This window comes from Mesorhizobium sp. WSM4307, assembly GCF_007003945.1.
GTDB lineage: Bacteria > Pseudomonadota > Alphaproteobacteria > Rhizobiales > Rhizobiaceae > Mesorhizobium.
Genome location: NZ_VFTB01000007.1, coordinates 115,343 through 173,013, shown reverse-complemented (window position 1 = coordinate 173,013; position 57,671 = coordinate 115,343). Strand labels below are relative to the sequence as shown.

Here is a 57,671-nt window from a genome sequence, read left to right as displayed (position 1 = left end):
CGCTCATCCAATTGCGTATTGTCGAGGCAATGACGGGGTTTTTCCTCGACTGGCTCCTGCAAGGCCGTGTCGATCTCGCAGTTCTCTATAACGACCCTGACGACAAAAAACTGGCCTCGAAACATGTTCAGGCTGATGAGCTTTGCCTCTTCGGCCCGACCGACGGAGCACATGGACGTGGCCAGCATCTTCACTTCGATGCAAGCGTCGTACCGTATTGCGATATCGCGACGCTCCCACTCCTATTGCCCAGCAGGACCCACGGCTTGCGGCGGATTCTTGAGGAGGAGGCGACACGCCAGCAAATTGCCTTCATCAATGTTGTCGAGGTGGATTCATACACCAGCATAATACGCATGATGGAAGCAGGCATGGGCTATGCGATACTCCCGATCAACGCCTTCGATCAGCACGCGCACCGTGAGGGAGTGCGCATGTGGAGAATAGAGAATCCTGCGTTGACCCGATCATTGTACCTCGTTCGCAGTATCAGCGGTTCGCGAGCTGTCACTGCCGTGGAGCGCGTCTGCAAGGAAACGTTCTTTAATCTTGCCCAAACAGCCCGTTGCGACACATTCCCGTTCACCGAACCAGATTTGCAGACCTTCATTCGCCCATCGGCGGGGCCCCAGGCTTTGTGAGATTTCAATCTCTCCAGTTGTGCGAAGTTCGCTATCGGCGCCAACAACAAGGCGATCGGTGGACCATTTGAATCCACCGATCTAAAACAATGATACGACTGGAGCGTGCCCTATCACCTTGGCATGTGCAGTCCTTCTACATTGCCAGGTCGATCAGAGAGCTTTTATGAACTCAGCTGGTAAATTCAGAAATTCCGCTGGAATCGGACAATGCCGCCAATGGCGTGGTCATGACCGTTACCGCGGTCACCGCCAAACGACGTATATTCGATTTCCGGCGTGATCACGAAACCAGGAACGATTTCGTAGGCAAGGTTCAAGGCAGCGGCGAAAGTACCCTCTTGTTCGTAGGCAACCTGTCCGCTCACGGTTGCCTTGCTAGAAATCTTGGCAGATAGACCACCCCAGAGCGCGTAATCCCCGTTCCAGGCTCCGTAGTAATTGGGTTTGTCTGGATCGGACTGGTAGCCGGCCATGACAAAAGCGGTTACAGGGCCGGTGAACTTCACATCCAGACGAACTTTGCCTGCAAATTCTTCGCTGGCCACGTCATAACCGCCCACCGCCGAAACGGCACCCCAGCCCTGTTGGAACTTCGCACCGGCAACGACGTGCGGCATGTAGCCGTTGATCATGTGCAAGCTGTCGCCCTGTTCTGCGCCGATCATTGCTGAAAACCCCTTGCCACCGACAAAAGTGTAGCTAATCTGGTTGGTGGCATCACCGGCATAGTCGACAATATCATCAGCAACGACATTTCCAGCTGAGCCCGTCCATGTATTGAAGCGGGAATCGGTCTCACCAATCCGAAAGCCACCGAGTTCAATATATGCATGGGACAGGCCTGTGCTCTGCACGGCATTTGCGAACACAGAACGCGTTTCAGCATAGGAACGCAATGTGCCAAGTTCGGTTTCCGAACGAGCATCAAATCGCATCGTGGCACGTGACGTTTTCTGCCAGGTGCCGAACTCATCCCCCTTGTAGACGTTATCACCTCCGCGGGCGTCGTAACGCACGTAACCGCTGACCTTCAGGCAGGTCTCAGTTCCCGGAATGTAGAAAAACCCTGCACCGTAAGCTTCGCATACGCGGACGTACTCGACGGGTTCCGGCTCGGCGACAGGGACAGCATCTGCAGCCTGAGCGCCCGTGATGGCGCCGATGGCAGGGCCAGCACTGAGTAAAAAACTTCTGATGTTCATGTGGATTGCCCTCTGTGAATAGAGCGCCCCTAGTACGGAACGATCAAATGGAGGTCCAATCCTTTTCGACGTGTTTCGGCGTTATTGATAGATGTGTGCTGAATATATTACCATATTAATGGGTTATATGAGTATATATTGTAGTGATATCAACTGATTGACCCCCATTCTGCCGGGTATATATTATTTGTATACCTGCGATAACGCCTTGCTTATTTTTTGGCAGCGCCTTGGCGGCGAGAAAGAGGGCGGCCGTCGCAGCTCGATCAAACCGGGGTCTCAAGGGGCAAATACACGGTCTGCCGCCTGCGGACAGATGATGTTCTTGAGGGGGCTGTCGTTGCGAAATGTTTGATTTAGGCTCTAACAGCGCTGCCACGCGCTGGGTGGTACCCAACTGATCTCTGGGTCGGTTCCTGCGTGAAGATTGCCACCCACCAGAGGCTGGACGAATGGGCTGTCGCGACAGTTGCTGGCGCAGTGCATCGCCGCGCCGCCGCGCTGCGTCTCCATGACCGAAAGTGGCATGGATCCAAGTATGGCTTGTCTGCGCCCAAGAAGCAGACGCCATCGAGCCACACTCGTGGCGCCCCAGCGTTCCCTCACGCCAGCCAACTGTCGCATTTGGCATAGATTTGTGCAGTTGCGGAGGGCAAAGACTATGAGGTGATCGATTGCGTCGTCCTGGGGAGCGTTGACGAGCGGAGGGCTGCAGGTCACCTTGCGCCCGGCTTGCCCAGACCGGGTTCCTCATTATTCGGAAATCAGTCAAAGCCTATGGAAGTCAAATCAACACAGGCCAAGAGATCAGCTGGTCGCAACGGCCAACGCCACGTTGTCGATGCCGACCTGATCGCCGTCGTGATAGCCGTGACCGACGGCGAGCCGCGCATCCTTACCATCGGGGAGGCCCAAGCCTTGCCGTCCGGTCCCTTTGAACTTGGTCATCGATCACTACAGTCCGGTCTGAGGGCGTGGATAACCCTGACGACGGCGCCGGCCGTGGCTGCGACAGGCGTTGATCTGATTTCCATCGGCTGGTTGACCCATAGCGCACCAATCCTTGATATAGGGCTCGACTGTCGTGAGCCTTCCGAAAACGAGAGAAGTTCGCCTCGGCGGGGTCACACCGCGGCCGTCAGCCAGCATCGGTCTATGAGCTAGGAACCTGAAAACCATCATGCCTGAAAATATCAGACTGACTTCGAGAGACGTTCCCCTCATTTAGCTAGGCGTCTATCAGTGCCGCTTCCCGGTGAGCGAAGACACATCCGTACCCGGCGGTTACCGTTTTTGTGATGGGCCAACTTCGCCGGATCGCGTCTACTGCGATCACCACCACAGCATTGTGACGGCCGTCGACCCTCGTCGAGCCCGTTCGGGTCTCCAGTTGGCTCAACGACGCGCCGCGTAGGTTGCGTTTTGGTGTGTTGAGCCGTCCGCGCGCTGCGGTGGACGTTGCTTCGTCGTCGATGGTATCGGCCCTTCAAATATCTTTTGCAATTCGGCGACCTCATGGCGCAACCGCAACCTCCGGCGAGGTCGCCGGTAATGTCCGTTTCAAGGCAGTGGCCGAGCTATCTTCAACGGCCGAGATGAGGCGCTTCTCGCACATTGCTTTTGGGCCGCAAGCGGCCTGACAGCTCACAGGAAGAGGTCATGGTCATTCCGCTTTAGACCAGTAGCCATCCTTTTCCCGCTAGTCGTGGTAGAGCTTGTCTCGGAGACGCACAAAAATACCAGTGAAAGTGCCAATTACCGTGCTGCGGCCATTGTCTGCACGATAGTTGTCCGAACAGATGACCATGGCGATTTGGCTGAATGGCTCAGTAAAAAGACGGTGTCCTTGTCCAGCGCCCACAAATGTGTCGGCACTCAAACCCGACCAGTGGAATAGCCGAGCCAGATTCTCGACATCTGGCCTTTGTCCCTGCGCCATGAGGATCAGTGTTGAAGCGCTTACTCCCGAAAGGTCAGCGACTTGCTTCCAGTTCAGTTTTCTATCTGACTTCTTTCGATCCAGGGCGTTCAAAAACGCCTGTGTGTTGAACTCAGATCGCGTCATCCAGTCAACTCTTTCAATCAAGGTATTAATCTATATCGACACTCGACCCCAACGCACGAAGACGAGCCGTATTGAAGAAAAAGCACACCCATACCGACCTAGGTCTCCCGTTCGGCCGTTCAACGTCGAGTAGTGGACCGCGCTACATCCTCACCCTTTCCGACTTCGGATCGTACATCGGTTTCAGCGATGCTTCGGCCGCAAAGCGCTCGCCGGCGATCTCGATTTCGTAGGATGAGCCCAGCACATCCGCCTCGCTCTCGCCTTCGCAGGGCACATAGCCCAGCCCGACGGCTCCGCCGAGGTGATGGCCGTAATTGCCTGACGTGATCGGACCAACGATCTTGCTGTCGCGCAGGATCGCCTCGTTGTGGAAGAGCAGGGGTTCTGGGTCTTTCAGCCGGAACTGAACGAGTCGGCGGTTCAATCCGGTCTCCTTCTTGCGCAGCACCGCATCACGGCCGATGAAGTCGCCTTTCGCCGTCTTCACCGCGAAGCCAAGGCCGGCTTCCAGCACGTTGTCCTCGTCGGTGATGTCGTGGCCGAAATGCCGGAACGCCTTCTCGATGCGGCAGGAATCCAGCGTGTGCAGGCCGCATAGCTTCAGGCCGACATCGGTGCCGGCTTCCGCGATTGCCTCGAAAACATGGGCAGCCTGGTCGGTCGAGACATAAAGCTCCCAGCCGAGCTCGCCGACATAAGTGACGCGGTGGGCGCGGGCCAGGCCCATGCCGATCTCGATCTCCTGAAACGTTCCGAACGGATTGTTGTCATTGGAGAAATCATTCGGGCTGACCTTTTGGATCAGCTTCCTCGAATCCGGCCCCATCAGGCAAAGCACGGCTTCGGCAGCGGTCACATCGGTGACGACGACGAACTCGTCGGCAAGGTGTTTTCTCAGCCAGGCCAGATCGCGCTGCAGCGTCGCGCCGGGCACGACGAGAAAGAAGGCGGTTTCGGACAGCCGCGAGACAGTGAGGTCGCTCTCGATGCCGCCGCGCTGGTTGAGCATCTGGGTGTAGACGATCTTGCCCGGCGCCACGTCCACATCGTTGGCGCAGAGCTTTTGCAGGAAGGCGCAGGCGTCGCGGCCTTCGATGCGGATCTTGCCGAAGGAGGTCATGTCGAACAGGCCGACGCCGTTTCGGACCGCCAGATGCTCGTCGCGCTGGTTGTCGAACCAGTTCTGCCGTTTCCAGGAATAGCGGTATTCGCGCTCCTGGCCGGGCCTAGCGAACCAGTTGGCGCGCTCCCAGCCGGCGACCTCGCCGAACACCGCGCCGCGCGCCTTCAGGTGTTCGTGCAACGGCGAACGGCGCACGTTTCGTGAGGTTGCCATCTGCCGGTAGGGAAAATGGTCGGCATAGAGCAGGCCGAGCGTTTCGGAGACGCGCTCCTTGAGATAGCGGCGGTTCTTCTGGAACGGCTGGGCGCGGCGGATGTCGACCTCCCACAGGTCGAACGGCGCCTCGCCATCATTGATCCATTGCGCCAGCGCCATGCCGGCGCCGCCGGAGGAGACGATACCGATCGAATTGTAGCCGGTCGCCATCCAGTAGCCGGAAAGCTCCGGCGCCTCGCCGAGATAGTAGCGGTCATCGGGGGTAAAACTCTCGGGGCCGTTGAAGAAGGTGTGGATGCCGGCGGTGGCGAGCATCGGCATGCGATTGACGCCCATTTCTAGGATCGGCTCGAAATGGTCCATGTCCTGCGGCAACTGGTCGAAGCAAAACTCCTCGCTTATGCCATTCATGCCCCAGGGCTTGGCCACCGGCTCGAAAGCGCCGAGCATCATCTTGCCGGCATCTTCCTTGTAGTAGGCGCACTCGTCCGGCACACGCAGCACTGGCAACCGGGAAAGCCCGGGGATCGGCTCGGTGACGAGATAGAAATGTTCGCAGGCGTGCAGCGGAATGGTGACGCCGTTCTGGGCGCCAAGTTCGCGTGCCCACATGCCGGCGCAGTTGACGACGACATCGGCTTCAATCGTGCCTTGCTCGTCGCCTTGCGCCCAGGAAACGCCGGTGACGCGGCCGGCCCTGGTATGCACCCTGGTGACTTTGACGTTCTCGACGATCGTCGCACCGCGCTGGCGCGCGCCCTTGGCCAAGGCCATGGCGATGTTGGCCGGGTCGCACTGGCCGTCGAGCGGCAGGTGCACGGCGCCGACCACGTCTGACACATTGAGATGTGGGTACATCTGCTTGACTTCGTTGGGCGAAATCTCGCGTACGTCGACATCGAAGGCGCGGGCGAGAGATGCCTGCCGATAGATCTCGTGCTTGCGCTCCTCCGTCAGCGCCACGGTGATCGAGCCGACCTGGCGCATGCCGGTGCCGATTTCAGTCTCGGCTTCCAGCTTGACGTAGAGGTCGGCTGAATATTTCGCCAGTCGCGTCATATTCTGCGAGCCGCGCAACTGGCCGATCAGGCCGGCGGCATGCCAGGTCGTGCCCGACGTCAGCTGCTTGCGTTCGAGCAGCACGACATCGGTCCAGCCGACCTTGGCCAGATGATAGGCGACCGAACAGCCGGAGACGCCGCCGCCGATGATCACGGCGCGAGCTTTGGACGGAACAATCAAGCGGTCTTACTCCCGTTACTAGACCAATCCATGCCGGATAAGCCGATGCCAGTGCGGCCAACCCAAACGGCCGCCGATGCAGTCAGGTCAGCGATCTCGTGACCATCCAATCCTGTAAACGCATCCAGTTTGCTTGCCCTCGACACTTTTGACGTAACCAAGCACCACGTCGTTCGTCGCGACCGCCTTCGAGCCCCGGAAGTAAGGACTGTAGAGCGGAGAGGACTCCTCGAGCATAGTCGGACTTATCAGATTGATCCGACGATCCTGGCGAAGCTCAATTGCAGCACTTCGGACAAATCCCTCGAGCGCGCCATTGACCATCGCTGATGATGTTCCGAGCGATATCGGATCGTCGTTCGTTGGACCGGAGGTCAACGTGAACGATCCTTCCTCACGAAGGAATCCAAGTCCAAGTCGGACAAGGTTCACCTGCCCCATGAGTTTGCTTTGCAAGCCGATAGCATATTGCTCGATGGTGAACTCGGCGAGCGGGGCGAAATGAACCGTGCCCGCTGTGCATATCAGGGCATCGAACTCGCCGATCTGACTGAACATTCGACTTATGGACGACGGATTGTCGATATCGACCTGGAAATCGCCGGCGCTTCGGCCGACAGCGATGACATCATGCCGCCTGCCGAGTTCGGCCGACACGGCCTTGCCGATCACGCCACTCGCACCAACATGAACGATTCTCACGAAGCCCTCGCCTCTCTTCGCCTTAGACGCCCAACGGTTCAAGCGAACGGCGAAGCTGCGCTTCCTGATCTGCCGATAGCTTTCTCAGTGGGCTGCGAACATTTCCCGTTCCGTAGCCGCGCAGTTGCGCCGCTCGAAGTACTGACGGCGTATAGGGCGACCTCCAGATAAAGAGCAACGAGGGCAACATGCGCTGCCAGAGGGTTAGCGCCTGTTCGTATTCCTTGCGGTCCACCAATCTATATAGCTCGACCGCTTCAGAAGGCATGTAATTCGCACCACCCCATATGACGCCGCGTGCCCCGGCCATCAGTGCGTAGAGCGTGGTGGTGTCGCAGCCATTGAGGACCGTTCCGCTTGTCTGCAGGTATTCCTGATGGACAGTAAAGTCACCTGCGCTGTCCTTGATGTAGTTGAAATTCTTCAACTGGCTCAGGCGCTCAAACAGCTGCGGCGAAACCGAAATGCCGGTGGCCTGTGGGATGTTGTAGCCAACCAGGTCGATACCTAGTTCAGCATCGATTGCTTTGTAGAAGTCGAAGATTCCCTGCTCATCACTCGGACCTTCCAGGTAGGGGGGCAGTACCATCAATGCGTCGGCGCCAACGGACTCCGCGTGACGGGACCTTCTGATAACTTCGTCCATATTCAAAGCGGAAGTCTGGCAAATGACATTGCAGCGACCAGCTATTCGCTTTGCGCCTACTTCGTAGAGGCGGTTGCACTCGGCCTCGGTAAGATAGGGGTGTTGCCCGGTCCCTGCGCCAAGCACCAGCCCGTGAACACCTGCGGCGACGTACTGCTCGATCAGATCCTCGAAAATCGAATAGTTGATCGCACCATTCTCATCGAACGGTGTTTGCATTGCCAGATTTATGCCCTTCAGGTCCGCCATGGTCTCTCTCGTATCTAGACTTCAGCTCCGGCCTGTCGGAAACGGACCGCGGTTACGATTCGAACGCCCATCGCTGTGACGGGCTTGGGATAAGGCTTGCTGGGACTTGCGCGCGTCTTCAGGATGTCGACTATCGGCGACGATCGCCCTGACGCCAGATCGGCTATGGCCTTGCCGAAGGCAGCTCCTCGCGCGACGCCCGTCCCGTTGCAGAATGCGGCGCCGTAGACCTTCTCCGCCAATTCGCCGAAAACCATTCCGCCATTTTGCGCGAGAGTAAGAAGGCCGCCCCAACTGGCCTCGAAGCCGATCGAGGAGAGCTCTGGCCACCGCCGATCGAACGCGATCTGCTGCTGCACCCGAGCCTTCATCACGTCCTGCGTGGTGGTCTTGAAGTCCGTCGCATAGGAATAGACGTTGCGTAGGAAAAGCCGGTTGTCGATCGTGCGACGAACCGTCGTGCCAAAGCTGTTGGCTGGGATAAGTCCGTAGGCTCTCTTGTTCCCCACCTGCGAAAGCTCGCTCTCGGTGAGCTGTCGTGTCATGCTCGCAAATGTGTACAGAGGTATGGCGCGGTTGTCGAAGAAACCGAATTTCGTCAGATAGCCTGACGCGCAGATGATGACCTTCGAAGCCCTGATTGTTCCGGCGGGCGTCTCGCATATGTGCTTCAGTGCCCCGAACTGCACCGCCACGATGGGGGTGTTTTCGTGAACGGTGACGTTCGCGGGCAGGCTTCTTGTCGCATTCTTGAGATATTTCGCTGGCTGGACCAAGACCGTGCCAGGATGATGCAAGGCTTTGATGTAGTGCTTGCTGCCGGTGATCGCCTGGATTTCGGGGGTCTCGACCCAGCTATAGTTCTGCCCGAGCTTATCCAGCGCCTGCGAAAAGCGGTGCAGGTCCTCCACACCGTGAGCGGTGGCCGCGCTGTGGTATTTTCCCTGCGCGTCCCAGTCGCAATCGACCCCATGCTCTTCGACAGCGCTTCGGATGTAGGCGATCCCGTCCAGATTAACGAACAGCTCTTCCTTGTTCCCCTTGATGTCTTCGACGAAATCGCGCTTCCGAGGATTGTGCGCGAGATCGATGACGAAACCCATGCACCGTCCGGATGCATTGTTCCCAATGCGGCCGGCGTCTACCAGGATAACCGAAGACTGCGGGTTGAGTTCGGCAAATCGGCGGGCCGCGTGCAGTCCCATCCAGCCGCCGCCAATCACGAGGCAATCACATGCAACGTCGCCTACTAGCGGCACCAGCGCCAACTCTGGTCCGGCCGCAGCGTACCAGCCGGACATAGTCGGTTCAGGATGGGGTGGCTGAACGACTTTGCGCTGTTTCGTCGTGGTTTGGTTGAACGAATTCACTGCCAACTCGCTGAGTTTAAGGCGACCGATAACGAAGGCTTGGCAACAATCCGCGGTCGCGTTGTTTCCTGTTCAAATAGAGCAGTTGGCGGGCGTCTCGTAGACGGAAAAGATAGCATCTGATATAGACCTGCTTCATGTCAAAGCTTCGTAGCCTGGTGCCCTCGACGCATTCGCTTTTTGTCTTCGAAGCGGCTGCCCGCACCCTGAGTTTCAAAAGCGCAGCCAGCGAGCTCAACGTGACGCAACCGAGCGTCTCGCACTCGATCAAATCGTTCGAGAAGCATTGCGGGACCGCGCTCTTTGCCCGAGATAATCGAGGGGTAGAGCTGACCGAGGCTGGCAGGCAGCTCTACGACGAGGTGCGCACGAGTTTCCGCCGTCTGGAACAGCGACTTGAGACCATCTCAGATCGCGGGACGAAGTACATCACTTTTGCTGCGTCGACATCTCTGGCAGCACATTGGCTTGCGCCTCAGCTCTATCATTTCCAGGAAGAGCATCCCGACGTTAAGATCAAGGTTGTCGCCACCGATCGGGATATCGAGCCCGATCACGAAGTGGACGTCACCGTATGGGTGCGGCCACGGGATTTTGAGAGAACCAACAGTTGGTTCGTATGCGACGAGATCATTTTCCCCGTCTGCTCCCCCGCATATCTTCTGGCGCACCCCGCTCCCCAGAGCGTCGATGAGCTGGTTCGACACCAGCTCATTCATTCGTCCGATGCCTTTCGCCGGCGAATGAGCTGGCCCGAATGGGTCGCGCTTGCAGGCGGGGACCCCAGCGAGACGAAACCGAACATCGTATTCAATGACTATCAGCTGACGCTCCAGGCAGCTCTTGCCGGCGAAGGAATCTCGCTGGGATGGTCCCTGACCGCCCAACACCTGCTCAAAAACCGCATGCTGGTTCGGCCCATCGCGACCGAGATCAAGACCGACCGCGCCTTCTTCCTGTTGTCCAATGGCGATGCAGGCAAAAACAAGAGGTGCAAGGTACTTGTAGACTGGTTCCTCGCGCAGTCGAAGGAACTGCGCCCTTAGACGGCTATCGGCACCGCTGCCTCGGTTCCCGTACCCACCCCAGCCGCGTCGCCTTTCGGGTGTCCTTACCAGGTAACGAGTGCCTGCGCAGTCGACCCAGGTATAAACTGAGTTTAACGCCAGCGCAACCTTTTACGAGTCCTCAGGGCGCTCGCAGGACCCTATTATCAACATCTATGAGCAGTGCCGCGTTCCGTAAGCGGACCGAGGAAAGCTCTGTTGACGGGTCTTTTTGCGCCCCTCTGGGAAAACACGATGATGGACACTGATACTGCCGTAATCCGACGCCGCGGAGGACGCGCGTCGGTCGTAGCTGCCCGGGAAGCAGAGAAGAGGCCCCGCGTCTCGACCATCAAGTACGGCATTCGGCCTGTGGAGGCCGTCACGGCTGAGCAGCTTGAGCGCATTCACCAGGCTTCGCTGGCGATCCTGCGGGAGATCGGAATCGAATTCCGGGATGAAACAGCGATCCAGCAATGGAAGGAGGCTGGCGCTGAAGTCCAAGGCCAACGTGTGCGCCTCGATGGCGAGATGCTGATGCATCTGATCTCCAAGGCCCCATCCCGTTTTGAGATGACATCTCGCGATCCGTCACAGCGTTTCGAGATCGCGCCGGACACAATGACCTTCGGCGCCATGCAAGGTGCGCCAAACGTCCGCGACCTTGAGGGTGTGCGACGCGCATCCACGATCGAGGATCTGCGGAACATGAACCGGCTGACCCAGATGCTGCCGGGGTTCCATATCGCCGGCGGGTTCACCTGTGAGCCGACCGACATCGCTGTTCCATGGCGCCATCTGCACATCAACCATTCGAGCCTGGTGGAAACCAACATGCCCTTCTTCGGTCTGACGACCGGGAAGCAGCGAGCCGACGATTCGATCGCCATGGGGCAGATCGTCCATGGCAAGGCTTTTATGGACCAGAACGCGGTGATGATGGGTCACGTATCGGGAAACTCGCCGCTGGTCTGGGATTCGACCATGCTGGAAGGGCTCCGCGCTTTCGTCGAGGCGAACCAGGTCGTCCTGCTGTCGCCTTTTGTGCTCGGTGCCGCAAACACACCCGCCGACATCCCGGCCACAATCGCCCAGTTGAACGCCGAGGCGCTCGCAGCGCTCGCCTACACCCAGTTGGTCAGGCCCGGCGCCAAAATGATCTATGGGCAATATTCAGTCTCGGTGTCGATGCGCAGCGGGGCCCCGATGTCCGGCATGCCCGAAGTCACTCTGATCAACGCCGTCATCGGCCAGATGGCAAGGCGGTATGGCTTGCCGTGGCGAACAACCGCCTCCCAATCGTCCGCAAAGACCTTCGATGCTCAGTCCGGATACGAGTCGGCGATCGCCTACATGTCGGGAGCGAGTGCAGGCGCGAACCTGATGATGCATGCGGGCGGCTGGGATGAGGCCGGCCTCGTATGCTGCATGGCGAAGTTTGTCGCCGATGCCGAACAGAACCTGCTGATCGAAAAATACGCGCAGGGGATTTCATTCGAGCATTTCGACGACGCTCTCGAGGCAGTGCGGCGCATCGGACCGGGCGGGCACTATCTCGGAGATTCCTTCACACTCAAGCGCTTCAAGGACGCATTCTTCGCGCCGGAGATTCTGGATTACCTCAGCTACGAGCAGTGGAAGGTCAAAGGCTCCAAGGACATGGCGCAGCGCTGCCGTGAGAAGGCAAAATCGATCATCGCGGGTTACGAGCAGCCACCGATGGATCCAGCCGTGCGCGAGGAACTCGATGCATACGTGGCGCAACGCCAGGAGCAAATTTCGCCAAGCCTTGCCTAAGGGCCCGCGCACGAGCCTGCAATCAATAGCCAACAAGGGAGAAGAAAATGGGACTCTTCAGAAGCAATGGGAATCGCGTTCCGGCTGCCATCGAAAAGCTGGCGGGCGAAGTCAAAGCAGGACAAATGGACCGGCGCGAGTTTCTCGCGCTTGCAAGCACGTTCGGCGCCTCGGCGGCAATGGCCTACGGCTTGATTGGCGTGGCATTGCCCCAGCCCGCACGCGCCGCCGAGCCAACGAAGGGCGGAACCCTGCGCGTGTCCATGCCCGTCAAGGCGCAAAAAGACCCACGCACGTATGACTGGGTGGAACTTGCCAACATCTCTCGCTGCTGGCTCGAGCCGCTGGTCCGCTACACACATGAATTCACATTTGAACCTGTCTTGCTGGAAAGTTGGGAGGTCAACGAGGATGCCACCGAGTATGTCTTCCATGTCAGGAAGGGCGTGACCTGGAACAATGGCGACGCTTTCGACGCCGATGACGTGGTCCTCAACATAACCCGCTGGTGCGACAAGGGCGTCTCCGGCAATTCAATGGCCGCGCGGGTCGGGGGACTGATCGATGCCAAGACCGGCAAGGCGAGAGAAGGAGCGATCGTTAAGGTCGATGACCATACCGTCAAGCTCAAGCTGAGCGACCCGGACATCGCCATCATCGCGAATTTCACCGACTACCCCGGGCTGATCGTCCATCGCAGTTTCGACGCCGGCGGCGCTGACCCCGTCGCAAAGCCGATCGGCACCGGCGCATTCGAACTGGTATCCTACGCGGTCGGCAGCAAGGCGGAAGTCAAACGCCGCGAGAATGGCAAATGGTGGGGCGGTGAAGCTCTGCTCGATGGCGTGCAGTTTATCGACTACGGAACCGATTTCCAGGCAACGGTGGCTGCCTTCGACTCCGGTGAGATCGACGTCAATATGGAGACACCGGCCGACTTCATCGACATTCTGGACAAGATGGACGTGGTCAAATCGGAGGTCGCTACCGCAACGACTCTGGTGTGCCGCACCAACACAGCCAACAAACCCTATGACGACAAGAAGGTCCGCAATGCCCTGCAGATGGCGGTCGACAACAACACCATCCTTCAACTCGGCTATGCAGGACGGGGAACGGTCGGCGAAAACCATCACGTCGCCCCGATCCATCCGGAATATTATGCCTTGCCCAAGAAGAGCCGGGACGTTGATGGCGCGAAGAAACTCATTGCTGAATCCGGACATGCCGACTTCGAACACGAGCTGATTTCGATCGACGAAGACTGGCAGAAGAACACCGGTGACGCCATTGCGGCGCAGCTTCGAGAGGCCGGCATCAAGGTCAAGCGCACGGTGCTTCCGGGTTCGACTTTCTGGAACGACTGGGCGAAGTATCCCTATTCGCTGACCGTCTGGTACATGCGGCCGCTCGGGGTTCAGGTCCTGGCGCTGGCTTATCGCACTGGCGAGGCTTGGAATGAGACTGCTTACGCAAACCCCGACTTCGATGCCAAGCTCAAAAAGGCGTTCTCGGTCAGCGACGCCGCCAAGCGGAAGGAACTGATGCAGGATATCGAAGATGTGCTTCAGGATTCTGGCGTCATCATCCAGCCCTTCTGGCAAAGCCTCTTTGGTCACATGAACAAAAAAGTTCAGAACTATGCAATCCACCAGACTTTCCAGATGGATTTGCAGAAAGTCTGGCTGGCAGCCTAGCAGACTCCCAAGGCTCCAACCGGAAGCCTGGTCGGTGCCCCATCGAGTATGGGGTACCGACCTCCTTTGAACTATGCGTGAGGCGACCCAACATGGCCGACGACGAGATCATCCTTTCCGAGCTTTCCGACGACGAGTTGGTGCAGCAGATGCACGACGATCTCTATGACGGGCTGAAGGAAGAGATCGAGGAAGGCACCAACATCCTGCTCGAGCGCGGCTGGGTGCCTTACAAGGTGCTGACCGAGGCGCTGGTCGAAGGCATGCGCATCGTCGGCGAGGATTTTCGCGATGGCATCCTGTTCGTGCCGGAAGTGCTGCTGTCGGCCAACGCCATGAAGGCCGGCATGTTCATCCTGCGCCCGCTGCTTGCCGCCACCGGCGCGCCCAAGCAGGGCAAGATGGTGATCGGCACCGTCAAGGGCGACATCCACGACATCGGCAAGAACCTGGTCGGCATGATGATGGAGGGTGCTGGCTTCGACGTCATCGACCTCGGTATCAACAATGCGGTCGAGAAGTATATGGCAGCGATTGAAGAGCATCAGCCCGACATCATCGGCATGTCGGCACTTTTGACCACGACCATGCCCTACATGAAGGTCGTCATCGACACGATGAAGGAAAAGGGCATCCGCGACGACTATGTCGTGCTGGTCGGCGGTGCGCCGCTGAACGAGGAATTCGGCAAGGCCGTCGGCGCCGACGCCTATTGCCGCGACGCGGCGGTGGCAGTCGAGACCGCCAAGGACTTCATGAAGCGCAAGCACAACGTCCGCGGCTGATGGCGGCGGTATCCATCCTGCAAGACGCTGGTGCCAACGCCCGCTCGATGTTGATGACCGTCAACGAGGATGTATGACCTTATGAATGCGCCATTTTCAGCAGGAGACAGTTCGCGAATCGTGGGATGGAATCCCGGCAGGCAGGTGATTGACACCCACGACGTGTACCGCCTGGTCATTCTTGCACTTCCGGGATTTTCCCAGCTCGGCCTTTCGTCCTTCGTGGATCCGCTTCGCCTTGCCAATTCGATCTCCGGACGACCCGCCTTCGAGTGGACGATTGCGAGCCCGGATGGCCAGCCGGTTGAATGCGCCAGCGGATTCATCCTTTCGGTCGGCGGTAATTTTGCCGGCACTGGAGAATGCATTCAATCCGGCAAGGGACCAAGCATGGTCATCGTCTGCGCAGGCGAATGGGTCCAAAAACAGATGTCGACTTCCCTCACGAAAATTCTTCGGCTTTGCAAGCGGCACGGGGTTCCAATCGCGGCGTTGGGTACGGCGACATGGCTGCTGGCGGAAAGCGGGTTGCTCAACGATACACCTTGCACAATCCATTGGGACAAGAGAGCCGCCCTCTTGGAAAAGTTTGGCCGCCTCCAGGTTACCGACCAACTGTTCGTTCGCGATCCTCACCTTCTGACTTGCGCAGGAGAATTCGCGTCCTTCGACCTCGTTATGGAGCTGATCAGCGAGCGCCTTGGCAGAGACATCGCGTTGGCTGTCTGCCGACATACGACTGCCGGCCATTGGCGTCCCGCTTCGGACAGACAATCGACCATCAACGCTGGTGAAACCGGCATCTGCAAGTCGCTGGCAGACGTAATTCAAATCATGGAGGAGCATATTGAGGACCCGCTGCCGCTCCTTTACATCGCAAAATGCGTCGGTCGCTCGCAGCGTCAGATCGAACGGCTTTTCCAGCGGTCGATCACATCGTCCCCCATGCGATTCTACCTGCATTTGAGACTTAGCCGCGCCAAGCGTCTCATTGAACAAACAGAGTTGCCAATTGTTGAGATAGCGATCGCCTCAGGTTTCGCCTCGGCCTCACATTTTTCGAAATGCTTCCGCCAGGCCTTCGGTGCCAGTCCAAGTGCCTGTCGAGGCTGATAGCTCACAAATCCCAGCTGAATTGATCTTATGGAGGGCAAAATTCTTCCCGCCTTCAGCAGCGCGGAGCCCCGAGCCAAATCCAGCAATCCGGCGATACACCGACACATCTTCAGCAGCAGGAACCATCAAGAATGTCCTCGTTTTCCGTCTCGAAGAACAAAATTGATCCGACGCGCCGGGCGACGGCACTGAAGCCAGATGGAACCATAGATGAGAACGATCGGGTGGAGATCGGACCGACAGATGTCGCCTTCGCCGAGTGGGCAGCGTTGGGCCTCACTCCTCCCAACCTGGAAAGGATGAGGAAAACCCGTCTGGACCGCATCGTGCAACAGCTGCGCCAGCGGGATTACGCCGGCGTGCTGTGCTTCGATCCACTGAACATCCGATATGCAACTGACTCCTCGAACATGCATCTTTGGATCACGCACAATCCATCACGTGCTGTTTTTGTTTCAGCCGATGGATACGTTGTTCTTTGGGACTTCCATCGTTGCGGGCACCTTTCGGAGCATCTGCCATTGGTGAACGAGATTCGCGCGGGCGGTGCGGGCTTTTACTATTTCGTGTCTGGCGATCAGGAGGAAGCCGTTGCCAAGGATTTTGCAGGGCAAATTGATGAGCTATTACGGACCCATGGAGGCAAGAACCGCCGACTTGCCGTCGACAAGATCGAGATCCCCGGCTTGCGCGCACTGGACGCCGCCGGCATCGATATCTGCAACGGTATGCAACTGATGGAGCATGCAAGGGCTGTAAAGGGCATCGACGAGATCAATGCCATGCGCTGCTCCCTTGCAACTTGCGAGATTGCGGTCGCGAAAATGCGTGAGTCTTTGCGACCAGGCATTGCTGAGACCGAATTGTGGTCAATTCTCCATGCCGAAAATATCGCACGTGGCGGCGAATGGATCGAGACGCGTATTCTGACCTCAGGCCCCAGAACAAATCCCTGGATGCAGGAGGCCGGGCCACGCAGGATCCAGACAGGAGATCTGGTTGCCTTCGATACTGATATGGTGGGACCATACGGTATGTGCGCGGATTTTTCGCGAACTTGGTTTTGCGGCGATGGGCGCCCGAGCGACGAACAACGCAGACTTCACGCCATCGCTCTCGAGCACATAACGACCAACATGGAACTTTTGCGGCCAGGTATTTCATTCACTGAACTCACACGGCATGGCCACAAATTGCCAAAGGAATTCGTTGATCAACGATACGGCGCAATGATGCATGGTATCGGGCTGTGTGACGAATATCCGGCAATCTATTATCCCGAGGATTTCATTCCGGGGGCGTTCGACTACATTCTTGAGCCGGGCATGACGTTGTGTGTCGAGGCATACATTGGCGCCGTTGGGGGCCGTGAAGGCGTAAAACTCGAAGAGCAGGTCCTGATAACGGACGACGGCTATGAGAAGCTTACGAGGTGTCCATTCGACGCTGTGTTAATGAGTTGAGCCGCGGCTTTGAGCCAGAGAGGCCGGACGTGGTTGATGCGGGGCTTTTAGGCTCGGATCTTTAAAAATCGGGTCATGCTGCTGCCCCGCTGTGCAAGTTCTTGGATTCTCCTTTGGAAGGTACACGCGCATCCCGGTGCCGAAGCTAAGCACGAAGCCCTTTATCCCGGCAGCAAGGTAGCGTTCGACAAGTCCCGCAACGATCCAATCGATACGACTAGAGGCGTCAAACGGTGTTGTGTTAGCCAGGTTCAAGCGGGCGAATGGAAAATTGGACATCTCTGCTCAGGTCTCCAATGCTTCCAACCCAGGGAAGGCGAATTCTTTGAATGCCGGCCAATCGGTTTTTTGCTGGACGTGCCGCTCGTGCATCTTGCTTGCAATGAAATATGGGGCCGGATCGCTACCGGCCCCATGACGTTTCAGGTCTTCAAGCCGGCAAGGCGCCGGACTTCTTCGCCGTCCAGGTGGCGATATAGTCCATCAGGCCTGGATTGAGGCAGTCATAGGGTTCGAGCCCAATTGTCCTCAGCTGTGCACGAATACCATCCATCCGCTTGGGGTCGACACCGGATTCGATGATCGACGAGACAAAGGCGGTGAAGCCCGGAGGCGACCAGCCGTCCTCGACGAAACGCTCGGGATGGATGAAGGTCAGGCCCTTGAACGGATGGTCGCGCTCGACCGGTCCGTGCATGTGGACACCGCAACCGATGCAGGCATGGCGCTGGATCAGCGCTGCCGGATCGACCACCTTCAACTTGTCGCCATTTTCGGTGACGGTGACGTCGCCCGTGCCGGCGACGGCCACGACCGAGAACACAGCACCGTCCGGCTTCCAGCACTTCGTGCAGCCGCAGGCGTGGTTGTGGGCGATCTGGCCCTTGACCTTCACCTTCACCGGCTTGCTGGTGCAGGCGCAGACCAGCGTGCCGCCGGCAAAGCTTGCGCTTTCCCTCGGCAGGCCATTGTCGATTTTCGGATGCAGTTTCTCGGCCATTCTTTTCTCCTCCAGTTGTGAACCACAGAGGCCGCAGGCCGATCGGTCGGCGGCTTGTGGCTTTGCTTCAGTAAACGACGACGCTTCGGATCGATTTGCCCTCATGCATGAGATCAAAACCCTTGTTGATGTCCTCGAGCTTCAGCGTGTGGGTGATCATCGGATCGATCTGGATCTTGCCGTCCATGTACCAGTCGACGATTTTTGGCACGTCGGTGCGGCCGCGCGCGCCGCCGAAGGCGGTGCCCATCCAGGTGCGGCCGGTGACCAGTTGGAACGGCCGCGTCGAGATCTCCTGGCCGGCGCCGGCCACGCCGATGACGACCGATTTGCCCCAGCCGCGATGCGAGGCTTCCAGTGCCTGGCGCATCACCTTGGTGCTGCCGGTGCAGTCGAAGGTGTAATCGGCGCCGCCGATCTGGTCGGCGCCACGCTTGGTCATGTTGACGAGGTGAGGCACGACATCGCCGTCGATCTCCTTCGGATTGACGAAATGCGTCATGCCGAACTTTTCGCCCCAGGCCTTCTTGTCGTTGTTCAAGTCGACGCCGATGATCATGTCGGCGCCGGCAAGTTTCAGGCCCTGGATGACATTGAGGCCGATGCCGCCGAGACCGAAGACCACGGCGGTGGCGCCGATCTCGACCTTGGCGGTGTTGATCACAGCACCGATGCCGGTGGTGACGCCGCAGCCGATGTAGCAGATCTTGTCAAAGGGCGCGTCGGGGTTGACCTTGGCCAGCGCGATCTCGGGCAGCACGGTGAAGTTCGAAAAGGTCGAGCAGCCCATATAGTGAAAGATCTTGTCCTTGCCGATCGAGAAGCGCGACGAACCGTCGGGCATCAGGCCCTGTCCCTGCGTGGCGCGGATCGCCGTGCACAGATTGGTTTTTCTGGACAGGCAGGACGGGCACTGGCGGCATTCCGGCGTGTAGAGCGGAATGACATGGTCGCCCTTCTTGACCGAGGTGACGCCCTTGCCGACGTCGACGACGATGCCGGCGCCCTCATGGCCGAGGATCGCCGGGAACAGGCCTTCGGGATCAGCGCCCGAGAGCGTGAACTCGTCGGTATGGCAGATGCCGGTCGCCTTGATCTCGACCAGCACCTCGCCATCGCGCGGACCGTCGAGGTTGACCTCCATGATCTCCAGCGGCTTTCCGGCGGCAACAGCGACAGCGGCACGGGTTTTCATGATTTCCCTCTTCCCATTTTACGCCTTGACGACATGTCAAGGGTGGCTGGCCCTTCCGTCTTGAGCCGCAAGTTCGTGACTTGTGCCGGCCGGGATCGCTCTCGGTCGGCTGGCATTCGCCGATAAACTATAAGATGCCACCGGAGGGCCAAGCGGGATTGCTGCGGAACAACTCCCAGGCCAGCCCCCTCCGAAGCCTAACGTGTCTCGCTTCAACGGACACTCCATTCTTCTCGTCATAGTGGCCTTCGATATACGGTGCCGCGATCCAGACGCCCTCGTTCAGGCGGGGACTGACGGTCGCACCCATTTGAACACAGGCGGCGGCGAGAATGTCGCCGCCCCACGCGTCGTCGCCAGTGTGAGGCATTGAACGTGCCTCGCAAAGATCCCGCACCGTCGCCATTGCATGGAGATCACCAATGCGGGTCATCTTCATTCCGAAGCCGTCGCATACTCCCTCTCCAATCGCACGGATCACAGTGGAAAGGTCCTCTGTGTTTTCGTCGAGATACACGGGTACGCTACTCCTCACGGGCTCTCCACTCTTTCCAACGGAAATAGAGGTTCGCGCCGATCTCGGCGAAAGGCGACGGCACGAGCTTCGGTGGTTCTGGTTCAGACATGAAATGCGCGGAGATTTCCGAGCACCGGTTGAACAACATGTCGGCGGCGGCGATGCCGGTTAGCGTACTGCGCACCGTTCCCAGGCCATTGCAGCAGCAGGCCGAGAAAAGACCCGGCTCCAGTTCGCGCATCATCGAGACACCGTTCCAGGTCAGGCACAGGTGTCCGGCCCAACTGTATTCCATCGGAACATCGGCGATGGCAGGAAAGCGGTCGGCGAATTTTCGCCGATGGACTTTTGCCGCGCGGGCGACTGCTGACTTTGACGGCACCATCCCAGGCAGATAGCTGGCGCAGGTCCGGGTGACGATACGGTTTCCGCCCTGTGCGGTGTCGATGCGCCGCATCGTCGTACCCATCGGATCGGAAGGGGTAACGCCCCAACGAGGCTGCCCTCCCAACTTGGAAAGGACTTCAGCGTCGAGTTCGGCAGTCATCGAGGCGTAGAGGAAAACATGCATGAGGCGCTTGCGCGCGAAGCCAAAGCTTTCAAGGTGCCCGTTGTTGGCAAGAATGACCTTCGCTGCGGTGACATGGCCATTGGGCGTTGCAAGCGTCCAATCCTGGTTCACTCTTGCGAGCTTTGAGACAGGGGATCTCTCGAGCACAGACACGCCGTCGCGTCGAAGGCCTGTACCAAGCGACCGGATATAGCCCGCCGGCTGGATCATCACGGTTCCCGGCGTGAAAAGGCCAGACGTGTAGTGGCGACTTCCCGTTACCTCATGCATCGCCTTGGCGTCGAGCATCTCGCTGGCTTCGCCCAATTCAGTGAGGTGTCTGGCGTAGCTTGCGTTGAGGTCGCGCGCGGTCTCGCTGGCTGCGCCATTGATCTTGCCCGCCGGATCGAAATAGGCGGGGTGCATTCCGTACTCTTCAACACACTCCTTCGCGAAGCCAATGGCCGCGCGATTCAGCGCGATCATTTTCTTGTCCTCCTCCACACCCTTTCCGGCGTAATCATCGGATTGCAAATCGTGAGGCAAGTCGATCATGAAGCCGGAGTTGCGGCCGGAAGCGCCTTCCGCGAGACCGCCGGCCTCAAGAACCGCGATCCGAAGGTTCGCGTCTTGTTGGCGTAGGCGTTTGGCGGCTGAAAGACCGGCGAAGCCGCCGCCGACTATGGCGACATCGACGCGGAGATCGCCTTCAAGCGGCGCGGAACAGGGTTGGGCCGGGAGGATGGCGTTCCAGGCTGCCGGCCCCCGTTGGACCGGCAGCCTTTCAGCCTTGTGGATGGTCACGCAACCGCCTCATCTGCGTCATCGGTGAGATCAAGCCAGATGGTCTTGATTCTGGTGTACTGGTCGTGGGCGTGAATGCCATTGTCGCGGCCACCGAAGCCGGAAGACTTGAAGCCTCCGAAGGGCGTTGTGATGTCTCCCTCCCCGAAGCTGTTGACGGTCACGGTACCCGCCCGGATCGCACGTGCTCCCCTTATGGCTCGTTTCGCGTTCGATGTGTAGATCGACGCACACAGTCCGTACTCTGTGTCGTTCGCAAGCGTGATCGCCTCATCGAAACTCTCGACAGTCAGCACCGTCAGGACCGGTCCGAAGATCTCTTCCCGCGCGACCTTTGCGCCGCGGTCGCTGACATCCAGGATCGTGAGTTCCACGAACCCATCCTTTGCCTTTCCACCGAGAAGCACCTTCTGGCCCTTTTCGAAATAGGAGCAGACTTTTTCGAAGTGCGCCTTGGAAACCAGCGCACCCACCCGATTCTCGGGATTGAGCGGATCGCCCATCGGCCACTCCCGGGCATGCGCGATAACCCGCTTGAGGAGTTCGTCCTTGATGCCGCGCTGAACGATGAGCCGCGACGAGGCGGAGCAGTTTTGCCCCATGTTCCAGAACGCGCCGTTCACGATGTGGGCGGCGACGCGATCGATATTCTCCGCGTCGTCCAGCACGACAGCCGGGTTCTTGCCGCCCATCTCCAAGGTCACTTCCTTGAGGTTCGACTCTGCCGAATAGCGCGGAAAGCGTCTTCCGGTCTCCGTCGAGCCGGTGAACGACACCATATCCACGTCCAGGTGTCGCCCAAGCGGCTCCCCGACTTCGGAGCCGCCGCCCGGCAGCACGTTGAAGACGCCGGAGGGGATGCCCGCCTCCATTGCCAGCTCGGCGACACGCAGCGCAGTCAAGGTCGTTTCCTTGGCCGGCTTGACGATGATCGAGTTGCCCGCGGCGAGTGCCGGTCCGATCTTCCAGGCCAGCATCAGCAGCGGGAAATTCCAGGGCAGGACCAAGCCCACGACACCGACCGGTTCGCGGACGATCATTGCGATGTGATTGTCGGAGGCAGGCGCCACCTGATCGTAGATCTTGTCGATCAGTTCCGCATGCCAGGCGAGGCAGTGGATGGTTTCAGGAACGTCGACGTTCTCGCAGTCGTAGATCGTCTTGCCGCTGTCGAGGCTTTCCAGAACCGCCAGTTCGTGAGCGTTGCGCTTCATGAGCTTGGTGAGGCGGATGAGAGCTTCCTTACGCGCCGACGGATGAAGGCGCGACCACCGACCGTCCTCGAACGCGTCGCGTGCCTTTTGTACGGCAAAGTCGACGTCCTCGGGACCGCAGGAGGCAACCTTCGCCAGTACCCTGCCCGTGGCCGGATTGGTCGTTTCGAATGTTTTGCCCGAGATTGCCGGTCTGAAGCGGCCGTCGATGAATGCCTGTGTCGGAAATTCCAGTTTGGCGGCAATCGCGGAATATTCGTCGTGTGTGAGAAGATTGCCCATGCTCATGCCTCCGCTTCAATGTCCGCAATCGTGCACTTCAGGACCCGCACGACTTGTTCCAGTTGACGCATATCGTCCTTGTTCAATCCCTTTAGCGGCGGTCGTGGGGGGCCGGCACGAAATCCCGCCATTTCACAGCCATGCTTGATGCATTGAATGAATTTCCCACCTTGCTCCAGCACGCGCATCAGAGGCATCAGGGCGGACATGATCCGACGCCCCTTGGTGAAATTGCCTTCAACCGCGCATGCGCGGTAAAGCGCGAGATGTTCCTTCGGCAGGAAGTTCGAACCGCCGCAGACCCAGCTGCGCCCTCCCCATGCAAAGAACTCCAGGGCCTGGTCGTCCATTCCGCAGGACATCTGGATATGCGGGTAGTCGCGGGCTAGCAGATGCACCCGGTTGATGTCGCCGGAGCTCTCCTTGATGGCGCAGAAATTGCGGCTGCGGGCGACGCGGTCGAGGAAATCCTCGCCCATGTTGATCCCCATGCGGCCCGGGTAGTTATACAGCATGATCGGGAGGTCCGCCGCCCGGTCGATCGCCAAGGCGTTCAGTGCGTTTTCGCGCTCGGTGGGCACCGAATAGGGAGGCGATCCGACGAGAATGGCAGAAGCCCCGATCTTGGCTGCCGTCTCGGCCATCAGGATCGAGTCCTCCAGACGAATAGCGACTGTGCCTATGGTAAGTGACACGCGTTCGCCAATGACTTCCTTGGCGAACTTAGCCATTTCGACGCGTTCGTCCATCGACTGCGCATAGTATTCGCCCGTCGACCCGCCGCTGATGATGCCGTGCACACCCGATGCTATCAGGTGCTCGACGATTTTGGTGAACGCATCGCGATCGATCGAACCATCGTCATGATGTGGCGTGATGACGGGCGTGTATATCCCTTCGAATCTCATCAAATTCTCCTCAACCTATACTGATCAGGCATCCGCCCAGAGGGACAAAAAAGCTTGCCGGCGAGACGAAGCTTTCGCTGCAGCTGAGCTTTTCAACCTAGCCCCGGCCCGACCCAAACGGGCACCATTGCCCGGCACTCCTGCGGCGAAAAGCCATTGATGATGCGGAAGCATTTGGCAAAATGCGACGCTGACATAAACCCGCAAGCAACGGCGATGTCGATGATGGGCATTCGCGTGCCTTCGATCAGGCGCTTGGCGTGGTCGACCCTGACCCTGAGGTAGTGACGAGCCGGCGGTTGACCTATGTGAGTTGCGAAAAGGCGTTCAAGCTGCCGGCGGGAGATCCCAACCCTATCGGCAACGTCACCCATCGACAGCGGAGTCTCCACATTCTCTTCCATAATGCGCATGGCCATCGCCAGCTTGTCGCTGACTCCCGCAAACGCCAGGCCTGAGGGGCCCGTCTGGCGGTTCGAACCGGAGCGCTGGCCCTCTACCGTCGCATGACGGCAGACTTCCTGGGCGATGTAGGCGCCTGCGTGACCTGCAATAAGGTCCACCGCTAGATCGAACGCCGCCAATTCACCGGCGCAGGTTGAATATTGGCCATCCCTGACGAACAGGGAATCACGAATGCGCGGCTGGTGAAAAACCTCAGAGAAAGCCGCGAGCCGCGACCAATGAATGGTGCAACGGGTATCCGCGAGCAGGCCCGTCTGGGCGAGCAGCCACGTCGCCGTGCCGATTGCCGATATCGATACTCCTCGCCGGACCAGGAGCCGCAGGAATGCATGCAACAGAGGCGTCATCTGCTTCTCGACCGGCTCGCCCGCCACGACGGCGAGCTGGTCAAGCCTGCAACTGTAGGACTCGCCCCCTGTCAATTCCTCGACGGTAATGTCCACGGGTATCGATAGTCCATTGGCGCCCACAACCGCTTGGCCGTCGATCCCCGCAATCCGCCAGCGGAAGAGAGGAAGGCGCGAGACCGAGTTGGCTATGCGAAAGGGCTCGACATAGGCGTGAAGCGCTAGATGGGAGAATCCCGGCAACACGAGCACGGCGATCTCATGCGGCTTCCCCGACACTTGAAACGCAGCGTCAGCGTGGACCGAGTTGCAGGTTTCGGGGATGCGGGCCACAGCGTTCATCAGGAACCATAACTCGCTGCCGGGACGCCAAAGATGCCTGCTTCGGGCTTCACACCGAGGCCAGGTCGCTGCGGCACGGCGATATGGCCATTGTCTATGACCACGGGGTTCTTCTTATCGTAGTGACCTTCAATATATTCCTGGGCGATCCACGCGCCTTCGAAGCGCCGCGGGTCGACCGTTGCGGCGAGATGCACGCAGGCGGCCGCGATCACGTCTCCGCCCCATGCGTCGTCGCAGGTGTGCGGCAGCGACCGGATGGAACACATATCGCGAGCGGTCATCATTCTGGTCAGTCCGCCCAGACGCGTGACTTTGAAGCCAAAACCATCCGCAATACCCGATGAGATGGCCCGCAATACCGCATTCAGGTCTTCGGTGTTCTCGTCCAGATAGATGGGATGGGTACCCCTGCCCCGGACAGATGCAATCTCTTCCATGCTGTTACAGGGCTGCTCGAACACAAACGGGATGTTTTGGCAAAGCCGATCTAGGTGAAGGGCAGACGCCACCGATAGACCTCGATTGCCGTCCACAACTATGCTTGCCTTGAGTCCCACAGCCTCCCAGACCTTGTGCACTGTCGCCGCGTCCTTTTCCAGGTTGCGACCACCAATCTTGACCTGGATACGCGGGTAGCCCACCTTGACCTTGTCGGCGGCGATACGCGCGGTTTCGTCCGGAGAGCCCACGATCGTAGAGTAGTAGGACGGCACGCGGTCTGTCAGCGCTCCGCCCAGCAGCGTCGACACCGGCACGCCGAGACGCTGACCGATGAGATCGAGGAACGCTATGTCGAGCGCCGCCTTGGCGTAGTTGTGCCCATTCAGTCTTTCATCCATCCGCTTGGCCAGATGTCGCGGCGACTGGGTCGACTCTCCAATCAGGCCGGGCGCGATCTCGGCTATCGCCGCCCGAGCCCCTAGCGCGTGATGGGGTTGATAGACTGGGCCGACGGGGCAGGTTTCGCCCCATCCCGTAATGCCGTCATCTGTCACAACCTCGACAAGCGTGCTGTCCAATGAGTGGACGTCGGCGCTCGCCATCTTGTACGCGCCACCCTTGATGGGAAGCTGGGTCGAGTAGACGTTGATCCTGTTGATGCGCATGATGACCCTCAATAGTCATCGTTGAGCGCGTCAACCGCCGGGATTTCGCGCGAGCGTCGATCGATATAGGCGCGCAGTTCTTCATCTTTGGCCTGGTCCAGCTTAGGCTCCTGGTACTCTCCCAGGAGGTGCTTTGCATGGTCGAGCGCCCTTTGCTTTATGTCCTTGGAGCCGTCGACCTTCCACTGCTCGATCGAATTGTTGTCGAAGAGCTTTGGTATGAAAAATGCGCGTTCGAAGTTGGCCTGGGTATGCGCATGTCCAAGATAGTGGCCACCGGGTCCGACGTCACGAATGGCGGCCAAGGCCTCGTCAAAATCATCCCAGTGGATACCTTGGGTCATGCGATAGCCCATGGCACAAACCTCGGCATCGACGACGAACTTCGCGATGGAACAATGCATCCCGGCTTCGTTCCAGCCCGCCGAGTGCCAGATATAGTTGGCGCCGGACATCAGCACCGCCATCATAGTCATGGCGCTTTCGTAGCCGGCCTGCGCATCGAAAATCTTGGCGCCGCCGAGCAGGTTCGATGTGCGCCACGGAACGTTGTAGCGTCGCGCCATCTGGCCGATCATGAAGTTCATCAGCGATATCTCGGGCGTTCCAGCCATCGGGGCGCCGGACTGCATGGAGACCGTCGACAGGTAATGCCCGTAGATGGCGGGGCAGCCTTTGCGGATCACTTGGGTGTAGGCGAGTGCGGACAGCGCCTCAGCATTCAGCTGTGCCACCGCAGCCGCCGTCGACGCAGGCGTGTTCGCGCCGCCCAGCACGAATGGCGAGCACAGCACTGGCTGGTTGCGCCGGCAGAATGCGCGCATGGCGCCAAGCATGACCTGGTCCCACACGAGCGGAGAATTGCCGTTGCAGTTGCCAGTCGTGACCGCATGCGTGTCCATGAAGCCTTTGCCAAAGAGAATCTCGCACATGTCGAGCACGTCCTCGGCATTCTTGGGCGAGGTGGTCATGCCCATGAAGATCTTGTCGGAATGCTTCATCGACGAATAGGTGATGTGCAGATGCCGGTGCGCAACGACGATATCCATCGGCTCGACAATGTGGTGCGCCGATGAATGCAACGCCGGCATCATGTGCGCCAGCTTGTGGAAGGTCCCCAAGTCCGCAATGGTCGGGCCGCGACGCACGTCGTCAAGATCGCGCATGTAAGGCGCGCCGGTCATCGGCACGAAGATCGAATTCGGGCCGCCCAGCTGCACGTTTTTCGCCGGGTTGCGAGCGAAATACTCAATATCGGGCGGGATGGTTTTGATCAGCTCCATCACCAACCCGCGATCCAGATGGACTCGCTCACCGCGAACGTCGGCGCCTACTCTCTTCCAGTCCTCAAGAGCGATTGGGTCGCGGAATACAACGCCGATGTCTTCCAGGATTGCCAAGGACGCCTGGTGAATGCGTTCTACTTGCTCTGCATCCATGGGCTCGACAACAGGTAGCCCGCGCTTGAGCGTCGGCAGCATCTGCACTTTCGGCGCGGTCCGAACAATCCGGCGCGCATCGCGCCCTCCCCTTCGAGAGAGTTGCGCGTCAACGGTCATGCGGGCCTCCAAGAGGTACAACAACGCGGGCCGCAGCCGGACCCCGCGCGACTATTGCTGCAACTCGCCCATTTGACCTACTGCAAAAGTCTCACGCGCGTGTTGACTTATATGCGGCGGTCCGTGGCTTGGCCTCGTCGATCACGATTGATCCGATTGGCATCGTTATGGGAAATGCAGCTCATCATTGAAAGCTGGCCCGAAAATCATTCCCACGTCCCCCTGCAGTACTCTCACCTTTAATGAGTTGCGACGGTCAGCATGTGCCGGGTGAAAATACCTGCAGTCCCGACAGCGCCAGCTTTCGCCTGATGCGATCTGGTGTATGCATGGCAGCAATCACAATGTCGTGCCGATGTCTCGCCTACGCCTTTGCCGAAATCGCTGCGCCGCTCGGTTTTCGAATGTTTGGAGCCCAAAATGGTTCGCCGATATTATGACCTGCCCTCCCTGACAGCTCTCGCCGTGTTCGAAGCTTCCGCCAGGCACTTGTCATTCAAACTGGCGGCGGGAGAGCTGAATGTGACTCCCGGGGCGGTCAGCAGGCAGGTCAAGGCGGTCGAGGACGAACTGGGCGTTCAGTTGTTTGTGAGGCTGGGCTCAGGGGTGATGCTGACGAGCGCCGGCGAGGACCTTTATGGCGTTCTAGCGAGCGGCTTTTCGCGCGCAGCTGAGATTGTCCGCACCGTCAAGCGCGGTGATCGGTCCAAGAACGTCACCCTCGCCTGTTCTGACGCCTTTGCTACAATGTGGCTGATACCGCGCATGCCCGATTTCTGGACTCGCTACGGCGAGATTGCAGTCGATCATCTGATTTCCGACAATCAGCGTGACTATCGAAGGGCCGAGGTGGAGTTGCGCATCCGATACGGGTTCGGTTCCTGGCCTGACGAGAATGCCGAGCTTCTTTTCAGCGAAACCATCTATCCGGTCTGCGGGGTGGAGTTTGCTACAGCGCATCGAGAGGCGACGGCAGCATCCTTGCCGGACCTTCCCTTGCTGCATGTTGACTGGGTTGATCCAAACTGGGCGATTTGGGATGAGGTATTGCGTCGTGCGTCCGTGCCTCATGGTCCGACCCGCGGCCGCCGATTCGGCAAATTCCTTGTAGCCATGCAGGCGGCTCAGGCTGACCAGGGCGTGGCGCTGGGCTGGCATCGGCTCGTGAAGTCACAGATCGAGGACGGTAAACTGGTCAGGCTGACGGAACTCGAGCTTCCTGCGCCAGGGGCCTATTATCTCACCTGGAACGATAACCGCACGCTTTCGCCCGCTGCCGAAATCCTGCGAAGCTGGATACGAGAAATCGCTGCGCAGGAACGAACCACCTAAAGTTCTTCCGCACCGAAGCGCTCCTCGTTTGGATGTCACGGCGATCCTGTCGTCAACGTCGCATAGGCAGCGGTGCTCCGAGGTGACACCAGGTTATTAGAAGTAATCCGAAAGCAATATTATTGCAGTTGAGGAGATCGGACCGAATGGGCCAAGGTCCGCCCGGTCTTCCTCCATCAAACCAAGGTGCTCAATGTCCGTAGATCTCGTTGCCAAACTGGACGACAAGCTGCGTGCGAAGCGCGAAAGCTTCGACAAGATTCCGGTGGTCGACATCGCCCCACTTCTCGATGGCAGCAACAAGCAGGCGGTGGCCAAGCAAATACGTTGGGCGCTGTCGAACACTGGCTTCATGTACGTGAAGAACCATGGGATCCCCCAGGAGTTCGTCGATTCGGTGTTCGATGTGAGCCGCCGGTTTTTTGATTTGCCCATGCCCCAGAAGATGGAGCTGCACGTAAGCAAATCGGATGTCGCACTGCGCGGATACATCGAGCCATTCGGGGAAAACACCGATCCAGGCAAGACGAAAGACCTCAAAGAATGCTTTGATATCGGCCCTGAGCGTTCGACCCTGGAAGGTCCGTTTTTTGGCTCCAACCAGTGGCCCTCAACCCTGCCCGAGTTTTCCGAGCTGACATACGCATACCATCAAAAAATGATCATCCTCGCGAAAACCCTGTTGAAGGGCATCGCGCTCAGTCTGGACTTGCAGGAAGATCATTTCGAGAAACTGATGCAAAACCCGATCAGTATCCAGCGCCTTCTCCACTACCCTTCGCAAGGGGGCTACGTCGGGGAAAACATCATCGGTATCGGTGCGCACACGGATTATGGCAATCTGACCATTCTGGCGCAGGACGACGTGGGCGGTCTGCAGGTCATGAATCGCGACGGCGACTGGGTAGAGGGCACACCCATCCACGGCACCTTCGTCATCAACATTGGCGATCTGATCCAGCGGCTCACCAATGATCTCTATCTGGCGAATATGCACCGCGTGATCAACACCACTGGGCGGGAGCGGTATTCGATCCCCTTCTTTATCGATGCTGATTTCGATGCAATCATCGAACCGCTGGCGTCCTGCGTCACGAATAGCAACCCGCGTCGCTATAAACCGGTGACCTGTGGCGAGCACAAATTCGGGCGTTTCGCAGCAAGCTATGCCCACTTAGCCAAGGCATAGCGAGCGCGGTGGTGTCATGCCGCCAAAAGAAGTCCGCGAGCAAGAGAGCAGCCACTCAAGAGCTCTTGGTGAGCCAGCTCGCAAAAAGCCGCGCTTTCGAACCTGCCCTGGGCTGGATTTTCAGATAAAACGCCATGGGTGATGGAATATTTTCGGGCACAAGGGTGACCAGCCGTCCTTGTTCAATCAGGCTTTTGACCAATTCATCCCACCCCAATACCGCCCCGATATCATCCTGAGCGGCTTGGAGGGCAATCATGTAGTTGTTCACGGAAAACCTGCGGCCCTTTGGCATGGTGTGGCCAAGCGCTTGAAACCAGTCCGGCCAGTTCGTCCAGTCGGTTTCCTCGTTATCCATATGAATCAAAGGTGCGTTGAGCAGATCCTCAACTCGGCCGATGCCGTGCTCGGCGGCGAACCTTGGAGTTCCGAGCGCGACAATGCGATCTTGAAAAAGTTTGTGGCACTCTTCGAGATTCTCCTTCGGATCTCCGTACTGAATACTTAGATCGCAGCGGACGGATTTTGTGGGAACGTCGCTGACGATCTGCGAGACAGCGACGGTAGGATGGCTTTTCCAGAAGGCTGAGATCTTCGGTGTCAGCCATAGCGAACTGACGGCCGTCGTTGTCCGGATGGTCACGTCAGCGGTTTCCGGGCGATCGCGCATGTGCGTTACGGCGTCGGAAATCGTCTCAAGCCCGCGCTGCACGGCAACGAACAAGAACGCCCCCTTCTCAGTCAATTCGACACCGCGGCTCATGCGCAGGAACAGGTTGCATCCCAAATCACCCTCAAGCGCCTTGATCTGGTGGCTGATCGCCGCCGGCGTCACGTTCAATTCCTGGGCTGCGTTTTTGAAACTCGCATTTCGGGCGGCCGCCTCGAAGCAGATGAGAGCGGTCACCGAGGAGAGATCGTACGGTCTTGGCATCACAGCTCTTCGGACCCGTTTTCCGTATCATGCGAGGGCGGAGCGCAAGAGCTTATCTGAACCAAATCGGGATGAGAACAAATGCTATTGCATTGATAGCGCCCGTTCCAATGGTGCGTGTTGGCTGGAGTGTAGATACCTTCGAACTTCAAGACGATTTCTCCATCGATCCGGCAGGCGTTTCGACAAGCGCATCTGCCTTCATTCCTTGCGGGGCGATGAGCATTTCCATGTTCTCGCGCGACAACTCCCAGTGTTCGAATACAAGGTCGACGACCGTGTCCTCGTCGTGCGAGCCGATTGCAGCGATGAAGCCATCATCGTGGTCGCAGGCGAGCCGCAGTCACCGGCGCATGTCATCTGTACGCGGCCGGAAGAAGGTGTGGCCGATCCGGGCGTGGTCGATCAGAGGTCGGCCAAGGCTCGGCTGCAGGTAGGCGTTGCCCGACATCTCGCCGATGATCTCGCGGAAGCGATTCCAGCCCCATGGAGAGCACGTCGCCGGTGACGCTTGCCGTGCGGAACCGTTCCTGTGTGTCCTTGAGGTCGGCAAGCTGCTTCGGCTTGAAGTTCTGGACCGCAAGGCGGCCGATCGCGGCATAGATCATCGGCGCGACCAGGAAGAAGTGCCTGAGCGTCTGATGGTTCATGGGGATGACGCGCGCGCCGCGGTTGGCACGGATATCGATATAGCCTTCACCTCGAGCCGACGAAAAATCTCGCGAACCGGTGTTCGGGAGAGGCCGTAGCGTGCGCTCAAGCTCGCCTCGTCCAGGTCCGGATCAGGATCGAGGTCCATCGTCAGAATCTGACGCTTCAGATTGTCGTAAAGACCGTTCTTTCCGCTCTTCACCGAGGCCTCCTGCTGCCTGACTGGGGCCGAGTCCCGCTGAAGAGGTTACCTGGGAGTCGCCGAAGGGTAGTTAGGAAGCATTCGTTCCTCGCCTACTGTTCGCGGGGCGGCGAGAGCTGGTATATCCAGCTTGAGGGCTGTCGTGGGCAGAGTGCAACTGGCTCCACTCTCGGCCCGCCGGCACCTGTTTTCTGCAACAGGTGTCGGCGGTCATTGCCAGCTTGGGAGCTAACTCATGCGTCCAGCCACACGTTCTGGAGATCCATCTCAAAGGTTTGATGGATGCTGTAGTTCTTCACCTTCTTGTTCGTGTGGCTGTAGAGCTTCTGCCAGAATGGCTGAATGATGACGCCCGAATCCTGCAGGATCTGCTCGACGTCCTTCATCACCTCGCGGCGCTTCTCCACGTCGACGAGCGAGAGAGCTTGCTTGAGCTTGGCGTCGAAATCCGGATTCGAGTACGCCGATTCATTCCAGGCTTCGCCAGTGCGATAGCCGAGCGCCAGCACCTGAACGCCGAGCGGGCGCATGTACCAGATCGTCATCGAATAGGGATATTTCGTCCAGTCGTTCCAGAAGGTCGAACCCGGCAGCACCGTGCGCTTCACCTTGATTCCGGCATCGCGCAACTGACCGGCGATCGCGTCGCCGGTGTTCTTTTGCCAATCGTCCTCGACGGTAATCAGTTCATGCTCGAAGTCTGCCTGTCCGGCGTCGGCCATCAGCTTCTTGGCGCCGGCGGCGTCGCGTGTCTTCTTTGGCAGGGGATAATATTCCGGGTGGATCGGGGCGACGTGGTGGTTCTCGCCGACGGTGCCTCGCCCGGCATAGCCGAGTTCGAGCACGGCATTGTTGTCGACGGCCATTTGCAGGGCGTTTCGGACCCGTTGGTCGTCATAAGGCTTGTGGGTGATGTTGGTGCGGGCAACCAGCGTGGTCGCCGTCGCCACCTCTGTTTTCACCAGATCCATCTTGTCGAGTATGTCGATGAAGTCGGCCGGTGTCTCGAAATTGAGATCGATCTCGCCAGAGTCGAATGCATTGATCGAGGCGTTGAAATCGGTGCCGTAGTCGATGAACTCGACGCCGTCGAGCGGCGCTTCACCGCCCCACCATTTGCCATTCTCACGGCGCTTGACGACCGCCTTCTGGCCGACATCGTATGAGACCAGTTCAAACGGTCCCGTGCCGATCGGCTTCTTGATCGGATCGGCACCGTCGGCATCGAAGTTGCGATGGACCACCAGGGCCGGATAGTCGGTCAAGTTCGGGATCAGCGAGATGTCGGGTTCGCCGAGCTTCAGCTTGACCGTGAGGTCATCGACCTTGGTGATAGCGCCATCCCTGGCTTTGCCGGTCTTTGCATCGATCAGCGCGCCGACGCGTGCGGCCATGGAATTGCCGGCGACATTCTTCTCGCACCATCGCGTCAGATTTTGAACGACGTCATCGGCGTTGAAAGCATCGCCGTTGTTCCAGGTGATACCCTTGCGCAGATGCAGCACATATTCGGTGGCGTCGTCGTTGATATCCCAGCTTTCGAGCAAGACCGGCTCGAATGTGAATTGTCTGGTGTAGCGGACCAGCGGCTCCAGCCAGCAGCGCGAAATGTTCGCCAGTTCCACCCAATCGTAAGTGCGCGGATCCTTCTGCCCCTTCACCGACATCGAGACGCGCAGCGTTCCGCCTTTCTTCGGCTCTTCGGCCAGGGCCCGATCCGGCACCGCAAGGCCGATCATGCCATAGGCAAACGCCGTCGATGCGCCGAAGGCGCTTGCCAGCGCCAGGAACTCGCGCCGGTCCATGCGACCTGCACGTGCCTCTTGCGCCATCGCCTCGATAGCGCTCGGCACGCGATCGCCACTGCTTCGAAAAAAGCTCATTTTTCAATCCCCCAGTTTGACGTTCTCAATTCCTCTCGTAGTGTCCTCGACACACGGAGAAGAAAGAAGCCGGCGCGTGAGCCGCTCAGTGCCGGACTATTGCTGAATGTGCGGCGATTGCCCTACTGCAAAAAACTCACGCTCGCGTTGACTAAAAGACACTCGGCTCCTGACAACATATCAATCTTGGTGCGGTTCGGATTGTCCGTCGCGCTTGCACGTCCGCCCACCTCGAGAAATTTGCGGTTTAGCAGTCAGGCGGACATTCGGAAAGACTATTGAAGCGAGCGAATGTGCGGCTCTATCGTGGCTATTGCTGGCTATGATGCCGAGGGGCTGACTTGTGAGAAGTTTCCGTCCCGAGGTGCATGAATTTCCCTCAGTCGGACTGGCAAGCGATCCAACGGCGATCCTGCAAGTGGGAGGCAAAAGTTTGCTCGAAAAAAAGTCAATCGGCAGGTTACTTTTTTGCGATGCCTACTATCGCAGTTCCATGTTAGCGAACTTCTGCTTGGTCCGGGCGAGAAGAACGATCCTTTGAGCAAGCGAGTTACCCGATGATCGCATCCGAAGGTCTTCTTGACAGCTAGCCTTGCCGTTGTTGCGGAGGCGGTTTCCAGCAGGCTTCAACCCCAACCCGTCGGCAGGGGGCCGCCATGCTTTCCTTCGTTATCAGGCGTCTTGGCACCATGGCATTGACGATGCTGTGCCTGACGATGATCGTCTTCTTCCTGATCAATCTCGAACCGAATTTGAAGAAGCTGGCGATCAGCCAGACCGAGATGCATACCTCCGCCGAGCAGCTCGAAAGCTGGCTGGTCAACCATGGCTACCGGCAGAACTTCTTCGTACGCTACGGCCAGTGGCTGGGCGTCGTGCCGAAGCAGCCGGTGACCGATCCGGCGACGGGCAAGCCGACGCAGCGTTTTTCCTTCTGCAATGACCCGCTGGAGCCGAAATTCTCCGGCGTCCTGGAAGGCGATTTCGGCTGTTCGACCAAGTTCAAGACCAACGTTGCGTCGAAGCTCTTTCCGGCACTCAGCGCCACCGGCATCCTGATGCTCAGCGTGCTGGCGGTGATGGTGCCAATTTCGCTGCTGATCGGCATTTTGGCCGGCATGCGCGAGGGCTCGCGAACCGACCGCACGCTGTCGGTAGCCTCGATCGCCTCGACGGCGACGCCCGAATATGTGTCGGGCGTCATCTTCACCGTCATCTTCGCCTCATGGCTCGGCTGGCTGAACGGCTCGGCGGCCTCGGCCAGCCAGGGCATCACCTTCTACAATTTCACGCTGCCGGTGATGACGCTGGCGATCTACGGCATCGGCTACATCGCCCGCATGACGCGCGCTTCAATGGTCGAGGTGATGACGCAGCAATATATCCGCACCGCCCGATTGAAGGGGCTCTCCTTCGGCAGCGTGGTGGTCAAACATGCGCTGCGCAACGCGCTGATCGCGCCGTTCACCGTCATCATGCTGCAGTTTCCCTGGCTGCTCACCGGCGTCGTCATCGTCGAGGTGATGTTCCGCTACCAGGGCTTCGGCTACACGCTGGTCGAGGCGGCCGGCAACAACGATATCGACCTTTTGCTCGGCTGCTCGCTGGTCTCGGTGTTCATCGTCTTGATCACGCAGCTCATTTCCGATGTCGGCTACGCGTTTCTCAATCCGCGTATCAGAGTTCAGTAGGGGGCGAAGCGGATGCCGGTTCAATATATCAGTGGCTTCACCGTCGTTCTCGAAGTGCTGTCGCGCTTCTGGCCGGTCTGGATCGCCCTCCTCATCGTCATGGGTGCGAGCTTCGCCTACAAGAAGAAGCTGGCGCTCTACGGCCAGCTGTTCGACAGCGGTGTCGGCATTGTCGGCGTCGGCATCTGCCTGTTCTGGCTGTTCACGGCGATCTTCGCCGCGACCATCTCGCCCTTCGATCCGCTGGCCCAGGTCCCCATCATGAAGGACGTGCTGCCGGGCGCCGTCGAGCCGCAATCGGGGCTGACCTATCTGTTCGGCGGCGACAAGCTGGCGCGCGACGTGTTTTCGCGCATGGTCTATGGCAGCCAGATCGTGCTGATCATCGCGCCTGCCGCAACCGGCTTCGCGCTGATGGTCGGCATCACGCTCGGCCTGCCCGCGGGTTATTACGGGGGCAAGATCGACACCGTGCTGTCGTTCCTGGCCAATTTGGTGCTCGCCTTCCCGGTGATCCTGCTGTTCTACCTGCTGGTGACGCCGGGCATCATGGACACCCCGATCCCCTATGGCATGGCCGGTGTGTTCTTCCTTTTCCCCATCATCTTCTTCAGCGTGCTGTTCTGGACGCGCTACAAGAACCGGCCCGACCGGCTCTACATCCTGCTCGGCATCACCCTGATCCTCGGTGGCTGGATCTATCTCGGTCTTGTGTTCGACGCCGATCCGCTGAAGATCGTGCATATCGATCCCAACCAGCTCAACATCTTCGTGGCGGTGGTGTTCGCCTCCAGCCCGGGCGTGTTCCGCATCGTGCGTGGCCTGGTAATGGACATCAAGACACGCGACTACGTGGCGGCGGCGCAGACGCGCGGTGAATCGCCCTGGTACATCATGCTGTGGGAGATCCTGCCCAATGCGCGCGGACCATTGATCGTCGATGCCTGCCTGCGCATCGGCTACACGACGATCCTGCTCGGCACGCTGGGGTACTTCGGCTTGGGCCTTGCCCCGGAAAGCCCCGACTGGGGCACTGCGATCAAGGACGCCAGCCGTCTGCTGCGCTCCTTCATCCACCCGGCGCTGCCGCCGACGATCGCGCTGATGTCGTTCGTGCTGGGCTTGAACCTGCTCGCCGACTCGCTGCGCGAACAATCGATGAAAGACTGATCTCTCGGGTTTCGACCCGATGCGCCTGACAAAATCAGGCCTGAAAGAACCAGGATTGGAGCGACCCATGAACGAGGCAGTTCGAAATCCCGCCAAGCCAACCAATAGTCCGATCATCGAGATCGAGAACCTGTCGATCTCCTTCTTCACCCGCAAGGGCGAGATCCCTGCCGTCATGGACTTTTCCTGCACGGTGATGCCGGGCGAGGCGATGGGCATCGTCGGCGAATCCGGCTGCGGCAAGTCGACCGTGTCGCTCGGCATCATGCGCGACCTCTCCAACATCGGAAAGGTCGTCGGCGGCAAGATCAAGTTCCAGGGCAAGGACATGGGCGAGCTGTCCGACGAGGAACTGCGCGCCATCCGCGGCAACAAGATCGCCATGATTTACCAGGAGCCGATGGCGAGCCTCAATCCGGCGATGAAGGTCGGCCAGCAATTGATGGAAGTGCCGCTGATCCACGACAAGGTGTCGAAGGAAGAGGCCTACACCCGCGCGCTGGACATGGTGCGGGCGGTGAAGCTGCCCGATCCCGAACGCATGATGCGTTCCTATCCGCACCAGCTCTCCGGCGGCCAGCAGCAGCGCATCGTCATCGCCATGGCGCTGCTGTCGAAGCCGGCGCTGCTTCTGCTCGACGAGCCGACGACGGCGCTCGATGTGACGGTGGAGGCCGGCATCGTCGACCTGGTCAAGGGACTGGGCGAAAAGTTCGGCACGTCGATGATCTTCGTGTCGCACAATCTTGGGCTGATCCTGGAGACCTGCGACCGCATCACGGTGATGTATTCGGGCGAGGCGGTCGAGACCGGCAAGATCAAGGACGTGTTCGACCGGATGCGCCATCCCTACACGCAAGGCCTGTTCCGCTCGATCCCGTTGCCGGGCGCCGACAAGAATTCGCGGCCGCTGATATCCATCCCGGGTCAGTTGCCGCTACCGCACGAGCGGCCGAAGGGCTGCAATTTCGGCCCGCGCTGCCACCATTTCGTCGAGGGCGTCTGCAACGCCGCCGAAATTCCGATGATCGCGGTCGACGGCCATGACGGGCATTTCTCGCGCTGCGTGCGCTTCAACGAAATCGACTGGGAGGCGCTGCCGCCCGGCGCCAAGAAGGTCAACGAGCGGGTGGTGCCCGGTGCGCCGGTGCTCCAGATCGAAGACCTCCGGAAGTACTACAAGGTCGGCGGCAGCGAAGTGTTCGGCTCGAGCGAGGGCCGCGTCGTCAAGGCCAACGAGACGATCTCGTTCATGGCGCGCGAATCCGAGACCGTCGCCATCGTCGGCGAATCCGGCTGCGGAAAATCGACCCTGGCCAAGGTGCTGCTCGGCCTCGAAACGGCAAGCTCTGGCCGCGTGAAGCTCGGCAACAAGGAGATCCAGTCGACCGGGATCGAGAAGCGCAGCGTCGACACGGTGTCGTCGATCCAGATGGTGTTTCAAAATCCGTTCGACACGCTCAATCCTAGCCATTCGGTCGGTTCGCAGATCATCCGTACGCTGGAAAAGTTCAATGTCGGCAACACGGTGGCCGACCGCCGCAAGCGGATGCTGGAGTTGCTCGACCTGGTGAAGCTGCCAAGGGCGTTCGAGACGCGCAAGCCGCGCCAGCTTTCAGGTGGCCAGAAACAGCGCATCGGCGTGGCGCGTGCCTTTGCCGGCGACGCCAAGGTGGTGGTGGCCGACGAGCCGGTCTCGGCGCTGGATGTGTCGGTCCAGGCGGCGGTGACCGAGCTCTTGATGGACATACAGCGCAAGAACAAGACGACGATGCTGTTCATCAGCCACGATCTGTCGGTGGTGCGCTACATCGCCGACCGCGTCGTCGTCATGTATCTCGGCTATATCGTCGAGCAAGGCACGACCGACCAGATCTTTTCGCCGCCCTATCACCCCTACACCGAGGCGCTGCTGTCGGCGATTCCGATTGCCGATACCAGCGTGGTGAAAAGGCACATCGTGCTCGAAGGCGACATTCCGTCGGCGATGAACCCGCCCTCTGGCTGCCCGTTCCAGACGCGCTGCGGCTACAAGAAACTGGTGCCGGACAATCTTTGCGAAACCAAGGTGCCGCCAGTCAAGCATCTCGGCAACGGCCATATGAGCCTGTGCTGGCTGTCCGACGACGTGCTGGCGAAAATGGAGCCGGTGATCAAGTTCGACAAGGAACACGCCGCGCATGAGGGCGTGCCGGAAGACGCAACGCGCGGCTCAGGCGCGACAATTCACAAGTCCAAGGGACCCGAGAAACCGAACTGACGGTCAATATCGGCTCACGGAAGCTCGCAGTCGACTTGGTTCCATTCGCGATAGCGGCCTTGATCTGGCGGCTGAAAACCGTGGACACCACGTTCAGGTCCTCAACGGCATTTTGTAAACCCGCATTTCAGGCGCCACCTCAAAGCAGATGAGCGGTTGCCAGGAAGGTGACCATATGGTCTTGGCATCACGCGGCTTTTCGGAGATGCTTTCCGTTTTATGTGAGCGCCTGCGGCACGCAAGAAGTTAGCTGAAGTAAATCGTGATGAAAATAAATGCCGTTGCGTAAAAGATTTTGAGATAAGAAAATTTCAACTCAAAATGCACGCCATCTATGGAATTTTCGCATGAACGCCTCGTCACCGTCGATCCAAGAATTGTTAGCGCGCCGCGTCTCGGGCTATGCCCTTGAGCAGCCCTTTTACACATCGCCGGAGATTTTCCAACTCGATCTCGAGCACATCTTCTACCAGGAATGGCTCTACGCAGCCCCGGCGTGCCAGCTTGCGAAAGCTGGCAGCTACGTGGCGATGCGTGTAGGTGCCTATGAGGTGGTCATCGTGCGCGCCCGCGATGGTGAAATCCGCGCCTTCCACAATTCCTGCCGCCATCGCGGGTCGATGATTTGCAAGGCCCGCGAAGGCCAGGTGGCCAAACTCGTCTGCCCCTATCACCAGTGGACCTATGAGCTTGACGGCAAGCTCATCTGGGCAAATGACATGGGGCCCGACTTCGACATGTCCAAACACGGGCTGAAGCCGGTCCATCTGCGCAATCTAGCCGGCATGATCTACGTCTGTCTGTCCGAAACGCCCCCCGACTTCGAACCGTTTGCCGACCTGGCTCTTCCCTACCTTGAGGTCCATGACCTCAACAATGCGAAGGTCGCGCATACGTCCACCATCATCGAGAAGGCCAACTGGAAGCTAGTGTGGGAGAACAACCGCGAATGCTACCACTGTAGCAGCAACCACCCGTCGCTGTGCCGCTCCTTCTCGCTCGACCCGGAAGTGGCGGGCGTGTCTGCAGACGGATCGATCTCGGCGACCCTTCAGGCGCATTTTGACCGTTGCGAAGCCTCAGGCGCGCCAGCGCAGTTTCGCCTTGGCGGCAGCGGGCAATTTCGCCTGGCGCGGATGCCGCTGCAGCAAAAGGCCGTGAGCTACACGCTCGACGGCAAGGCTGCCGTTCATAAGAATCTTGGTCGGGTGGCTCTGCCCGAAGCAGGCTCGCTGTTGATGTTCCATTATCCAACGACCTGGAACCACTTCCTGCCGGATCACTCCTTGACCTTCCGAGTAACGCCAATCAGCGCCACGGAAACCGAGGTCACCACCACCTGGCTGGTGAACAAGGATGCCGTCGAAGGGCTCGACTACGACCTCAAGCGCCTGACCGAGGTCTGGATTTCTACCAATAATGAAGACCGTGAGATCATCGAGACCAACCAGCGAGGGATCTGCTCACCTGCCTATGTTCCCGGGCCATATTCGCCGGTTCAGGAAAGCGGTGTGACCCAATTCGTCGATTGGTACGCGAACTGGCTTGGGCGCTCTCAGGCCCCGATGCGATTGGCCGCGGAGTGAACCAATGAACGTGATGGCAAAACCCAGGCTGGTTTTCTGGACCGACGCCGAAGAACTCGAATGTGCCTCCTTTCTTCCGGAGGCGCCGAACGTCCTGACCTTTTGTTTCCGGTCGCCGTCCGGATCGCTGTTCAATTTTGATCCAGGGCAATTCCTGACTTTCGAACTGCCCACTCCCGGCGGTCCGATCTACCGGACCTACACGATATCCTCATCTCCGTCGCGGCCGACCTCGCTGACCATCACCGTAAAGGCGCAGGCTGACTCTGTCGGAACGCAGTGGATGTTTGACAGCCTCCGTCCGGGAATGCGCCTGCGGGCAATCGGTCCGGCGGGCACCTTCTCGGTGGCGCATCAGCCAGCGGAAAAGTATCTTTTCATCTCAGCCGGCTCGGGCATCACACCGATGATGTCCATGACTACACATCTGTATGATTCCGGAGTTGATCCGGACATCGTCTTTGTCCACTGCGCGCGCCGCCCTTCTGAGATCATCTTCCGCGAACGGCTGGAGCATATGGCCTCGCGCGTAACTGGCATCGACCTGAAATGGGTGGTTGAACAGACCGATCCATACAGGCCGTGGACGGGTTACAGAGGCATGTTCAACCAACTTATGCTCGGACTCATGGCGCAGGATTATCTTGATCGCGAGGTGTTCTGCTGCGGGCCCGAGCCCTTCATGCAAGCGGTGCGCGAGGCCCTGGCCGGTCTCGGTTTCGACATGGCGCATTACCATCAGGAAAGCTTCCGCGCGCCTCTTCCTGAGGCCGAAAAAATCCCGGATGACTTCGTTCCCACCGAGAAGAACGAGGCCGAGATCGAATTTGCCCTATCCGGCGTCTCGGCGAAATGCGTCGAGACAGATACGATCCTGGCTGCGGCACGGGCTGCCGGTCTGGTGATCCGATCGGGTTGCAGCATGGGAATATGCGGGACATGCAAGGTTCGCAAAATCGACGGCGATGTGCACATGGTCCACAATGGCGGCATCACCGAGGAAGAAATTGCCGACGGCTATATCCTTGCTTGCTGTTCCAATCCGGTTGGCCGGGTGAAGGTCGAGATATAGCAACCAATTCGCGATCTTTGACCAAGGGGTTTCTTCGAAATCGGCAGCACCTTGACCGGCAGCTGTCAACCGAAGTCGATGGATGAAGCGAATTGATGGATCAAGCGCTTCGCCCGGGCAAGCTCAGTGATGCGTCTGATCCACCAACAGTGCCCAGAAAGCGAACAGCGGCGCATCCAGCGATTTCATCGCGTGTTTGATGCCTGGCGGATTGTAGAATGAACCGCCGATGCCCGGCGAAAACCAATCGTTGTCGGCCTGCTTGAACTCGCCGTGTGAAAGCACGAGGTAGGTTTCCTCCGGGGGATGATCGTGGTCGGGATATCGGACGTGAGGAGCCATCAAAGTGACGCCGAGCCACAGATCGCTTCTGTCCTCGATGCCGCCTGGGCCAAGGATCATCGCGTTGGCATGACCGTCGGGGAAATTGCTGCTGGCAGACGGGTCGGGGTTCGATTTTAGCCGCCATTCGAGCAGCGGCTCGATCGCCCTAAAACGTTCGACCAAGTTGCGAAGCGCGGACGGGATCGCTTCTTCCGCCAACGCCGAGTCAAGATAAGAACAAACCGGCAAACGGCTCCCGGCCTTGGTTCTTTCCAGCCCGGGAACTTCAGATTGGGCGAAGAGCTGGATGATCGATCTGCGCGATCGCAGGTCGTGGGAGAACTGGTCGAAGGCCACGAACGCGGTGTCTACAAAATATTGCAGGGCCTCACTTCTGTTCATCTCGCAGCCTTGTTGTTGGCGTCCGTTGTCAGACGTCAGATATCTTTCGCCAGTCGCAGTGCGTCGTAGATCGCGGCGTGGGTGTTGCGGGCCGAAACTGCGTCGCCGATACGAAAGAGCTGGAATTGGCCCTGCCGATTCCGCACCACCGACTGTGGTTGTCCGGCGATGAGCTCATCTTGCGAAATCTCGCCGTGATTGGTCGATTTCGGTTTCAGTTCGAAATAGATGTCGTCGAGCGGAATGGTGCCGTGATTGACGACAACCTGATCCACGACGCGCTGCTTGGATATACCGCCGTAGTCGCTGCCGACGTTTGCAATGAGCTGGTTGCCGTTCTTCTCAACGGACTCAAGCCGATAGGTGACCGTGAAGGTGACATCAAGTTTTTGAAGAGACCGCATGTAGGGCACAAGGTTCATCGCCATGACCTCGGGGGAGAAGGACCGGTCCGGTGTCATGATCTCGACCTTCGCTCCTGCGCCGGCGAGGAACTCCGCAGCCTGGAGTGCCGCGTGGTCACCGGCGTCGTCGAAGATGAGGACATTGCTTCCGGGCTTTACGTCTCCGGAGATGATGTCCCATGAAGACACCACCAACTCGTTACCCTTCGACAGGACGTCGGTGTGCGCCACCCCGCCCGTCGCAATGATGACGACATCAGGATTTTCCGCCTCGATGGTTTCTGCTTCCGCCCAGCTATTGAACTTGATGGTCACTCCATATTTTTCGCACTGGGCCATGCGCCAATCGATGATGCTCATCATTTCCTTGCGGCGCGGGCTCAGCGCTGTCAGGCGGATCTGCCCGCCAGGGTCGCTAGCGGCCTCGAAGACCACGACCTCGTGTCCCCGCTCGCCCGCGACGCGGGCGGCCTCGAGGCCGGCCGGACCAGCGCCGACGATGACAATTTTCTTGCAGATCTCTGCCTTGGGGACGATGTGCGGCATGGTCAATTCGCGGCCGGTCGCGGCGTTGTGAATGCAGTATGCCGCCCCGCCCTGATAGATGCGGTCAAGGCAATAGTTGGCACCCACGCAGGGCCTGATTTCGTCTTCGCGCTTTTCGATGATCTTGCGCACGATATGTGGGTCGGTCATGTGAGCGCGCGTCATGCCGATCATGTCGACCTTACCTGACGCAATCGCGTGGCGCGCTGTCGCCACATCCGGTATTTTCGCTGCATGGAAGGTTGGAAAGTTGGTTGCCGCACGAATCTCGCCGGCAAAATCAAGATGCGGCGCGTTCGCCATTCCCTGAATCGGAATGACGTCCGTCAGGCCCGCATCGGTGTCGATGTGGCCGCGGATCACATTGAGGTAATCGATAAGTCCGCTTTCCTTGAGGCGCTTGGAGATTTCAATGCCCTCCGACCTGCCGGTGCCGCCGGGGAGACATTCATCCGCAGTGTAGCGCACGCCCAGGATGAAATCCTCGCCGACCCGTGACCGGATCGCCTTCAACACGTCCATGCAGAAGCGCATGCGATTATCGAGGGAACCGCCATAAGGGCCGTCAAGGTCGTTCGTGAGAGGAGACGTGAACTGTTCGAGCAGGTGGCCGTAAGCCTCCAGCTCCACGCCATCCATCCCGCCCGCCTTCATCCGCTCGGCGGCGTCCGCGAAGTCTTTGATGATGCGCTCGATATCCCAGTCTTCAATTTTCTTGGGAAACGCGCGGTGGGAGGCTTCACGATGATGGGACGGTGCCACGACGGGAAGCCAGTCACCTTTGTCCCAGCGTGTACGCCGTCCAAGATGGGTTAGCTGGATCATGATGGCGGCGCCCTCTTCGTGCACCGCATCGGTCATTTGCCGGATCCACGGCACGATCTCGTCCTTGTACGCGAGCAGGTTGTTGAAAACCGGGGGGCTGTCCTTCGAGACCGCCGCGGAGCCGGCTGTCATCGTCATCGCCACACCGCCCTTTGCCCTTTCCACCGTGTAGGCAAGATAGCGCTCCTTAGGCATCCCGTCCTCCGGATAAGCCGGCTCATGGGAGGTCACGATGATGCGATTGCGCAGGGTCAAATGCTTGAGTTTGTATGGCTGCAGAAGGGGATCGCTCGACATCTGACGAACTCCGGGCTGGGATGGCAAGTGCGAACGCTACCCGAAAATGTACATGCATGTCAAGTTTAGCTTCTGAGACGTCGAAAGAGTCGACATAGGTGTACATTTTGCTGGTTTTCAGTTTGACCTTTTGTTAGGCTGGCCGCTCATGGAGCAGATTTCGAACGATAGCGGATGGCGTGGATCGCCGGAGGGATGGCTCGAAGCCGCCTACGACTTGCTTCTGGAATCCGGCGTCGACACGGTGAGAATTTCGCCACTTGCCAAGAAGCTGGGCCTGTCGCGCACCAGCTTCTATTGGTTCTTCAAGGATAGAGAAGAACTGTTGGCTGCCCTCGTAGCGCGTTGGCGCGACAAGAACACCGGCAGCCTCGTCAAGCAGGCCGAGGCCTATGCCGAGACGGTTGCGGAAGCGATGCTAAACGTTTTCGACTGCTGGCTCGACAAGTCCTTGTTCGATGCCCAGTTCGAGTTCGCCGTCAGAAGCTGGGCAATTCAATCCCCTGACATTCTGGCGGAGGTACAAAAAGCCGACCAAACGCGTCTCGACGCCATGAGCCAGATGTTCGTCCGCTTCGGTTACAAGGAAAGTTTGGCCGATGTTCGAGCGCGCACCGTCTACCTGGTGCAGATCGGCTACATCTCAATGCAGACCCGGGAAGATCTCACGGCCCGCATGAAGCGCATTCCCGGGTATGTGGAAATTTTTACAGGCGAGGCCCCGCAGCAGCGTGAGCTGGATCGGTTCTTCGCCAGACATGACTATTTGGCGGACTGAGGAAGAGTTGCGACAATGAGCCAACCCATGAGCATCGGAATAGTCGGTGGAGGTGGCTGGCTTGGACGCGCCTTCGCCGAGGCCATTGTCGATGCGCAAATAGTGTCCCCTGAGCACCTCACACTCTCTTACAGAAGCGGGCAACCGGGCTTTCTGCCAGATGCTACCTGGACCTGGGACAACCAGGAACTGGTGGATCGATCTGATGTCATCATCGTGTCGGTCCGGCCCCAGGATTGGCCTGCCATCGACATTTCTGCGTCCGGCAAGCTTGTCATGTCGGTCATGGCCGGGATCCCTCTCGACCAATTGGCTCGACGTCTCAAGACCGACCGCGTCGTCCGCACGCTTCCGAATGCAGCCGCAGAGGTGCGCAATTCCTACACGCCCTGGATCGGCACTCGAGGTGTCACCGCGGATGACCGCAATGTCATTCGCCGGATCCTGGAAGCCTGTGGCGCTGCCGATGAAGTCAAAAGCGAAGCAGATATCGATTATCTTACAGGTCTTACAGGCTCCGGCCCGGCGTTTCCGGCGCTTCTGGCGGCGGCGATGATTGACGACGCGGTCAGCCGAGGAATGAACCCAGATATTGCCCGGCGGGGCGTCAGCGCAATGCTTGTTGGAACCGGCAAACTCCTCGAGGCTCGCGCAGAAAATCCCAAAGATATCGTCCAGACTTTCGTCGACTACCGCGGCACTACCGCCGCTGCAATCGAGGCCATGCGCGCAGCCGGGTTTGAAGCAGCCGTGGCAGACGGCCTTGCCGCAGCGCTTCATAAATCCGTGGCTATGGGACAAGCCTCCTGACTGCCGCACGAGGCGGGCCTCCCTCCGACCGCTGGTGAGATACTTATGTCAAAACTCTTTCCGCATCTGTTCTCGCCGGTAAAGCTGGGCAGCCGCACGCTGCGAAACCGGATCGTGTTCGGGGCTCATACCGCGAACATGGCGGAGAATGGCGTGCCGACAGAACGACACGTTGCCTACTATGCCGAGCGAGCCATCGGTGGCGCCGGCATGATTGTTGTCGAACCCATGCCCGTTCATCAGGCCGCCGTCCTGACACGCGGCAATTTTCGACCTGGCGACGATAGCGTCATTCCTCATTTCCAGCGGGTCACGCGCGCGATCAAGGACCATGGGGCGATCGCCATCCAGCAGCTCTATCATGTCGGTGCGCATGGGGATTCGGACAACTCGTTTCATGCGCATTGGTCGCCCTCGGGCCTTCCAAGCTATCATGACAGCGATGGTTCCCACGCCATGTCCGAGGATGAGATCTGGGAGACTATCGACGGCTTTGTTCAGGCCGCGCGCCGCTGCCAGGAAGCCGGTTTCGATGGCGTCGAAGTCTGGGCGGCCTATCTCGGATTGGTCGATCAGTTCTGGACACCCTGGACAAACCGACGTGAAGATCAATGGGGAGGCTCGCTCGAAAACCGCACGCGGATCTCCCGCGAGATCCTGAGCCGCATCCGCGAAACATGTGGCCGAGAATTCATCGTCGGGCTGTCGGTCAGCGATGAGCCCGACTACACAGTCGCGCTCAGTCGCCAGGAACTGGCGGAGATCATTCACCTGCATGATGAACAGGAACTGATCGACTACGTGACCTGCGGCACCGGCAGCTACCTCGATTTCTACAAGATAATGCCGACCTTTCTCTATCCGGAGAAGCTTGGCACCGATCTCGCGACGGTCCTAAAGGGTGCGGTCAAGACGGCCCTCGTGGTCGCCGAAAGCCATATCAGGACGCCTGAAAACGCCGAAACGGTGCTCGGCGAAAAAGCTGCCGACCTGGTGTCGATCGTGCGGGGTCAGATCGCCGACCCGCATCTGGCACGCAAGGCCGCGGCCGACCGGCCGGAAGATGTGCGCGGATGCATTTCCTGCAACCAGATGTGCTGGGGCCGTCGTTCGCGCGACTACTGGATCAGCTGTCTTATCAATCCCTCCGCGGGGCGTGAGTTTGAATGGGGCGGTGACCGGTTCACGTCAGCCGCCACCAAAAAACGGGGGCTTGTCGTCGGCGGCGGTCCCGCCGGCCTCGAGGCGGCACGGGTTGCCGCCGAGCGAGGGCACGACGTGGTGCTGGTCGAAGCCTCCAGTAGGCTGGGCGGGAACTTTCTGCTCGCCGGACTGCAGCCACGCCGCGGGCAAATCCTCGACCTTCTCGGGTGGTATGAGCGCCAACTCGGCAAACTGAACGTCGACGTACGACTGAACACCTATGTCGAGGCATCCGAAATCGCCTCGTTCCAGGCTGACACTGTCATCCTGGCCACGGGGTCGGTGTCTCCTGAAACAGGCTTCCAGAAGGCTCTGCCGGCAATGCCGAGCCTACCCGGCATCGAAAGGGGCAATGTCTTCTCGATCGAAGCCGTTATGGCCCGCGTTGCGCGGCCAGGTAAGCGTGTGCTTTTGCTCGACGAGGGCGGCGGCTGGCGCGGCGGCGGTACAGCCTGGAAACTTGCCGAGGATGGCCATCAAGTCACCATTCTCACGCCTGATCCGTTGGTCGGCAAGGAACTGCAGGGGACGGCAGCTGATTTCCCGCTGCGGCGGACGTTGCGCCAGCTTGGCGTCACATGGCTGGTGGATGTCAGCGTGCTCGAGTGGCACGGGGACGGCGCGACCATCGTTGACCACAACACCCGTGAAGAAAGCTTCGTGCCGGGCGATTGCCTTGTTCTGGCAACCACGAATGTGGCAGCGAATTGGCTGGCGAAAGAGTTGGAAAATACGTCCCAGCCGTTCATAGAGGTCGGCGACGCTGTCGCTCCGCGCCAGGCGCCCTACGCCTTCCACGAAGGAAGGAAAGTTGCCTTGCGGCTATGATACGCGCACGTTGTGCTTGCGCTTCATGAAGTCCTTGGCGGTCTCGACGGCCACCGCCGCGTCGCGGCAATAGGCATCGGCGCCGACGGCCTTGCCGAATTCCTCGTTGAGCGGCGCACCGCCGACCAGCACGACGTAGTCGTCGCGAATACCCTTTTCCTTCATCGTGTCGATGACGACCTTCATGTAGGGCATGGTCGTGGTCAAAAGCGCCGACATGCCGATGATGTCGGGCTGGTGCTGCTCGATGGCGTCGAGGTATTTCTCGACCGCATTGTTGATGCCGAGGTCGATGACGTCGAAGCCGGCGCCTTCCATCATCATGCCGACAAGGTTCTTGCCGATGTCGTGAATGTCGCCCTTGACGGTGCCGATGACCATCTTGCCCTGCTTCGGCGCGCCGGTCGCGGCGAGCAGCGGGCGCAGGATGAACATGCCGGCCTTCATCGCATTGGCCGAAAGCAGCACTTCGGGAACGAACAGGATGCCATCGCGAAAGTCCTCGCCGACGATGCGCATGCCTTCGACCAGCGCCTCGGTCAGCACCTTGTAGGGCACCCAGCCGCGCTCGAGCAGGATGTTGGTGCCTTCCTCGATCTCTTCCTTCAGGCCGTCATAGAGATCGTCGTGCATCTGCTGCACCAACTCGTCGTCGGAAAGTTCGGAAAGGATGATCTCGTCGTCGGACATTTTTGCCTGTGCCAATTGCTTGTCAGTGATTACGGGCCGCCGGCACCTTTTGTCAGAGGTGCCGGCGGCTGTTGCTTGCAAGTCTCGGGAGTTAAATCAGGCGTCCAGCCAGACGTTCTGGAAGTCCATTTCGTAGGTCTGGTGCATTCCGTAGTTCTTCACCTTCTTGCTCATGTGGCAGTAGAGCTTCTGCCAGAACGGCTGGATGATGACGCCGGAATCCTGCAGGATCTGCTCGACGTCCTTCATCACCTCCTTGCGCTTCGCAGGATCGGCCAGCGAGAGTGCCTGCTTCAGCTTGGCGTCGAAATCCGGGTTGGCATAGGCCGTTTCGTTCCAGGCCTCGCCCGAGCGATAGCCGAGTGCAAGCACCTGGACGCCCAGCGGCCGCATGTACCAGATGGTCATCGAATACGGATATTTCGTCCAGTCATTCCAGAAGGTCGAGCCCGGGAGCACCGTACGCTTCACCTTGATGCCGGCATCGCGCAGCTGGCCGGCGATCGCGTCGCCGGTGTTCTTCTGCCATTCGTCCTCGACGGTGATCAGCTCGTGCTCGAAGTCGGCCTGCCCGGCATCCGCCATCAGCTTCTTGGCGGCGGCGGCATCCCGCGTCTTCTTGGGCAGCGGATAGTATTCGGGATGGATCGGGGCGACATGGTGGTTTTCGCCGACCGTACCGCGCCCGGCGTAGCCGAGTTGCATGACGGCATCGTTGTCGACGGCCATCTGCAGCGCATTGCGCACCCGCTGGTCGTCATAAGGCTTGTGGGTGATGTTGGTGCGGGCAACCAGCGTGGTCGCCGTAGCGACCTCCGATTTCACCAGATCCATCTTGTCGAGGGCGTCGATGAAGTCGGCCGGCGTTTCGAAATCGAGGTCGATCTCGCCGGATTCGAAGGCATTCAGCGTGGCATTGAAGTCGGTGCCGTAGTCGATGAACTCGACACCGTCGAGCGGCGTTTCGCCACCCCACCACTTGCCGCTCTCGCGCCGCTTGACGACCGCCTTCGAACCCACCGCATAGGACACCAGCTCGAAAGGTCCGGTACCGATCGGCTTCTTGATCGGGTCGGCGCCATCCTTGTCGAAGTCGCGATGCACGACCAGCGCCGGATAGTCGGTCAGGCCCGGTATGATCGCGATGTCGGGTTCGCCGAGCTTCAGCTTGACCGTGAGGTCATCGACCTTGGTGATAGCGCCATCCTTGGCCTTGCCCGTCTTTGTGTCGATCAGCGCGCCGACGCGTGCCGCCATGGAATTGCCGGAAGCCCCCTTCTCGCACCAGCGATTCAGATTGGCGACCACGTCATCGGCGTTAAAGGCATCGCCATTGTTCCAGGTGATGCCTTTGCGCAGATGCAGCGTGTATTCGGTGGCGTCGTCATTGACGTCCCAGCTTTCGAGCAGGACCGGCTCGAAGGTGAACTGGTGCGTGTAGCGGACAAGCGGCTCCAGCCAGCAACGGGTGACGTTTGCCATCTCGGTCCAGTCATAGGTGCGCGGATCCTTCTGTGCCTTGACCGACATGGCGACATGCAGCGTTCCACCCTTTTTCGGTTCCTCGGCCAGGGCTTTGGTCGGCGCGGCAAGGCCGATCATGCTGTAGGCGAAAGCCGTCGATGCGCCGAAGGCGCTGGCCAGCGCCAGGAATTCGCGCCGGTCCATGCGGCCCGCACGCGTCTCTTTCGCCATTGCCTCGATAGCGCCCGGCACGCGGTCGCCATTGCTTCTGAAGAGCGTCATGTTTTCCTCCCTTGGTGGTTCCGTCAGGTTCTTCGCCTGTCTTACTAACTAACGCTGTCCGGCAGTTTTTCCTCACGCCGCGCGATCAAATCCTTGAGACCCTCGGCGACGCCCTCGTCGAGCTTGGGCTCCTCATAGTCGGCGAGCATGTTGCGCGCTTTTTCGCGGCCACGCGTGTCGTGATCCTTCGCCCCTTCGGCCTTCCACTGTTCGTACGAGTTGAAGTCCATGATGGTGGGCATGAAGAAAGCGGACTCGAAATGCTCGAGCGTGTGCTTGGTGCCGAGGAAATGACCCTGCGGCCCGACCTCGCGGATCGCCGCCATCGCTTCCTTGAAATCGTCGAACGGCAGCCCGCCGGCATATTTGTACCAACCGACCAGCTGTTCGCAGTCGGTGGCAAATTTCGAATAGCCGCAGCTCAGGCCGGCCTCCAGCCACCCGGCGGAGTGCCAGATATAGTTGGCGCCGGCGAGGATGGCGGCATGCATCAGCATGTTGGCCTCGTAGCCGGCCTGGGCGTCGTTGAGCTTCGACCCGACATGGAAGCCCGAGGTGCGCCAGGGCAGTTTGTATTTCCGCGCCAGCGCGCCCATCAGGTACATCATCTGCGCCGCCTCCGGCGTGCCACCCATGGGAGCGCCGGTCTTCATGTCGACGGTCACCATGAACTGTCCGTAGATCTGCGGCGAGCCCGGGCGCAGCAGCTGCGTGAAGGCGACGCCGGCCAGCGCTTCCGCATTGACCTGCGCGACCGCGCCCACGGCAGAGGCCGAAGTCGAGGCGCCGCAGAGCGCGAAGGGCGCCAGGATCAGTGGCTGGTTGTGGCGCGCATAGACCTTCATCGCGTCCAGCATGGTGGCATCCCATACCAGCGGCGAATTGCAGTTGGTGATCGACACCAGCACCGGGTTGTCGCGGACATAGTCTTCACCAAACACGATGCCTGCCATCGCCATCGTGTCTTCGGCTCGTTCCTTGGACGTCACGATGCCCATGAAAGGCTTGTCCGACCTGCAGGATTCCAGTGAAGCCTGCGAGATGAGCGATCGGACGCTCGGCCTTCCGGTCGGCTGCGTAGACATAGGCGACGCCCGGCGGGTCGGCTCCCTGCCATGGCCGATCATCACGCGCATAGGCCCAGAGTTGGCCTGTCTTCGTCTTGCCGCGGCCCGGATCGAGCACTGGCGCGGTCGTCTCGTCGGCGAAGAGTTTTGGCGAGGACTTCAGCTTGCCAAGCAGCCGCTCATGCACCGGACGCAGGTGCCAGGCGGCGCGGCCGACCCAATCGGCGAGCGTGGAGCGATCGAGATTGATTCCTTGCCGGGCGTAGATCTGCGCCTGACGATAGAGCGGAAGGTGATCGGCATATTTTGAGACCAGCACCTGGGCGACCGTTGCCTCGGTCGGAAGACCACCCTCGATCAGCCGGGCCGGCGCGGGAGCCTGAACCACGACGTCCTCGCAGGCGCGGCAGGCATATTTGGGCCGGCGCACGACGATCACACGCAGCTGCGCCGGAACGATGTCGAGCCGCTCGCTCACGTCCTCGCCGATCCGATGCAAGCCATTGCGGCAGCATGGGCAGGCATGGTCCTCGATGTCGACGATCATTTCCACCCGCGGCAGATGGGATGGCAACGCGCCGCGGTTCGTCCGACGCTTCCTGGCGCGCTCCAGGCGCTCTGCGGGAGATGCTTGTTCGTTCTCTTCCTCGTCGGCGGCCTCGATCTGCTCGGCCTCTTCGAGCCCCAGCAGCAATTGATCCTCGGGGAGCGTCTCGGCACGCCGGCCGAAGCGGTGACGCTGCAATTCCTTGATGATCTGAATCAGACGGGCATTCTCGACGTCGCGCGCCAGGACCATCGCCTTCAGCGCGTCCGGATCGTCGGGAAGCTGGTCAGCCGTCATCGCCATGAGCGGATCAGACCATATTCGCCGACAACCCGCGACAGCGGAATCCAGGCTGATTCACTTCGTCGCGGGTCAGCCCGCCTGGGCTGGAACGCGGGTCCGGCGCGCCTCGTGGACTCGCCGCCAGTCGAGACCTTCGAGTAGCGCCGAGAGCTGCGCGGCCGTCAGCCGCATCATGCCGTCATGCACTTTCGGCCAGCGGAACTCCCCATCCTCCAAACGCTTGGCATAGAGGCAAACCCCGGTGCCATCCCAGAAGATCAGCTTGATCCGGTCAGTCCGCTTCGCCCGGAAGACGTAGACGGCCCCGCTGAACGGATCGGCCCCCATTGTCTCTCGCACCAGCGCCGCCAATCCCTCCGCACCCTTGCGGAAGTCGACCGGCTTCGTCGCCACCATGACCTTGACCGCACCCGTCGGCCCGATCACGACGTCGCCTTCAGCGCGCGGATTACAGCGGCCACCGTCTTGGTATCGGCGCCCCGGCCGACGCGCATCGCGATGCCGTCGATCTCAAGCTCGATCACACCGGCATCTCGGGTGGCTTGCCGTTTCCGCTGCTTCGGTGAACGGCTGGCTACAGGTTCCGCCGCCGCCAAAACCGCCGGCACAAAGGCAGGACAATCTTGCTGCACCGAAGCGGCCTGTTTGCGCGCTTCGCGGCGCCAGGCGAAGACCTGCTGCGGCCTAAGCCCATACCGACGGGCGACCTCGGAAATGATTGCGTTCGGCTCCAGCGTCTCCGCGATGATCCGCGCCTTGTCATCCACCGACCAGTGACGCCGACCGCCGGCACCGTTGATCACCTCGAAACGCCGAAGCTGCCGCTCCGGGTCAAGCGTAAGGTCAAGTCCAGACACAAGCCGATCTCCGATCCCAATACAGGATCGGCAACCTCACAGATCGCGACCACTCCCGAAAGGTGGTCCGGAAACACCGCTTACACTGAACAGTTGGTTGGAGGGCGATTGCCGGACAGTCGAAGTTGCACGATGCTGGCGTGGATTATCCCAATTCCAGGAGATTTTGATGACGCCGCGTCTTGAAGCGTTGAAAGGCAAATTTACCCAGATCAAGCAACCGACCAGAGACGCCGTCTCCGATACAGCTCAGGTCGAAACAACCGTGAAGGAGATCGTCGCAAATGTCCGCAAGCGAGGTGACGCGGCGGTTCGCGAATACTCCCTCGCCTTCGACAAGGCTGACGTCGCAAACTTCGAGGTCACCGAGGAAGAAAAGCTGAAGGCTGTTGCCGATCTTGATCCGCAGACCCGCGAGGACACCGAGTTCGCTATTGCCAATGTCCGTCGCTTCGCCGAGGCGCAACTTGGCACTATTCTGCCTCTTGAAATCGAGAGCCTTCCCGGTCTTCACCTCGGTCATCGTGTGATCCCGATTGAAACGGTTGGCTGCTATGTACCGGGCGGTCGTTACCCGCTTCTTTCGGCTCCGGTGATGACCATCGTACCGGCAAAGGTCGCTGGCTGCGACCAGGTTATTGCTTGCCTTCCGCCAAATGCTCACCCTGCCATGATCGCCGGCTGCCATCTCGCGGGCGCCGATCGCATCTTCCGCGTCGGCGGCGCACAAGCAATCGCCGCCATGGCATATGGCACCGAGACGATCCCGGCCGTCGACAAGATCGTCGGGCCGGGCAATGCCTTCGTCAACGAAGCAAAGCGTCAGGTTTTCGGCCAGGTCGGTATCGACCAGCTTGCCGGTCCCAGCGAAATATTCGTCGTTGCTGACGAAACGGCCAATGCAGTAACGATCGCCACGGACCTGCTCGCCCAGGCCGAGCATGACGTTCGCACCCGTGTTGGCGTGGTCACAACCGACCGCAAACTCGCTGAAGACATTCTAAGCGAAGTCGAGAAACAGTTGGAAACCCTGCCGACGGCACCGGTGGCAGGGGTCGCGTGGAAGGACTACGGCGAGATCACTGTTGTCAAGGACGAAGAGGCGATGATTGCCTACTCCGATCACATCGCAACGGAGCACTTGCAGGTCCACACCCGCGACCCGCAGGCGACCGCGAGGAAGCTGCGCAACTACGGCTCGATTTTCATTGGAGAACTTGCCAGTGTCGTCTATTCCGACAAGTGCTGTGGCACGAACCATACCCTCCCGACGATGGGTGCCGGGCGCTACACTGGTGGCCTCTGGGTCGGTTCCTACGTGAAGATCGCTACCCACCAATGGCTGGACGAACGTGGCGTCGCCGCAGTTGCTCCCGCAGCGGTTCGCCAGAGCGCGACCGAAAAACTCGAGGGCCATCGCCGCGCCGCCGCACTTCGTCTCAGTCCAAAACAACTTGCCGCAGAGTGATCTGGGGTTTGACCATTGCCGCCTTGGCAGACGGTACCGAGAACCAATCCGACAGTCGCCAGATCACACATATCGTTCTGCGCTCGTTTCCAATCGCACAGGCAGATCGACCAGCTCTGCCTGGTTTCAAAGGGAGCTATGCCACGAAACGCGCGCTCGACTTTTCAAAACTTCCACCCTTGTGCCCCGTCAGGCGACGTTGGTGATCTGACGGGCAGATCGTAGCTGCCAGTCTTTCGACCGCACTCGGCGGGTCAGTAGGACGAACCCTCGCCGTTTTTCAGGTCGTGCCGCTCTGTGCCCTTGAGCGGTGGATTGAAGACGCTGACCAGGACGAGGTCTGTGTCCCTGCCGCCGCGCAGATAATGCTTGTCATGCTGGTCGAGCACATAGATGTCGCCCGCCTTGATGGGGTGGACAATGCCGCTCATGTCTTCCACCTCCCCTTCACCGGCGATGCAATAGCAGGCCTCCAAGTGATTTCTGTACTGCAGCAGAGATTCCGTGCCCGCCTTTACGACGGTGTGGCAGAAACCAAAGCCCATTCCATCGGATTCAAGCAGCAGGCGATAACTTGTCCCATTGCCCCAGTCGACGTCCCGCGCTGTTCCCTGAATTTCATTGACTGACCGAACGAACATGTTTTCCACCTATAAGCAGGACTGTGATATATGGCACGATCTGGAGTCGATTTCGCGAGCGGCTCGGCTGCCTCTCACCTCGGAAAATGCATGATCGTCGCTCTGGGCACAAACGGTCATTTCTAAAGGAAAAGAAAGGAGGGCTTACAGATGCAGTTGCCTCCGCTCGGCACGCTAAAGGCGTTTGAGGCTGCGGCTCGCCTGGAAAGCCTGACAAACGCAAGCCGCGAAATGAACGTGACGCATTCGGCAGTCAGCCAGCAGGTAAGACAGCTCGAGGAGTGGCTCGGCCGACCATTGTTCAGACGCGCCGGCCGCGGCATTGTCCTGACACCTGCCGGCGCGGAATTCTACGAGGCCGTATCGACTGCGCTACGCATGGTCTCGGCCTCGTCGCGCCGTCTGAAACGCAATGCCGGCAGAAGTACGCTTTCGGTCGGCTGCATCCCCTCGATCGCCACCCGCTGGCTGGTGCCTTCTGTCCAGGACTTTCTGAGGAAGCATCCGGAAATAGACATGCGCGTTGAATATGCACACGCGCAGGAAGCCTTCGATCCCGACAAGCACGATGTCCTGATCACGCTTAGCCGCGCTGACAGCGAGGGCTACAGGTCCATCAGGCTCTTCTCACGCATGAACAAGCCCGTGGCCAGTGCCCATTACGTGAAACAGAAGCCGCAGGTTCTCCAGAGCAATGGATTGGTAGGTGCGGATCTGCTCCACGATGAAAGCTTGGATGGTTGGACGCAGTGGTTCGAGAAGGCGGGCATGAAGCGCGTCAAGCCGCTGCGCGGGCCGATCTATCAGGATTTCAATTTGCTGACCGGCGCCATCATGGCCGGCCATGGGGTCGCACTTTGCCCTATTCAGGTGTTCCGGCGGGAGATAGCGCAAGGCGATCTCGTAGTTCTATCCGAGATCGCGACGCTGGAAGACCAGGGATACTATCTCTTGCGTGGCCATGATGCGGACCCTGCCGTGGACGAGTTCACCGGTTGGTTCCGCCAGGTCTGTGGGAGCGCGGACGACGGGCCGAGCGCCTAACGCGTCATACAGAGTGCTCCGGAACGGGAACCTGCCAACCAGCCCGCTGCTCTCTAAGTTTCGCCCCAGCCGCCACGATACTCTCCGCACCGTTCACGACCTGCGCGCAAAGCGCCGAGGCCTCTGCAAGCAGATTCTCGGCGAAGCAGCGGCAGAGGTTGGCACGTTCAATCTCTTCGACGGCGAGCGCTCCCTCGGCGAGATAGGCACCGCCTGCGGCGAGCCCAAAGAGGCGGAGATAGGGCGTAGCGCCGGAGAGCGCCTCGGCCGTGCGGCCAGTCGCCAGCGTATCGTGAAGCCAAAGCGTTGCCTCCTCAAGACTGCCGAGTGGATCGAAGAGGCGCTCAGCCGTCAGGCCGAAGGCCGGCCGCTTGGAGGCGGCCACGCGGTCGGCGACGTCGCGTAGCTCAGCGATATAGACCTTGACGGGCTTGCCATCCCCCAGCGGGAGCTTGCGGGTGACAAGGTCGATCGCCTGGATGCCGTTCGTCCCCTCGTAGATCGGGGCGATGCGCGCGTCGCGCAGAAACTGCGCCGCGCCGGTCTCCTCGATATAGCCCATGCCGCCGTGGACCTGTATACCGAGCGAGGCGACCTCGACGCCGATGTCGGTCGAAAATGCCTTGGCGATGGGGTCAGCAACGCCGCCCTGTCATGCCAGAAGCGCGCCTCATTGCCCGACGACGTTCGTGCCATATCGATTGCGTAGGCGCAGGTGTAGGTGATGGCGCGGGCGGCCTGCGTCAGGCCCTTTTCCCGGATTGCCTGGTGGGTCTGGTCGAGAAAGGGCGGCGAGGACAAAGGCGGGCTCCACGGTGCTTGAGGAGCTTTTGTCGCCGCCGGCTGCTTGTCGCCATGAGCAGCGGTCACTCGCTTTCAGGCATTGCACGAAGGGCGCAAGATTCACGATGCCCTACACAAAGGAATGAGGAAAGGAATGAGGCGATGGCGTAGTTCAACAGAACCTATCCCGAGGTGACCTATTCGATATCGATTACCGACAGTGCCGATGTGCTCAGCAGAATCCGACAGAATCAGGCGACGGTGGGGCTGGCCTGATGCGGGACGGCGATACCCGCCAGCTGTTTCCCGAGTTCTTTGGCCCGTTCTGCGGTCTCCAAGCAAGTTTTCGGCAGGGGAATTCTCGGTCGCTCCCCTCTGATGGCGGGCCGACGACCCCGCAGGGTTGCCATGTCCGGCAACGCCAACAGCAGTCGGATCAATACTCGGACAGCTATGGCCAGTTAATGGCGCTTCCAAGTG

44 protein-coding genes and 6 pseudogenes (1 of these 50 cut by a window edge) are annotated in these 57,671 nt (G+C 59.5%); 21 read left to right on the top strand and 29 right to left on the bottom strand.

The annotated features are described in order from the left end of the window. Positions 1-641 carry the 3' portion of a LysR family transcriptional regulator gene (locus FJV83_RS18350; RefSeq protein WP_179296487.1) on the top strand. Its footprint begins 352 nt before the window's first position, so only the last 641 of its 993 coding nucleotides appear in the window; its start codon lies beyond the left edge, outside the window; its stop codon occupies positions 639-641. A gap of 185 nt (positions 642-826) precedes the next feature. Here the strand turns inward: FJV83_RS18350 and FJV83_RS18345 are convergent, their stop codons facing one another. Further along, the gene (locus tag FJV83_RS18345) at positions 827-1,846 is read right to left on the bottom strand and encodes a porin (RefSeq protein WP_095774076.1); all 1,020 of its coding nucleotides are present in this window, start codon (positions 1,844-1,846) and stop codon (positions 827-829) included. A 777-nt stretch (positions 1,847-2,623) separates the two neighbouring features. Here FJV83_RS18345 and FJV83_RS37035 point away from each other — a divergent pair. Both FJV83_RS37035 and FJV83_RS37720 read left to right on the top strand, forming a co-directional pair. Continuing rightward, positions 2,624-2,827 (top strand): annotated as a pseudogene (locus FJV83_RS37035) (hypothetical protein); the annotation flags it as partial. Then, positions 2,825-3,010: pseudogene (locus FJV83_RS37720) on the top strand (hypothetical protein); the annotation flags it as partial. The pseudogenes FJV83_RS37035 and FJV83_RS37720, both read left to right, overlap by 3 nt. Before the next feature lie 535 nt (positions 3,011-3,545). Here FJV83_RS37720 and FJV83_RS18330 read toward each other — a convergent pair. The 5 genes from FJV83_RS18330 to FJV83_RS18310 all read right to left on the bottom strand — a co-directional run bounded on the left by FJV83_RS18330 (position 3,546) and on the right by FJV83_RS18310 (position 9,462). Continuing rightward, on the bottom strand, positions 3,546-3,911 hold the full coding sequence (locus tag FJV83_RS18330) for a helix-turn-helix domain-containing protein (RefSeq protein ID WP_095774075.1): 366 nt from the start codon (positions 3,909-3,911) through the stop codon (positions 3,546-3,548). A gap of 142 nt (positions 3,912-4,053) precedes the next feature. Continuing rightward, on the bottom strand, positions 4,054-6,495 hold the full coding sequence (locus tag FJV83_RS18325; protein ID WP_095774074.1) for an FAD-dependent oxidoreductase: 2,442 nt from the start codon (positions 6,493-6,495) through the stop codon (positions 4,054-4,056). 87 nt (positions 6,496-6,582) lie between these two features. Further along, positions 6,583-7,197 carry a short chain dehydrogenase gene (locus tag FJV83_RS18320; RefSeq protein WP_142887132.1) on the bottom strand — a complete coding sequence of 205 codons (615 nt, stop codon included), beginning with the start codon at positions 7,195-7,197 and terminating at the stop codon, positions 6,583-6,585. 22 nt (positions 7,198-7,219) lie between these two features. Next, on the bottom strand, positions 7,220-8,092 hold the full coding sequence (locus FJV83_RS18315; protein ID WP_095774073.1) for a dihydrodipicolinate synthase family protein: 873 nt from the start codon (positions 8,090-8,092) through the stop codon (positions 7,220-7,222). Between the two features lie 14 nt (positions 8,093-8,106). Continuing rightward, a complete protein-coding gene (locus tag FJV83_RS18310) occupies positions 8,107-9,462 on the bottom strand; it encodes an FAD-binding oxidoreductase (protein WP_245318182.1) in 1,356 nt (451 codons plus the stop codon). Positions 9,463-9,599: 137 nt separating this feature from the next. On the opposite strand from FJV83_RS18310, the gene FJV83_RS18305 reads away from it, so the two are divergent. From FJV83_RS18305 to dddP, 6 genes are all read left to right on the top strand, one after another. Further along, positions 9,600-10,508, top strand: a complete 909-nt coding sequence (locus FJV83_RS18305; RefSeq protein WP_095774071.1) for a LysR substrate-binding domain-containing protein — start codon at positions 9,600-9,602, stop codon at positions 10,506-10,508. Positions 10,509-10,727: 219 nt separating this feature from the next. After that, entirely contained in the window at positions 10,728-12,305 is a 1,578-nt protein-coding gene (locus FJV83_RS18300) for a trimethylamine methyltransferase family protein (protein ID WP_142887131.1), read from the top strand. Between the two features lie 47 nt (positions 12,306-12,352). Next, positions 12,353-14,002: an ABC transporter substrate-binding protein gene (locus FJV83_RS18295; RefSeq protein ID WP_095774069.1), complete on the top strand. Its 1,650-nt coding sequence runs from the start codon at positions 12,353-12,355 to the stop codon at positions 14,000-14,002. Positions 14,003-14,094: 92 nt separating this feature from the next. Further along, positions 14,095-14,787, top strand: a complete 693-nt coding sequence (locus FJV83_RS18290; protein WP_095774068.1) for a B12-binding domain-containing protein — start codon at positions 14,095-14,097, stop codon at positions 14,785-14,787. 81 nt (positions 14,788-14,868) lie between these two features. Further along, entirely contained in the window at positions 14,869-15,900 is a 1,032-nt protein-coding gene (locus tag FJV83_RS18285; protein ID WP_179296485.1) for a GlxA family transcriptional regulator, read from the top strand. Positions 15,901-16,034: 134 nt separating this feature from the next. Further along, positions 16,035-17,366 carry a dimethylsulfonioproprionate lyase DddP gene (gene dddP / locus FJV83_RS18280; protein WP_095774066.1) on the top strand — a complete coding sequence of 444 codons (1,332 nt, stop codon included), beginning with the start codon at positions 16,035-16,037 and terminating at the stop codon, positions 17,364-17,366. Between the two features lie 108 nt (positions 17,367-17,474). On the opposite strand, the pseudogene FJV83_RS37030 reads toward dddP, so the two are convergent. The 10 genes and pseudogenes from FJV83_RS37030 to FJV83_RS18235 all read right to left on the bottom strand — a co-directional run. Continuing rightward, positions 17,475-17,645, bottom strand: a pseudogene (locus FJV83_RS37030) (dihydrodipicolinate synthase family protein); the annotation flags it as partial. A 151-nt stretch (positions 17,646-17,796) separates the two neighbouring features. Further along, entirely contained in the window at positions 17,797-18,366 is a 570-nt protein-coding gene (gfa, locus tag FJV83_RS18275; protein WP_095774065.1) for an S-(hydroxymethyl)glutathione synthase, read from the bottom strand. Positions 18,367-18,433: 67 nt separating this feature from the next. Continuing rightward, the gene (locus tag FJV83_RS18270) at positions 18,434-19,561 is read right to left on the bottom strand and encodes an S-(hydroxymethyl)glutathione dehydrogenase/class III alcohol dehydrogenase (RefSeq protein ID WP_095774064.1); all 1,128 of its coding nucleotides are present in this window, start codon (positions 19,559-19,561) and stop codon (positions 18,434-18,436) included. A gap of 127 nt (positions 19,562-19,688) precedes the next feature. After that, entirely contained in the window at positions 19,689-20,078 is a 390-nt protein-coding gene (locus FJV83_RS37025; protein ID WP_280951241.1) for an enolase C-terminal domain-like protein, read from the bottom strand. Positions 20,079-20,085: 7 nt separating this feature from the next. Then, positions 20,086-21,432: an FAD-binding oxidoreductase gene (locus tag FJV83_RS18260; protein WP_095774063.1), complete on the bottom strand. Its 1,347-nt coding sequence runs from the start codon at positions 21,430-21,432 to the stop codon at positions 20,086-20,088. After that, on the bottom strand, positions 21,429-22,928 hold the full coding sequence (locus tag FJV83_RS18255; RefSeq protein ID WP_095774062.1) for an aldehyde dehydrogenase: 1,500 nt from the start codon (positions 22,926-22,928) through the stop codon (positions 21,429-21,431). The genes FJV83_RS18260 and FJV83_RS18255 overlap by 4 nt, the downstream gene beginning before the upstream one ends. 2 nt (positions 22,929-22,930) lie before the next feature. Continuing rightward, positions 22,931-23,836 (bottom strand): dihydrodipicolinate synthase family protein, encoded by a 906-nt coding sequence (locus FJV83_RS18250; RefSeq protein ID WP_095774061.1) that lies wholly within the window; start codon positions 23,834-23,836, stop codon positions 22,931-22,933. Positions 23,837-23,928: 92 nt separating this feature from the next. Further along, the gene (locus FJV83_RS18245) at positions 23,929-24,990 is read right to left on the bottom strand and encodes a GlxA family transcriptional regulator (protein WP_095774060.1); all 1,062 of its coding nucleotides are present in this window, start codon (positions 24,988-24,990) and stop codon (positions 23,929-23,931) included. Beyond that, positions 24,990-26,099 (bottom strand): mandelate racemase/muconate lactonizing enzyme family protein, encoded by a 1,110-nt coding sequence (locus FJV83_RS18240; protein WP_095774257.1) that lies wholly within the window; start codon positions 26,097-26,099, stop codon positions 24,990-24,992. The genes FJV83_RS18245 and FJV83_RS18240 overlap by 1 nt, the downstream gene beginning before the upstream one ends. Positions 26,100-26,107: 8 nt before the next feature. Beyond that, the gene (locus FJV83_RS18235; protein WP_095774059.1) at positions 26,108-27,658 is read right to left on the bottom strand and encodes a trimethylamine methyltransferase family protein; all 1,551 of its coding nucleotides are present in this window, start codon (positions 27,656-27,658) and stop codon (positions 26,108-26,110) included. A gap of 420 nt (positions 27,659-28,078) precedes the next feature. Between FJV83_RS18235 and FJV83_RS18230 the strand changes: the two genes are divergently transcribed. Next, a complete protein-coding gene (locus FJV83_RS18230; RefSeq protein WP_095774058.1) occupies positions 28,079-28,990 on the top strand; it encodes a LysR substrate-binding domain-containing protein in 912 nt (303 codons plus the stop codon). A gap of 193 nt (positions 28,991-29,183) precedes the next feature. Then, positions 29,184-30,179, top strand: coding sequence for a 2-oxoglutarate and iron-dependent oxygenase domain-containing protein (locus tag FJV83_RS18225; RefSeq protein WP_095774057.1), 996 nt, complete (start codon positions 29,184-29,186; stop codon positions 30,177-30,179). Between the two features lie 55 nt (positions 30,180-30,234). Here FJV83_RS18225 and FJV83_RS18220 read toward each other — a convergent pair whose 3' ends face one another. The 3 genes and pseudogenes from FJV83_RS18220 to FJV83_RS18210 form a co-directional block, all read right to left on the bottom strand. Further along, positions 30,235-31,113, bottom strand: coding sequence for a LysR substrate-binding domain-containing protein (locus FJV83_RS18220; RefSeq protein WP_095774056.1), 879 nt, complete (start codon positions 31,111-31,113; stop codon positions 30,235-30,237). A 148-nt stretch (positions 31,114-31,261) separates the two neighbouring features. Then, positions 31,262-31,966: pseudogene (locus FJV83_RS18215) on the bottom strand (GntR family transcriptional regulator). Between the two features lie 233 nt (positions 31,967-32,199). Then, positions 32,200-33,849 (bottom strand): ABC transporter substrate-binding protein, encoded by a 1,650-nt coding sequence (locus tag FJV83_RS18210; protein ID WP_095774055.1) that lies wholly within the window; start codon positions 33,847-33,849, stop codon positions 32,200-32,202. Positions 33,850-34,505: 656 nt separating this feature from the next. Here FJV83_RS18210 and FJV83_RS18205 point away from each other — a divergent pair. The 5 genes from FJV83_RS18205 (at position 34,506) to FJV83_RS18185 (ending at position 41,628) form a co-directional block, all read left to right on the top strand. After that, positions 34,506-35,540 carry an ABC transporter permease gene (locus FJV83_RS18205; protein WP_095774054.1) on the top strand — a complete coding sequence of 345 codons (1,035 nt, stop codon included), beginning with the start codon at positions 34,506-34,508 and terminating at the stop codon, positions 35,538-35,540. 12 nt (positions 35,541-35,552) lie between these two features. After that, positions 35,553-36,710 carry an ABC transporter permease gene (locus FJV83_RS18200; RefSeq protein ID WP_142887130.1) on the top strand — a complete coding sequence of 386 codons (1,158 nt, stop codon included), beginning with the start codon at positions 35,553-35,555 and terminating at the stop codon, positions 36,708-36,710. 67 nt (positions 36,711-36,777) lie between these two features. Then, positions 36,778-38,970 (top strand): ABC transporter ATP-binding protein, encoded by a 2,193-nt coding sequence (locus tag FJV83_RS18195; protein WP_142887129.1) that lies wholly within the window; start codon positions 36,778-36,780, stop codon positions 38,968-38,970. 347 nt (positions 38,971-39,317) lie between these two features. Next, positions 39,318-40,556 (top strand): aromatic ring-hydroxylating dioxygenase subunit alpha, encoded by a 1,239-nt coding sequence (locus tag FJV83_RS18190; RefSeq protein ID WP_095774051.1) that lies wholly within the window; start codon positions 39,318-39,320, stop codon positions 40,554-40,556. 4 nt (positions 40,557-40,560) lie between these two features. Then, positions 40,561-41,628, top strand: coding sequence for a hybrid-cluster NAD(P)-dependent oxidoreductase (locus tag FJV83_RS18185; RefSeq protein WP_095774050.1), 1,068 nt, complete (start codon positions 40,561-40,563; stop codon positions 41,626-41,628). Between the two features lie 123 nt (positions 41,629-41,751). Here FJV83_RS18185 and FJV83_RS18180 read toward each other — a convergent pair whose 3' ends face one another. Together FJV83_RS18180 and FJV83_RS18175 are read right to left on the bottom strand one after the other, a co-directional pair. Then, positions 41,752-42,354: a dimethylsulfoniopropionate lyase gene (locus FJV83_RS18180; protein WP_095774049.1), complete on the bottom strand. Its 603-nt coding sequence runs from the start codon at positions 42,352-42,354 to the stop codon at positions 41,752-41,754. Between the two features lie 35 nt (positions 42,355-42,389). Beyond that, on the bottom strand, positions 42,390-44,426 hold the full coding sequence (locus FJV83_RS18175; protein ID WP_095774048.1) for an NADH:flavin oxidoreductase: 2,037 nt from the start codon (positions 44,424-44,426) through the stop codon (positions 42,390-42,392). A 148-nt stretch (positions 44,427-44,574) separates the two neighbouring features. On the opposite strand from FJV83_RS18175, the gene FJV83_RS18170 reads away from it, so the two are divergent. From FJV83_RS18170 to FJV83_RS18160, 3 genes are read left to right on the top strand one after another with little or no spacing between them, the layout of a single operon-like run. Beyond that, positions 44,575-45,204 carry a TetR/AcrR family transcriptional regulator gene (locus FJV83_RS18170; RefSeq protein ID WP_095774047.1) on the top strand — a complete coding sequence of 210 codons (630 nt, stop codon included), beginning with the start codon at positions 44,575-44,577 and terminating at the stop codon, positions 45,202-45,204. Positions 45,205-45,219: 15 nt separating this feature from the next. After that, positions 45,220-46,014, top strand: a complete 795-nt coding sequence (locus tag FJV83_RS18165; protein WP_095774046.1) for a pyrroline-5-carboxylate reductase dimerization domain-containing protein — start codon at positions 45,220-45,222, stop codon at positions 46,012-46,014. 45 nt (positions 46,015-46,059) lie between these two features. Further along, positions 46,060-48,045 carry an FAD-dependent oxidoreductase gene (locus FJV83_RS18160; RefSeq protein ID WP_095774045.1) on the top strand — a complete coding sequence of 662 codons (1,986 nt, stop codon included), beginning with the start codon at positions 46,060-46,062 and terminating at the stop codon, positions 48,043-48,045. On the opposite strand, the gene FJV83_RS18155 is transcribed toward FJV83_RS18160, so the two are convergent. The 6 genes and pseudogenes from FJV83_RS18155 to FJV83_RS18130 form a co-directional block, all read right to left on the bottom strand. Next, on the bottom strand, positions 48,040-48,735 hold the full coding sequence (locus FJV83_RS18155) for a B12-binding domain-containing protein (protein ID WP_095774044.1): 696 nt from the start codon (positions 48,733-48,735) through the stop codon (positions 48,040-48,042). The genes FJV83_RS18160 and FJV83_RS18155 overlap by 6 nt on opposite strands. Positions 48,736-48,831: 96 nt before the next feature. Beyond that, the gene (locus FJV83_RS18150; protein ID WP_095774043.1) at positions 48,832-50,481 is read right to left on the bottom strand and encodes an ABC transporter substrate-binding protein; all 1,650 of its coding nucleotides are present in this window, start codon (positions 50,479-50,481) and stop codon (positions 48,832-48,834) included. Positions 50,482-50,525: 44 nt separating this feature from the next. After that, positions 50,526-51,479, bottom strand: coding sequence for a trimethylamine methyltransferase family protein (locus tag FJV83_RS18145; RefSeq protein ID WP_245318181.1), 954 nt, complete (start codon positions 51,477-51,479; stop codon positions 50,526-50,528). A gap of 13 nt (positions 51,480-51,492) precedes the next feature. Further along, a pseudogene (locus FJV83_RS18140) lies at positions 51,493-52,398 on the bottom strand (IS66 family transposase); the annotation flags it as partial. 69 nt (positions 52,399-52,467) lie between these two features. Next, positions 52,468-52,824, bottom strand: coding sequence for an IS66 family insertion sequence element accessory protein TnpB (gene tnpB, locus FJV83_RS18135; protein WP_023709031.1), 357 nt, complete (start codon positions 52,822-52,824; stop codon positions 52,468-52,470). After that, entirely contained in the window at positions 52,821-53,201 is a 381-nt protein-coding gene (locus FJV83_RS18130; RefSeq protein WP_210248236.1) for a transposase, read from the bottom strand. The genes tnpB and FJV83_RS18130 overlap by 4 nt, the downstream gene beginning before the upstream one ends. A 223-nt stretch (positions 53,202-53,424) precedes the next feature. Between FJV83_RS18130 and hisD the strand changes: the two genes are divergently transcribed. Further along, on the top strand, positions 53,425-54,723 hold the full coding sequence (hisD, locus tag FJV83_RS18125) for a histidinol dehydrogenase (RefSeq protein ID WP_095775984.1): 1,299 nt from the start codon (positions 53,425-53,427) through the stop codon (positions 54,721-54,723). A gap of 254 nt (positions 54,724-54,977) precedes the next feature. Here hisD and FJV83_RS18120 read toward each other — a convergent pair whose 3' ends face one another. Further along, positions 54,978-55,364, bottom strand: a complete 387-nt coding sequence (locus tag FJV83_RS18120; protein ID WP_095776017.1) for an ectoine synthase — start codon at positions 55,362-55,364, stop codon at positions 54,978-54,980. 150 nt (positions 55,365-55,514) lie between these two features. On the opposite strand from FJV83_RS18120, the gene FJV83_RS18115 reads away from it, so the two are divergent. Then, the gene (locus FJV83_RS18115; protein ID WP_095775985.1) at positions 55,515-56,408 is read left to right on the top strand and encodes a LysR substrate-binding domain-containing protein; all 894 of its coding nucleotides are present in this window, start codon (positions 55,515-55,517) and stop codon (positions 56,406-56,408) included. A 4-nt stretch (positions 56,409-56,412) separates the two neighbouring features. On the opposite strand, the pseudogene FJV83_RS18110 reads toward FJV83_RS18115, so the two are convergent. Beyond that, a pseudogene (locus FJV83_RS18110) lies at positions 56,413-57,161 on the bottom strand (acyl-CoA dehydrogenase); the annotation flags it as partial. Between the last annotated feature and the right edge of the window lie 510 nt (positions 57,162-57,671).

Bases quoted from the DNA above. Each gene is read 5' to 3' on its own strand.
- FJV83_RS18345 (WP_095774076.1), bottom strand. From the start codon at position 1,846: ATGAACATCAGAAGTTTTTTACTCAGTGCTGGCCCTGCCATCGGCGCC.
- FJV83_RS18330 (WP_095774075.1), bottom strand. From the start codon at position 3,911: ATGACGCGATCTGAGTTCAACACACAGGCGTTTTTGAACGCCCTGGAT.
- FJV83_RS18315 (WP_095774073.1), bottom strand. From the start codon at position 8,092: ATGGCGGACCTGAAGGGCATAAATCTGGCAATGCAAACACCGTTCGAT.
- FJV83_RS18305 (WP_095774071.1), top strand. From the start codon at position 9,600: ATGTCAAAGCTTCGTAGCCTGGTGCCCTCGACGCATTCGCTTTTTGTC.
- FJV83_RS18295 (WP_095774069.1), top strand. From the start codon at position 12,353: ATGGGACTCTTCAGAAGCAATGGGAATCGCGTTCCGGCTGCCATCGAA.
- FJV83_RS18290 (WP_095774068.1), top strand. From the start codon at position 14,095: ATGGCCGACGACGAGATCATCCTTTCCGAGCTTTCCGACGACGAGTTG.
- FJV83_RS18285 (WP_179296485.1), top strand. From the start codon at position 14,869: ATGAATGCGCCATTTTCAGCAGGAGACAGTTCGCGAATCGTGGGATGG.
- dddP (WP_095774066.1), top strand. From the start codon at position 16,035: ATGTCCTCGTTTTCCGTCTCGAAGAACAAAATTGATCCGACGCGCCGG.
- gfa (WP_095774065.1), bottom strand. From the start codon at position 18,366: ATGGCCGAGAAACTGCATCCGAAAATCGACAATGGCCTGCCGAGGGAA.
- FJV83_RS18270 (WP_095774064.1), bottom strand. From the start codon at position 19,561: ATGAAAACCCGTGCCGCTGTCGCTGTTGCCGCCGGAAAGCCGCTGGAG.
- FJV83_RS18255 (WP_095774062.1), bottom strand. From the start codon at position 22,928: ATGGGCAATCTTCTCACACACGACGAATATTCCGCGATTGCCGCCAAA.
- FJV83_RS18250 (WP_095774061.1), bottom strand. From the start codon at position 23,836: ATGAGATTCGAAGGGATATACACGCCCGTCATCACGCCACATCATGAC.
- FJV83_RS18245 (WP_095774060.1), bottom strand. From the start codon at position 24,990: ATGAACGCTGTGGCCCGCATCCCCGAAACCTGCAACTCGGTCCACGCT.
- FJV83_RS18240 (WP_095774257.1), bottom strand. From the start codon at position 26,099: ATGCGCATCAACAGGATCAACGTCTACTCGACCCAGCTTCCCATCAAG.
- FJV83_RS18235 (WP_095774059.1), bottom strand. From the start codon at position 27,658: ATGACCGTTGACGCGCAACTCTCTCGAAGGGGAGGGCGCGATGCGCGC.
- FJV83_RS18230 (WP_095774058.1), top strand. From the start codon at position 28,079: ATGGTTCGCCGATATTATGACCTGCCCTCCCTGACAGCTCTCGCCGTG.
- FJV83_RS18225 (WP_095774057.1), top strand. From the start codon at position 29,184: ATGTCCGTAGATCTCGTTGCCAAACTGGACGACAAGCTGCGTGCGAAG.
- FJV83_RS18220 (WP_095774056.1), bottom strand. From the start codon at position 31,113: ATGCCAAGACCGTACGATCTCTCCTCGGTGACCGCTCTCATCTGCTTC.
- FJV83_RS18210 (WP_095774055.1), bottom strand. From the start codon at position 33,849: ATGAGCTTTTTTCGAAGCAGTGGCGATCGCGTGCCGAGCGCTATCGAG.
- FJV83_RS18205 (WP_095774054.1), top strand. From the start codon at position 34,506: ATGCTTTCCTTCGTTATCAGGCGTCTTGGCACCATGGCATTGACGATG.
- FJV83_RS18200 (WP_142887130.1), top strand. From the start codon at position 35,553: ATGCCGGTTCAATATATCAGTGGCTTCACCGTCGTTCTCGAAGTGCTG.
- FJV83_RS18195 (WP_142887129.1), top strand. From the start codon at position 36,778: ATGAACGAGGCAGTTCGAAATCCCGCCAAGCCAACCAATAGTCCGATC.
- FJV83_RS18190 (WP_095774051.1), top strand. From the start codon at position 39,318: ATGAACGCCTCGTCACCGTCGATCCAAGAATTGTTAGCGCGCCGCGTC.
- FJV83_RS18185 (WP_095774050.1), top strand. From the start codon at position 40,561: ATGAACGTGATGGCAAAACCCAGGCTGGTTTTCTGGACCGACGCCGAA.
- FJV83_RS18180 (WP_095774049.1), bottom strand. From the start codon at position 42,354: ATGAACAGAAGTGAGGCCCTGCAATATTTTGTAGACACCGCGTTCGTG.
- FJV83_RS18175 (WP_095774048.1), bottom strand. From the start codon at position 44,426: ATGTCGAGCGATCCCCTTCTGCAGCCATACAAACTCAAGCATTTGACC.
- FJV83_RS18170 (WP_095774047.1), top strand. From the start codon at position 44,575: ATGGAGCAGATTTCGAACGATAGCGGATGGCGTGGATCGCCGGAGGGA.
- FJV83_RS18165 (WP_095774046.1), top strand. From the start codon at position 45,220: ATGAGCCAACCCATGAGCATCGGAATAGTCGGTGGAGGTGGCTGGCTT.
- FJV83_RS18160 (WP_095774045.1), top strand. From the start codon at position 46,060: ATGTCAAAACTCTTTCCGCATCTGTTCTCGCCGGTAAAGCTGGGCAGC.
- FJV83_RS18155 (WP_095774044.1), bottom strand. From the start codon at position 48,735: ATGTCCGACGACGAGATCATCCTTTCCGAACTTTCCGACGACGAGTTG.
- FJV83_RS18150 (WP_095774043.1), bottom strand. From the start codon at position 50,481: ATGACGCTCTTCAGAAGCAATGGCGACCGCGTGCCGGGCGCTATCGAG.
- FJV83_RS18145 (WP_245318181.1), bottom strand. From the start codon at position 51,479: ATGGGCATCGTGACGTCCAAGGAACGAGCCGAAGACACGATGGCGATG.
- hisD (WP_095775984.1), top strand. From the start codon at position 53,425: ATGACGCCGCGTCTTGAAGCGTTGAAAGGCAAATTTACCCAGATCAAG.
- FJV83_RS18120 (WP_095776017.1), bottom strand. From the start codon at position 55,364: ATGTTCGTTCGGTCAGTCAATGAAATTCAGGGAACAGCGCGGGACGTC.
- FJV83_RS18115 (WP_095775985.1), top strand. From the start codon at position 55,515: ATGCAGTTGCCTCCGCTCGGCACGCTAAAGGCGTTTGAGGCTGCGGCT.